Annotated in this window: 37 protein-coding genes and 1 pseudogene; 5 read left to right on the top strand and 33 right to left on the bottom strand. The window is 65.1% G+C overall.

What is annotated here, in order from left to right; translation table 11 throughout:
- Positions 1–295: 295 nt before the first annotated feature.
- The 14 genes and pseudogenes from ABF648_RS05320 to ABF648_RS05255 form a co-directional block, all read right to left on the bottom strand.
- On the bottom strand, positions 296–1102 hold the full coding sequence (locus tag ABF648_RS05320) for an alpha/beta fold hydrolase (RefSeq protein ID WP_415631255.1): 807 nt from the start codon (positions 1100–1102) through the stop codon (positions 296–298).
- Positions 1103–1448: 346 nt separating this feature from the next.
- The gene (locus ABF648_RS05315) at positions 1449–2060 is read right to left on the bottom strand and encodes a DNA-3-methyladenine glycosylase I (protein ID WP_415631254.1); all 612 of its coding nucleotides are present in this window, start codon (positions 2058–2060) and stop codon (positions 1449–1451) included.
- 114 nt (positions 2061–2174) lie between these two features.
- Positions 2175–2783: a methylated-DNA--[protein]-cysteine S-methyltransferase gene (locus ABF648_RS05310; RefSeq protein WP_415631253.1), complete on the bottom strand. Its 609-nt coding sequence runs from the start codon at positions 2781–2783 to the stop codon at positions 2175–2177.
- 39 nt (positions 2784–2822) lie between these two features.
- Positions 2823–3110 carry a DUF2510 domain-containing protein gene (locus tag ABF648_RS05305; RefSeq protein WP_415631252.1) on the bottom strand — a complete coding sequence of 96 codons (288 nt, stop codon included), beginning with the start codon at positions 3108–3110 and terminating at the stop codon, positions 2823–2825.
- A gap of 231 nt (positions 3111–3341) precedes the next feature.
- A complete protein-coding gene (locus ABF648_RS05300) occupies positions 3342–4019 on the bottom strand; it encodes a response regulator (RefSeq protein WP_415631251.1) in 678 nt (225 codons plus the stop codon).
- Positions 4016–5272, bottom strand: a complete 1257-nt coding sequence (locus ABF648_RS05295) for a sensor histidine kinase (protein ID WP_415631250.1) — start codon at positions 5270–5272, stop codon at positions 4016–4018. Before ABF648_RS05295 ends, ABF648_RS05300 begins: the two co-directional genes overlap by 4 nt.
- Positions 5273–5305: 33 nt before the next feature.
- Positions 5306–6094: an ABC transporter permease gene (locus ABF648_RS05290; RefSeq protein WP_415631249.1), complete on the bottom strand. Its 789-nt coding sequence runs from the start codon at positions 6092–6094 to the stop codon at positions 5306–5308.
- Complete coding sequence (locus tag ABF648_RS05285) at positions 6091–6981, bottom strand: ABC transporter ATP-binding protein (RefSeq protein WP_415631248.1); 891 nt, start codon at positions 6979–6981, stop codon at positions 6091–6093. Before ABF648_RS05285 ends, ABF648_RS05290 begins: the two co-directional genes overlap by 4 nt.
- A 162-nt stretch (positions 6982–7143) precedes the next feature.
- Entirely contained in the window at positions 7144–8565 is a 1422-nt protein-coding gene (locus tag ABF648_RS05280) for a glycoside hydrolase family 32 protein (RefSeq protein WP_415631247.1), read from the bottom strand.
- 255 nt (positions 8566–8820) lie between these two features.
- Positions 8821–9996 carry an alpha/beta hydrolase gene (locus tag ABF648_RS05275; RefSeq protein WP_415631246.1) on the bottom strand — a complete coding sequence of 392 codons (1176 nt, stop codon included), beginning with the start codon at positions 9994–9996 and terminating at the stop codon, positions 8821–8823.
- Between the two features lie 69 nt (positions 9997–10065).
- Positions 10066–10335: pseudogene (locus ABF648_RS05270) on the bottom strand (cation-transporting P-type ATPase); the annotation flags it as partial.
- A gap of 28 nt (positions 10336–10363) precedes the next feature.
- Positions 10364–11704, bottom strand: a complete 1341-nt coding sequence (locus ABF648_RS05265; RefSeq protein WP_415631245.1) for a pyridoxal-phosphate dependent enzyme — start codon at positions 11702–11704, stop codon at positions 10364–10366.
- A gap of 292 nt (positions 11705–11996) precedes the next feature.
- A complete protein-coding gene (locus ABF648_RS05260; protein WP_415631244.1) occupies positions 11997–13100 on the bottom strand; it encodes a tocopherol cyclase family protein in 1104 nt (367 codons plus the stop codon).
- A gap of 31 nt (positions 13101–13131) precedes the next feature.
- Positions 13132–13806: a hypothetical protein gene (locus ABF648_RS05255; protein ID WP_415631243.1), complete on the bottom strand. Its 675-nt coding sequence runs from the start codon at positions 13804–13806 to the stop codon at positions 13132–13134.
- 592 nt (positions 13807–14398) lie between these two features.
- On the opposite strand from ABF648_RS05255, the gene ABF648_RS05250 reads away from it, so the two are divergent.
- On the top strand, positions 14399–15253 hold the full coding sequence (locus ABF648_RS05250) for an SDR family oxidoreductase (protein ID WP_415631242.1): 855 nt from the start codon (positions 14399–14401) through the stop codon (positions 15251–15253).
- Between the two features lie 355 nt (positions 15254–15608).
- Positions 15609–16409, top strand: coding sequence for a VOC family protein (locus ABF648_RS05245; protein WP_415631241.1), 801 nt, complete (start codon positions 15609–15611; stop codon positions 16407–16409).
- 30 nt (positions 16410–16439) lie between these two features.
- Here the strand turns inward: ABF648_RS05245 and hisS are convergent, their stop codons facing one another.
- Entirely contained in the window at positions 16440–17774 is a 1335-nt protein-coding gene (gene hisS, locus ABF648_RS05240) for a histidine--tRNA ligase (RefSeq protein ID WP_415631240.1), read from the bottom strand.
- A complete protein-coding gene (locus ABF648_RS05235; protein ID WP_415631239.1) occupies positions 17774–18493 on the bottom strand; it encodes an MBL fold metallo-hydrolase in 720 nt (239 codons plus the stop codon). Before ABF648_RS05235 ends, hisS begins: the two co-directional genes overlap by 1 nt.
- Between ABF648_RS05235 and ABF648_RS05230 the strand changes: the two genes are divergently transcribed.
- Positions 18453–19736, top strand: coding sequence for a DUF349 domain-containing protein (locus ABF648_RS05230; protein ID WP_415631238.1), 1284 nt, complete (start codon positions 18453–18455; stop codon positions 19734–19736). The genes ABF648_RS05235 and ABF648_RS05230 overlap by 41 nt on opposite strands.
- Before the next feature lie 130 nt (positions 19737–19866).
- Here ABF648_RS05230 and ABF648_RS05225 read toward each other — a convergent pair whose 3' ends face one another.
- From ABF648_RS05225 to hisD, 15 genes are all read right to left on the bottom strand, one after another.
- The gene (locus ABF648_RS05225; RefSeq protein ID WP_415631237.1) at positions 19867–22221 is read right to left on the bottom strand and encodes a RelA/SpoT family protein; all 2355 of its coding nucleotides are present in this window, start codon (positions 22219–22221) and stop codon (positions 19867–19869) included.
- 58 nt (positions 22222–22279) lie between these two features.
- The gene (locus ABF648_RS05220; protein ID WP_415631236.1) at positions 22280–22822 is read right to left on the bottom strand and encodes an adenine phosphoribosyltransferase; all 543 of its coding nucleotides are present in this window, start codon (positions 22820–22822) and stop codon (positions 22280–22282) included.
- Between the two features lie 3 nt (positions 22823–22825).
- Positions 22826–24070, bottom strand: coding sequence for a protein translocase subunit SecF (gene secF / locus ABF648_RS05215; protein ID WP_415631235.1), 1245 nt, complete (start codon positions 24068–24070; stop codon positions 22826–22828).
- Complete coding sequence (gene secD / locus ABF648_RS05210) at positions 24067–25767, bottom strand: protein translocase subunit SecD (protein ID WP_415631234.1); 1701 nt, start codon at positions 25765–25767, stop codon at positions 24067–24069. The genes secF and secD overlap by 4 nt, the downstream gene beginning before the upstream one ends.
- Before the next feature lie 21 nt (positions 25768–25788).
- Positions 25789–26289: a preprotein translocase subunit YajC gene (gene yajC, locus ABF648_RS05205; protein ID WP_415631233.1), complete on the bottom strand. Its 501-nt coding sequence runs from the start codon at positions 26287–26289 to the stop codon at positions 25789–25791.
- 354 nt (positions 26290–26643) lie between these two features.
- Positions 26644–27705: a Holliday junction branch migration DNA helicase RuvB gene (ruvB, locus tag ABF648_RS05200; RefSeq protein WP_415631256.1), complete on the bottom strand. Its 1062-nt coding sequence runs from the start codon at positions 27703–27705 to the stop codon at positions 26644–26646.
- A complete protein-coding gene (gene ruvA / locus ABF648_RS05195; protein WP_415631232.1) occupies positions 27705–28310 on the bottom strand; it encodes a Holliday junction branch migration protein RuvA in 606 nt (201 codons plus the stop codon). Before ruvA ends, ruvB begins: the two co-directional genes overlap by 1 nt.
- On the bottom strand, positions 28307–28888 hold the full coding sequence (gene ruvC, locus ABF648_RS05190) for a crossover junction endodeoxyribonuclease RuvC (RefSeq protein ID WP_415631231.1): 582 nt from the start codon (positions 28886–28888) through the stop codon (positions 28307–28309). The genes ruvA and ruvC overlap by 4 nt, the downstream gene beginning before the upstream one ends.
- Positions 28889–29035: 147 nt before the next feature.
- Positions 29036–29836: a YebC/PmpR family DNA-binding transcriptional regulator gene (locus ABF648_RS05185; protein WP_415631230.1), complete on the bottom strand. Its 801-nt coding sequence runs from the start codon at positions 29834–29836 to the stop codon at positions 29036–29038.
- 132 nt (positions 29837–29968) lie between these two features.
- Positions 29969–31000 carry a GNAT family N-acetyltransferase gene (locus tag ABF648_RS05180; RefSeq protein ID WP_415631229.1) on the bottom strand — a complete coding sequence of 344 codons (1032 nt, stop codon included), beginning with the start codon at positions 30998–31000 and terminating at the stop codon, positions 29969–29971.
- The gene (priA, locus tag ABF648_RS05175; RefSeq protein WP_415631228.1) at positions 30997–31728 is read right to left on the bottom strand and encodes a bifunctional 1-(5-phosphoribosyl)-5-((5-phosphoribosylamino)methylideneamino)imidazole-4-carboxamide isomerase/phosphoribosylanthranilate isomerase PriA; all 732 of its coding nucleotides are present in this window, start codon (positions 31726–31728) and stop codon (positions 30997–30999) included. The genes ABF648_RS05180 and priA overlap by 4 nt, the downstream gene beginning before the upstream one ends.
- Before the next feature lie 21 nt (positions 31729–31749).
- On the bottom strand, positions 31750–32379 hold the full coding sequence (hisH, locus tag ABF648_RS05170) for an imidazole glycerol phosphate synthase subunit HisH (protein WP_415631227.1): 630 nt from the start codon (positions 32377–32379) through the stop codon (positions 31750–31752).
- On the bottom strand, positions 32376–32999 hold the full coding sequence (hisB, locus tag ABF648_RS05165) for an imidazoleglycerol-phosphate dehydratase HisB (protein WP_415631226.1): 624 nt from the start codon (positions 32997–32999) through the stop codon (positions 32376–32378). Before hisB ends, hisH begins: the two co-directional genes overlap by 4 nt.
- Complete coding sequence (locus tag ABF648_RS05160; RefSeq protein WP_415631225.1) at positions 32996–34144, bottom strand: histidinol-phosphate transaminase; 1149 nt, start codon at positions 34142–34144, stop codon at positions 32996–32998. The genes hisB and ABF648_RS05160 overlap by 4 nt, the downstream gene beginning before the upstream one ends.
- Entirely contained in the window at positions 34141–35457 is a 1317-nt protein-coding gene (gene hisD, locus ABF648_RS05155; protein ID WP_415631224.1) for a histidinol dehydrogenase, read from the bottom strand. Before hisD ends, ABF648_RS05160 begins: the two co-directional genes overlap by 4 nt.
- A 181-nt stretch (positions 35458–35638) precedes the next feature.
- Between hisD and ybaK the strand changes: the two genes are divergently transcribed.
- Positions 35639–36154: a Cys-tRNA(Pro) deacylase gene (ybaK, locus tag ABF648_RS05150; RefSeq protein WP_415631223.1), complete on the top strand. Its 516-nt coding sequence runs from the start codon at positions 35639–35641 to the stop codon at positions 36152–36154.
- A gap of 47 nt (positions 36155–36201) precedes the next feature.
- On the opposite strand, the gene ABF648_RS05145 is transcribed toward ybaK, so the two are convergent.
- Both ABF648_RS05145 and dnaE read right to left on the bottom strand, forming a co-directional pair.
- Positions 36202–36942 carry a hypothetical protein gene (locus ABF648_RS05145; RefSeq protein WP_415631222.1) on the bottom strand — a complete coding sequence of 247 codons (741 nt, stop codon included), beginning with the start codon at positions 36940–36942 and terminating at the stop codon, positions 36202–36204.
- A gap of 29 nt (positions 36943–36971) precedes the next feature.
- Positions 36972–40544 (bottom strand): DNA polymerase III subunit alpha, encoded by a 3573-nt coding sequence (gene dnaE / locus ABF648_RS05140; protein WP_415631221.1) that lies wholly within the window; start codon positions 40542–40544, stop codon positions 36972–36974.
- A gap of 233 nt (positions 40545–40777) precedes the next feature.
- Here dnaE and ABF648_RS05135 point away from each other — a divergent pair, with 233 nt between their 5' ends.
- Positions 40778–41452 carry an HdeD family acid-resistance protein gene (locus ABF648_RS05135; RefSeq protein WP_415631220.1) on the top strand — a complete coding sequence of 225 codons (675 nt, stop codon included), beginning with the start codon at positions 40778–40780 and terminating at the stop codon, positions 41450–41452.
- Positions 41453–41831 lie beyond the last annotated feature (379 nt).

Below are 41831 nucleotides of genomic sequence, written 5' to 3'. Positions count from 1 at the left end.
TCCTCGAGGCCGGAGGATTCAGACCCCAACTACACCCTCAATCGTGAAGAGCCGGGAATGTCACCCGGCGTTGCGAAGCCCCAGTGTGCGAGCACCGCCAGCAGCAGGGACTCCTTGTCGGGCCAGCGCCAGACCTCAAGAACGAACCGAGTACGGGATCGTCGCCATTGCCATAGCCGCCAGAAGACACGGGAGCGTCGAGCCGAGACCATCAGGGACGGACCGAGTGCACCGCGCTGCTGCGAGAAGTTCGAACGACGCTGCACCAGCCGATCACGACGAGGCCCGTGGAGCGCTAGTTGGCCCCCACGCAGCTCAAGTAGAGCCCGATGAGGGCGTTCGCGTCGGCGCGTTCTGCGAAGTATTCGTGGCGTGCACCGTTGAGCAGCAGGAGATCAGCTCGCGGGATGTGCTCTGCGAGCACGCGGGCGTTGCGGGCGTCCGTGACGCCGTCATCGATTCCGTGAACGACGAGTGTCGGCGCTGTGATTCGTGGTGCTGCGTCCCAGCCGTCGTGTGCGGTGCTCATTGCCAGTTGCAGGGCCGCCTGCTCAGGATTGTGCGCTGGACTGATCTTCTGTGCTGCGGCCTCGGGGTGCGCACTCAGATACCCAGGCGTGTAGACGAGTTCGAGTGCCGCCTGGGGATCGCCGGTCTCGAAAGCTCGGGTCGCAGCAGCAGGCCTGGGCACGCCGTGCGCATCACCAATGGTGGTCGCCCCGAGCACGAGTCTTACGACCCGTTCCGGAAAGTCCGCGGCGACCCATTGGGCGATCCTGCCGCCGAGCGAATGCCCGTACACCGACGCGCGCTCGACACGGATCGCGTCCAGGACGGCGATCACATCTCGTGCGCTGTCCCGGGTCGACCAGTCAGGAGAGGGGATGTCGGAGCTGCGGCCGATGCCGCGGTTGTGGAACCGGATGATCGTCGCACCCGCCAGCGACGGAAGCATCGTGTCCCAGATGGTCTCGTCACCACCGAGGCCCGAAATGAGAACAACCACTGGTGCCGCCTGTCGTGGGGCTTCTGGCCGGTCAACCCGATACCAGATCGAGGCGCCATCAGGGGATGCGGCGAATCCGGTGGTCACGTTTCCCATGTTGTGTCCTCTTGTCCGAGTTTTCTTGTCGAGACGGCCGGCGTTGCGGAGAGTCGAGGGGCCACGGCGACCAGGACGGCGGCGATGACACGGACAGTGGAGCTGACGCCGATACCACCTGGATGCCGGGCAGGATACTCGCTGCGGAGGATGACGTGATGTGTGCTGACACGAGGGGCCCCCGGGCGATGCCAACCTGCTGGCCCTGCCCAGCACGGAAGGCGCCGAACCACCTCGGGGAGCGCCCGGGGCCAGTGAGGATCTCCACTCAGCTCGGTCAATGAGCCGGTCGGTGAAGTGGTCGCCCCGCAAGACTGGGGACAGGCCTGCCGAACTGGCTGGATGCTCATCTGGGCCAGATGCCCGAACTGCCGCGTCGGTGGGAGCCGAGCAGGTGAGTGTCAACAATGCCGATCGCTTCCATCAGAGCGAACGTCGTGGTGGGCCCGACGAATGAATACCCTCGCCGGCGCAGCTCCTCGGACAGGGCCACCGACTCCGGTGATGTGGCAGGAATGTCCTCGAGGTGCTCGGGTCTGGGCGTCGATGCGGGTTGGAAAGACCAGACCAGCGCGGCCAGGCCGTTGTCCTTCCGGAGGTCTACCGTCGCGCGAGCATTGCTGATGGTGGCGATGATCTTTCGTCGATTCCGGACAATGCCCGCATTGGCCATCAGAGGCTCGATGTCAGCGTCACCATATCCAGCGATGATGTCGGGAACGAAGCCATCGAACGCGGCACGGAACGCAGGTCGCTTGCGCAGGATGATTGCCCAGGACAGGCCTGCTTGGAAACCCTCCAGGCAGAGACGTTCGAAGACCCCGCGTTCGTCGGTGACCGGCATCCCCCACTCGGTGTCGTAGTAGTCGCGCAGTAGCGGATCCATCGAAGCCCATTCCGGACGCGCAAGGCCGTCGTCACCGACGACGAGGTCGGAGTGTGCAGGAATTCCGGTCATACAGTGCCCGCTTTCATCCGGACGGCGAATCGGGTCCTGTGGGTGGTGGCGTTGGTCCACCGGACCCACGCGACGGTCCACGGATCTGACGGCTGTTTCACCTGCCCCACACGGTCATGCAGTGGCCTCCAGTTCCAGGAGTGCCGTCTTGACATCCAGCCCGCCGAGGTATCCGCCGAGCGATCCGTCGGAGCGCACCACCCTGTGACAGGGAAGAACGATGGGCAGCGGGTTGGACGCGCAGGCGGCACCGACAGCACGGACAGCTTTTGGGTTCCCGACCAGCTCGGCCACCTCCTTGTAGCTTCGGGTCTTCCCATAGCCGATCTTCGGCAGATGACTCTGCACGAGCCGGCCGAATCCGTGCGACAGCGACAGATCCAGGTCGAGATCGAATACCTTCCGCTTGCGGGCGAAGTACTCGTCGAGCTCATGTGCTGCATCACCAAGCTGCTCTGGCGAATACAGGATGCGAGGGCTGAGCTCCACGGCGAGCTCCTCCAGCACCCGGTCATGATCCTCGACCGCGAAAGCCACCCGCGCCAATCCCTTCGGCGTGGCCGCGAGCAGCAACCTTCCAACCGGGCTATCCACTGTGGCGTACGCCACCTCGATCGGATCCCCCGCCCGCTGTACTGCCTGCTCCGGCAGTTCATGCACCGTCGCCCTCATACCAGAAAAGGTGGGCGCTGCCAGAACAGGCGCGCTGATCTCCTTTGCCATGCCCACCATGATGACGCTCCGTCCGGGTTATCGGTCTGATCAGGCGTGCCAGTAGTGGTTCGGGCTGATGGTGTAGTAAATGACCCAGATGACTGGGAACCACAGGAACACTGATGCGAGGATCCAGACGATCAGACTGTGGCCCGTCTGTTGTCTCGTGTAAACAGCTTCACGCCGCACATTGATCTGCGAAGCAGTCATCGGTCCAGCCATGTGACGTGGCTGCTCGGGTGCGTACTGCTGCCATTGTTGCCCGTCCCACCAACGTTGGTGGCCAGATCCGTCGTCGTACCAACCTGGGGGGACTTGTCCATAGGGCATCGACATGGAGGCAGCTTAACCTGCAGCTGTGGGGCACCGCGGGAGTACGACGGGCCCACCTGGTCATCCTCACCCGCGCAGCCGCAACACCAGATCCTCCAGCCTTCAGTGCGACTGACACCGGGGACTGTCACGGTGGAGCGGGGCTCCCCGTTCTCCCCACCCGGAGGTAGGTGGTCGATTCCGCAGCTCCATCGCCCGATGGTGATGACCCTCCTGGACAGGCGGACCAGAACATCAGACGCCGGTGGGCCTGATGATGCCACGACGGATGGCGGTGTTGACGGCTTGAGCGCGGTTCGCCGAGCCCAACTTCGCGAACAATCTCTGCAAATGCGTCTTGACCGTGGCCTCGGAGATGAACAGCTCCGTGGCGATCTGGGCATTGCTGCGCCCCGCGGCCACCAGTTGCAGGATCTGGGTCTCGCGGGGGCTCAGCGACTCGCCCGCCGAGTGCTGCGGTCTTCCGGCAAGGACCCGGGCCACGGAGGGCGCCAAGGTCATCTGGCCATCCATCGCCGCGCGGATGCCGGCCACGAGTTCGCGTCGGGGCGCCGCCTTCAGCAGGTAGCCCGCGGCTCCGGCCTCAATGGCGGAAAGGATGTCCTCGTCGGTCTCGTAGGTGGTGAAGACGACCACCACGATGCCCGGGGTGCGAGCGCGCAGCCGTCGTGTCGCTTCGACGCCGTCCATCCCTGGCATCCGGAGATCCATCAGCACGAGATCGAGATCGGTCCGTTCAGCCTCCACAAGGGCTTGGGCCCCGTCGGCGGCTTCGGCGACGATCTGTGCATCCGGAAGGTCTTGCAGCGCCGCGATGATTCCCGCTCTCACGATCGGATGATCGTCGACGACCATGATGCGGATCGCAGACTGCTCGATGGGGACGTCGTCACCCCTCTGCTTCGCGGTCATGCGATCGACTTCGCATCCACGGTGCCGTCCCGGGCGCCGGCAGCACGATCCTCTGACACGGCAACGAAGTGCGCGTCGCCATCCCGGGGCAGGATGATGCGCAGCTCGGTGCCGGCAGTGCCGGTGTTGAGGTCGAAGCAACCATCGGCCAGGGCAAGACGGGACTGAATGCCGCGCAGGCCATAGCCGCTGCTGGTGGCGACATCCACGTCGGTGGGGAATCCCCGCCCGTCATCGTGCACCGTCAAGGTGGTGTTGCCAGCATCCTGCTCGAGGCTCATCTCGACGCACCGGGCATTCGCGTGCTTGCGGATGTTCGCGAGAGCCTCCTGCGCGGCGCGCAGCAGGATGACCTCATCGGGCCGCTCGAGCACAGGTCTCGTCGGACGGCACGAGAATTGCGCTGAGAGCCCCGTCTGTTCGGCGAACTCGTGCATCAGACGGTCGAGACGATCAGGCAGCCCGGCTGGCCCCACTCCCGGCGCTTGGCCCTCGGCGATGATGGCTCGTGTTTCGGCCAGGGCCTGTCTGGCCGAGTGCTCAACCAGGGCGATGGTGCGGGCAGCATCCGGATGGAGGGGATCCGCCGTGAGCTGGCGCCCGGCCTCCTCCGCCATCATGACCACTCCCGTCAGGGTCTGGGTGAGGGTGTCGTGAATCTCGTGGGCGAGTCTCTCGCGTTCGGCGGCGGCACCGGCCCGCCGCTGCATCTCGACGACCTCATCGTTGACGGCATCCAGCTGTGCCTGCAGCCGGCCACGTTCACGGCCGAAATTCTCGATGTGCCGTATCCAGGCACCCATCGCCAGGCTGAACAGCAGATAGACCGCTGCCGCTTTGGCACCGTTCACCACCCCGCTGCGCGTCCAGCCGGCGTACCAGGCGTCACCGGCACCGACCCCAGCAGCAACCGCAGCGTTCGCGAGGATGATCGCCCACAGACGATTCGTCCAGTTCCAGGCGTAGGGACAGGCGACGAACAGCAGGATGGCCGCGATGGGCTGGCGACTGCACAGCACCATGAGCGCAGCGGTCAGGACGATGACGAACCCCGCACCCCACAGCCACCTGTACCGGACGGCAGACGGTTCAACCGCCCAACGCCCCATCGCGAACCACGCCACGACCAAGATCCCCAGGGCAAGGGGAACCAACCCGCCCGTCGAGCCAGATCCGGTCAGCGCGATGGCCACGATGATGGCAATCATCGCCGCGTCCCACCACTGCTTGCGCGGCCTGAACCTGCGAGGCATGCGCCTAAGGGTCATCAGCTTGGCTGCCACAGGTCAATTCTTGCGTATCCAGCGGAACACGAGCCGCACCGCAATGAATCCGATGACGAGCCATGTCCCCAGTGCAATGGCGACTCCCTGGAGGTTCCAGATGCCGCCGATCTCATTGGCGGCAAAACTGTCGGGCAGGAATACCGAGCGCATCCCCTGAGCCATCCACTTGAGGGGGAAGACCGAGGCGAGGTTCTGCATCCAGTGCGGCAGCTGGCTGAACGGCAGATAGACGCCCGAGATGAACTGCAGGACGAGGGCGATCGGGACGATCACCGCGCTGGCGCTCTTGCCATCTCGTGGCAATTGAGCGATGGCGATTCCGAGCAGGGCGCTTGCGGCGAGGCCGAGCAGGAAGACCCAGGCGAATACTCCCCAGGCCGAGGCGGTCGTGGGCAGCTTGACGTTGAACAGCACGCGCGCCACCACAAGGAGCAATAGACATTGCAGCGCTCCGCTGACAATCACCTGCACGATCTTGCCGATGAAATATGAAGCGGGGGAAAGTGGCGTGCCGGCCAATCTCTTGAGCGTGCCATCACTGCGTTCTGCGGCGATTTCGGTGCCGAGGTTCTGCAAGCCACTCAGCAGCATTCCCGCCGCAATCATGGCCGGCAGATAATAGTCGGCTGCCGTGACTCCAGGCCCAAAATTCATCGATGAAAACGCGCTGGCGAAGATGGCCAGCATGAACACCGGGAACAGGAAGGTGAAGAACACCTTGTCACTGCTGCGGAAATAGATGCGGACCTCGAACGCGGCGCGGTGAGCGCCGAGAGCAACAGTGTTCATCGGAGTGATCCTTCGAACTCGGAATCCTGAATCGGTGATGTCGTGGTGGCGCGGCTGAGAATGTCGAGATAGACGTCCTCGAGACTGGGGACGCCGACTTCAAGATCCGCGGGCTCGCCGATCGACTCGTACAGCGCAACGACCATCTTCGCGGGCTCGGGGCAACGTTCCGCATGCTCGCCCACGGCATCGGTCCACCGGACCACAGGCATCCTGGCCCCAGACCCGCCGAGTTCGTGGATGGAGCCTTCGGCCACCTTGCGTCCACCGGCAATGACGACCCCGCGGTCACTCAGTTCCGCGGCTTCGTCAAGGTAATGCGTGGTGAGCAGTATTGCGGTGCCCTCCTCGCGCAGGGACGCGATGAGACCCCAGAACTCGCGACGGGCCCCTGGGTCGAAACCGGTGGTCGGCTCATCCAGGAAGAGCAGTTCCGGGCGGCCCACGATTCCGAGTGCGACATCCACCCGGCGCTGCTGGCCACCCGACAGCTTCGACACCCGTTTGCCGGCCTGCTCGGTGAGCCCGACCGCCTCGATGGTCTCGCCGACATCTCGTGGCCGCGGATAGTAGCCGGCGAATTGCGCCACCAGCTCGCGCACAGTCGCCGCCTGCGGCATGCCGCTGGATTGCAGGACGATGCCCAGCCGACTGCGCCAATGACGACCAGCATCCTGCGGATCCTCGCCCAGTACCGAGACGTCTCCCCCGTCGCGCGTCCGATATCCTTCCAGGATTTCGATGGTGGTCGACTTTCCGGCCCCATTCGGACCCAGCAATGACACGATTTCGCCTGCCTCGATCTCGAAATCAAGATTGTCGACGACAGTGGCTGATCCGTACCTTTTCGTCAATCCGGTGACTCGCACCGCTGGTTGATTCTTCACCCCTTCATCGTGACTGACCATTGCTTCAGGCGGCAGCGGGCAAAGGGATGAATTCGGGGTCATCCGAACGGATGACACGGACTCAATGACACGGACTCAAGGGGATACAACAGAGGCCGCCACGGTGCCCGCACGACGTCCGGTGGTCGTGATGATCGCGGGTCAGTTGGGGTCCGTGGCGTCATCACACGCCGTGTGGGTTCCGATGCTGGCCCTCAGCTGCCAGACCAGCGCCTGGGCTGGGCACTCGACGACCCATGGCGGCATCTGTGTCGGGTAGACCCGGGTCGTGAGGGCCCGGCCAGCGCTGGTGAAGACTTCGACGATTGATCCGTCGACCAGCACGCGGACCGCCGGCCGACTCGCGGAATCGTCGAAGGCCGAGGCCGCGACGGCGCAACCGGAGTGCGCGCGCGCATCGGAGCTGGCATTCGTCCGGTCGATCGTGACGGTGTTGGCCTCGGCATCGATGCTGATGTCCAGGTACTCGGTTGCGGAGAATCGGAGTCGAACACAGCCTGTGGCGGGGGCCGGAACCACGATGTCGATCTGGGCTCCGACGGTTGCGTTCCGGGCTGGTCGTGGCGCCCCGACACGCAGCGAGTCGACCGCCGGATGCGGTTCGGTTCCGATCCTGCCCGCGTCGAGCCATGCCCGTCGAGGCAGTGAGATCGCCCCTGACCAGCCGGACTGTTTCGTCCACTCGGCCGTACGGCCCTCGGTGATCCAGCCGAACAGCACCGGCCCCCAGGGGCCCTCCCGCATGACGGAAGCGGCGTAGAAGTTCTGGCCATCGTCCACCCGGTACGGGTGCGGCGTCCCGCCCAGTGGGAAGGCGAGCACGTGGCCGGGACCGTCCGTGGGCGACCATGCCGAGACCACGGCGATGTCGGTGCCGTCGACGGTGAGGATCTGCGGGCATTCCCACCCCTCGCCGGTATCCGTGCCGTCGACGGTTGTGCGGTGCAGCGCCGCGAGATCGCCCACATACCTCCACGTGAACGCGTCGGTCGAGCGGTAGTGCCGGATGGATGCTGTGTGCCCGGCTGTGGCCGCACCGACGCCCATTGACCATCCGCCGCCATCCCGCCAGACGAAGGGATCACGGAACATCGTCACCCCTTCCTCTGCGGAGGGATCGTCGACTACGCGGACGGGAGGCCCGTAGGTGTTCCCGCTGTCGCGGGACTCCGCCATGAGCACGGACTGGAAGACCCTGTGGCTGAGTTTTCCGGAGTAGTAGGCACGGATGGACCCATCGTGGATGACGGTGTTGCCGGACCAGGCGCCGTCAGAGTCGGCTCCACCGGGGAGCGGGACGATCGCCGGGCGGTGAAGGGTCCAGTGCACCAAATCGGTACTCGAGGCGTGTCCCCATTCGACAGGTATGTCCAGGTCGACCCGTGGTCGTGACTGGAAGTACAGGTGAGTCCTCTCACCGTCATGGATCGGCCCATTGGGGTCATTGAGATAGCCACGAGGAAGCCGGATGTGGAACTGGGGAAGATGATGGTCAGCTGTGCGCGTCACGCTGCGGGATGCTTTCTTGAGGGCTGTGGAGAGGTCAGTGACGGGTTCGTTCATCGGGATGATCCAGCCGTGACAGCCGCGATGACATTTCGCTGCGCGAAGATGAACACCAGCACGCTCGGGATCATGGGACTGATGAGTGGGATCCTAATTCGGAACAGGTATGCCATGGGCTGGCACCATCCGATCGATGCCGCCTCCTGCACATCCACACAAATGGTCATCAGGGCAGCGACGCACAGGACGAACGTGAAGCCGCCTTGTTGCCGGGCCACCACCATCACCATAGTGGCCTTCGCCCAGGACGGGTCATCGAGTCACGGCACAACCGGTCGGTTCGTCGGATCTGGCCCAGTCGAGGAAGGCTTCCACGGCGGACGCGACGACCCGGGCGCGTACGGAGGCGAAGAGATCGAAACTGTGCTGTGTGTCCGGTAGCTCGGCGTAGACGACCGGGGAATTCGACATGACGGCCAGAGATGTGGCCACCGAACGTGGCCCCGCGGGTGGAATCGTGGTGTCCCGCGCGCCGCAGACGATCATGACCGGCGGCGCATCCGGCCTCGTCAGATTGAGGGGGGAGCTGGCTGGATCCGGGCTGCGGGGGCCCAGGTAGCCGTAGAGAGCGACCGCCCCCGCCACAGTGGTGTCGACACCTTCGAATCCGGGCTGGAAGCGGGAGTCCTGTGCGGTGAGCGCAGCGGAGACGGCCAGGTGGCCGCCGGCCGATCCGCCGACGAGGAAGATCTGGTCGGGATCGCCGCCGAGCTCGTCGGCGTGGTCCCGAAGCCATGCGATGATCCGTTTCGTGTCGACGAGTGGCTGAGGGAACGTTCCCTGGGATCGGAGCCCGTAGTTGGCGCTGACACACAGCCACCCGTGATCGGCGAGCTGGTTCAGCAGGGTGACGCCCTCGCGGCTCTTGCCGCCCCGGACGAATCCACCTCCGTGCAGGTGGATCAGTACGGGCCGCTTGGTCACTCGGTCCTTCCCGGTCGCTCGGTCCTTGCGACGATAGATGTCGAGGAGGTGGGCCCGCCCGCCGGAGCCATAGGGAACGTTCCGTACCCGCTCCACGGAGGCGACGTGCCGCTGGAACGGCTGCAGGATGCCGCGTCCCCACGGTGTGGTGAGCCCGGCATCCAGCCCGACCTCCGATCGGACGGATGCACGCCAGTTGGTGCCGAGTCCAGTGTTCAGCGCCGCCTCGAGCGCCGGTCGGACGTTCCGCGCACGCAGCTGGAGCCACACGAGCCCGAACGTCACGAGACAGGAGACTCCGAGAGCCGTCACCACTGCAGCGAGGCCATCGGCCGCGGCGTCGGTGAAACTGGCTGCCACCGACACGAGGAAGACCCCGAGCAGGACTGCGGGAATCTCGTTGAAAGCCATGGTCACAACGAAGATGCCGAACCCGAGAGGACCACGCCGAAAAGGAAACCACAGCGTCATGGCCACGAACAGTGCCCAGATCGAGGCTGTCACGAGGAGTCCCAACAGCTCATCCCTTCGAGAGTGCGGCAGTCGGCAGCCCAGCACCATGGATCGAGAGGATTACGGCCTGCTCGTGCGGGCGGCGCGCAGACCGTTGAGAGGGATGACGACTTCGGCGCCCTCGTGAACGAGGACCATCCTGGCGAGCCCGGGGACGCCGAACAACAACAATGGTAGGAGCACGGCGATGATCAAACAGGGACAAGGCGATGTTCTGGTTGATGATGCGTCGTGCCCTGCTGGCGTGGTCGAACGCGCGGGGAATGAGGCGCAGATCGTGGCCGGTGAAGGCGGCGCGGCAGGTTCGAATGCGTCCTCCGAGCCGGTTGCACAGCCCTCCACGAACAGGCGCTCCCGGTCACAGGATGGCGATGGGCAGTCCCGCGGTGATCCAGGCGCCCATGCCGCCGTCCACGCTCTTCACGTTCTGGTAGCCCTGTGCCTTGAGCAGCAGGAGGGCATACAGCGAGCGGCGTCCGGCGGAGCAGATCGTCACCACCTCCTGCGCGTGGTCAGCCGGGAGCCCCTGGGTCTCGCCCTCGGCAAGCTCGGACAGGGGCAGCGGGACGCTCCCGTCGATGTGCACCTGCTCCACCTCATCGGGGGTGCGCACGTCGACGATCGGCACGCCGGAATCCAGCAGGCGCTTCGCCTCGTCGGCATCGATGACGTCGGGCCCGACCTGGGCCAGGTCGAATGCTGCCGCGAGAGTGCTGGCGAAGGGATTCACGGGTGCGCTCTGCTCGGCCTCGTCGGCGGGGAACAGCCCGGGAAGATGGCGACGGAACGACGAGGAGTACTTGAAGGCGTTGTCGGGGAAGATCACGACCGCCACCACTCCCTCGTCGTCGGGGATGGCCTGCAGAGCCCCTGCAAGGGCGAGGCCACTGCTCGGCCCGGCGATGAGGCTCTCCTCCACGTTGAGACGGCGGCAGAGCTCGTAGGCCTCGTCATCGCCGATCTCGATGATGTCGTCGTACTCCTCCGGCTTGAAGAAGTCGGCGAGGGCCAGCGCCCGACGGCTGCGCACACCGGGAATGTCATGGCCCTCGGTCGGGTGGACGCCGATCACCTTTACGTCGGGATTCTTCTCCTTGAGGAAGCGCCCAGTTCCGGTGATCGTCCCGCAGGTGCCCAGCGACGCCACGAAGTGCGTCACCCCGCCGCCGGTCTGGCGCCAGATCTCCGGGCCTGTCGTGCGGTAGTGAGCCTCTGGATTGGCCGGATTGGAGTACTGGTTCAGCTCGGTCCACCCGGGACGCTGGGCAAGTTCGGCCGCCTTGGCCATCGCACCCTCCGGCTGACCGGGCATCGGGCACAGGTCGTCGTCCAGCTCGACCAGATCAGTGCCGAACAGCCGCAGGGCCGTGCGCTTCTCCACCGGGATGGCCTTCGACAGGGTTGCAGAAAATCTGTAGTTGTTGGCATTGGAGAGCATCGCCAAGCCGATCCCGGTGTTGCCGGAGGTCGGCTCCACAAGATTCTCCAGGTGCTCGCCGCGCTCTGTGGCGTCGCGCACGAGGTTCGCGGCAACGCGGTCCTTCACCGACCCGAAGGGGTTGTACCACTCGAGTTTGGCGTACACCTTGGCGCGCTTGAAGCCGCCGATGCGCTGGATCCGGACGATCGGCGTGGGATTGTCGGCCGAGGGCAGCAGTTCGAGGATGGAGTCATAGGTTCGCGTGGACTTGTCAGACACGATGTTCCTTCAGATTGATGTCAGACGAGGAACAGTACCCAGCAGCTCAACAACACCGACGATCGCTGGCGGACATGGGCCGAGGGCAACTCATCGATTCGAGCCCGATCCCCGTCTCCACGACAGTTGGGTCTGCTGCTCGGGTCCCCGGGCTGGCGAGGTTGACACCACGCTCCCCGCTTCGGAAGTAGGGATCTCATTGAGACCGACGCCTTCTTTTTCTCCGCGATGCCTTGATTTTCTCGACTGCACGGCTGGATCGGTCGACCCAGGTGGCGACTTCCGTCAGCAGTCAGCTTCTCGATGCCGCAAGCACCGCAGCGCGCTCGAGTCCGCCGTGCTCCAGGCCGGCCAGCCGGGACTGCCCTGCCCACACCTGCCGGCCGCGTCGGCTGACCGTGATGCGCAGGTTCCCTGCGAGGTGCTCGATGTCGCCGGGCACCGCGCGTCGCTGCCCGACCAGCGGCACGGGGAGGATGAGCGCGGTGGCGAGGGGCGCGTCCGCGTGCACGGACACCGTCCATCCGCGCGAGCGGCCGTCCAGCTCCCAGCTCCCGTCACTGACCTGGGCCCGGACCGGTGAGGTGAGGGGGTTCCCCAGACGGAGGAGCCGGCCGTCGGGCAGCCGCACGACCAGCGCGGTCACCTCGGTGTGCAGCGGCCCGGCGACGACTTGGCCGCCGGCGAAGGCCACGCATGCGCTGGGCTCGGAAAAGCCCTGTGCCTGCCCCCACCACCACGAGTCGGGGAAGCCGGCCTTGCCCCAGTTCTTCTCGCCGTAGACTTGGGCGCCCACAATCTCCTGGCGTTTCCCACCGGCCACGACCGTGCCGCTGGCCCGCGCACCCAGCAACCACGGATGCCAGTACTGGTTGAGCCCCGGAACGGACTGGAACCAGCTCGACCCGCCGAAGGGTCGCCTGCTCGGCCACCGGGCGAGCACGCTCAGCCGGACGTCGAGACGGGCATCTGGGCCCAGGTCGACCACGACCTGCTCGCCCGTGCCGAAGAAGCTCGCACCCTGTCCTTTCGCCCTGGCACCGATCCCGCCGAGTCGGACCTCTGCCTCCGGGAGGATCGTCTGGCGCCAGAAACCATCGGATGTTCCCAGACCGGCAAGGGCCCAGCGGCCGGTGTCGTCGGTCTGGACGCCGATGAGCGCGATGATGACTCGCCGGGTTTCCGGATCGGTGAACCGCCAGTAGTAGCCCTCCATCGCCACGCCATGAGCGCGTTCGGGGTGGCCGAAGGGCAGATCAGCTCCGGAGACGCGGTAGCCGTGCCGGCGCGCGCCGAGCCTCCAGCTGGGTTCGGCAGGGCCGACAGGAAGTAGGTGCAGGGCGGGGATCGCGGTGCGGAGCCAGCCGAGGAATGGACGATTGGCGAGAGGTGCCATGCCAGCGATCCTGCCATGCAGCTGGCAGCGGTCACGCCTCACCGCAGGCCACCGCCGCGCTCCAGCTGCCGAAGTGCGCCCGGACGGCCGAGCCTGACGGTCGTTCAACACCTGCGTCTCGTTGGGCGCTCGTCCAGTTCACATAGGACGAATAGGTCCGGGAGGAGGCATCGGAATCCGCTTCGCTGTCGCCCAGGAACTGCTTCATGGCCTCCACGTAGTCATCACCGGTGAATCTCAGTCCCTTCCTTGCACGTCCACGCGCCACAGCTTCGACACCGAGAGCACGCAGTGCGTCAGACCATGAGCCGTTGCCCAACCTCTTCATGACTGTTTGCGAGGTGACTGGCCACAGCGCAACTCCCTTGCTGGACTGCTGTCCGAGTTCTGCCAACGCGACCGTGCGGAGTTTTTCGTAACGGGCCACTGAAAGGGTTGCGGTGGGCTCATGCACTGCGACAGACCGCCCTGCCGCAATACCCTCAATCAGTGTCGCGACCGCGGTGGGTGAATATCCGGCGCCGGTCAGGAAATCCGATACGCCCGCGATGTCCAATTCCGGTAAGGCAGCCGCCCCGTTCACATTCCCCGTTGCAGCGTCCCGTTCATGCTCGCGACCGAAGAGCAGCCAAAAACCTGCTGCGATGAGCCAATCATCAATGATTGCCTCGCGTTCCTGCCGCCTGCCCCGAGCGCTGTTCACCACTCCCACCACGATATGCCCCATGCCCGTGCGCAGGGTGGTCAAACGCGGCCGTCACTTCTTTCGTGCAGTCCACCGTGAGTGGGAGTTCCGGGTCTTTGCCGCCCCGGGATGACGCTCGGCAGCAGGGCAAGGGTCATAGCCAGGGTCAGTCATGACAGATGCGTCATGACCGGAGCGGCGCCGACGAATCCGCCCAGGAACATGCCGATGAAAGGCGTGAAACCCCGGCCTGGTGTTCAGCAGGTCATGGCACTCGCCAGGACGGCATCGGTGAGGAGGACGAGCCGTTCCACGCGACGCAACCGTGCTGGCGATCCAGTCATGCATCCACTGTGCCTGCTCTCTGGTCTCCTGGAACCCCGATCGCCCGTCCGCGAGGCCACAGGAACACCGCGGGCACGGGAATTCCAATAATCTGAATAATCGCATCACCGGCCACAAAGCTGGCTCGGCGACCAGCTGCCACAGCCCTTCAGGACACCCCTTGCGGAACTCCCCAGGTTGATCCAGCGGTTGGTTTTTCCCGATTCCGTGCTTCGGTGGAGAACAGCACGACCACCCGATGACATGACTGCCCGAATAGGAGCAATCCATGAAGGTTCTCACAGTTGGTGCAGCAGGGGATTCTGCCGGTCTTGTGACTCAGGCCCTCTCGAAACGAGGCGTCGAGGTGCGCGGTTTGGTGCACTCCCCCGGACGAGTCGAAACCGCACTGAATAACGGCGCGCACGACACCGCAGTCGCCGATCTCCACGACAAGCCGGCCTTGATCAGCGCATTGGACGGCATGGATGCCGTCTTCCACATCGTCCCGGCATTCGCTCCGGATGGGGCGAAAATGGGCGTGACGATGGTGGAAGCTGCCATTGAGGCGGGTGTGCGCCGTATCGTGTTCTCCAGCGTCTACCACCCGTCGTTGGCCGATCTGTCGAATCATCGCGACAAGCAGCCGGTAGAGCAGGCCATCTACGACTCGGATCTGGAATTCACGATTCTGCAGCCGGCCATGTTCATGTCACAGCTCACGGGATATCTCGACATTGCCCGCCGTGATGGCGTCATTTCCGGACCATATTCGTCGGAATCGAAGATGGCCTATGTGGACTACCGCGATGTCGCCGAGGCGGCGACTTTGGCATTCACCACTGATGGTCTGGTCGGAGGCACATTTGAATTGTCCGGCCCCGGCCAGTTTTCGCGTCACGACATTGCCGATGAGCTGACCACCATGCTTGGCAAACGGGTCATTGCCGCAGGAGCAGTGCCCTCTGAGCTCGATTCGCAGATGTCGGCGGCCATGTGCGAGGGCCTGCTGCGCATGTTCCACCACTACGACGTCTCAGGCTTTCACGGCGGAAACTCGCTCGTGCTGGACACCCTCCTCGACCACCCGGCTACCAGCGTCGTGGACTATCTGAGGGAGCTCAGTTCCGGTTCCCTGAGGTGAGCTCCCGGTGCCCGCACCCCGCCCACACCACGGAGCAGCCATGCTGTGTGCTGGCCATGTGGTGTGCTGGAACGTACAGGGGTGATGCCCAAGTTGTCTGCGGTGACCTCCGCCGCACGGGTGCGCTCAGCTGAACGAGAGATCACTGGCCACCCGGTGGCTGACGGTTATTCTGGATGGACGGCCCGAAGCTGAGCCGTGACCACAAACACCCCATCGCCCGCAACTGCGGGCGCACACCACAACTAATGAACAGGATCGCGTGGCTCGTCCAGACGGAACATTGCTGATCACTGACGCCTTTGGTGCTCCGCCTGGGACAGATGCCATCGCGTTCTGCGAGAGGCGCGTCGAGATGACTTCAGAACAGATCTTGACACCATCCATCCGCACCGGAGCACCCACGTGGGTTGAGTTGTGCACGCACGACCCATCGGGAGCCGCCGAGTTCTACAGCGCACTTTTCGGCTGGGAATTTCAGGACCGGGGCGAGGCCTTCGGTCACTACCAGATGGTCAACGGTCCCAGTGGGGCGATTGCCGGCGCCATGTCGTCGATGGTTGACGAGAATGGCCCGACCGAGACACCCACCACGCCCACCGCGTGGACAATCTATCTGGGAACGACCGACGCCGAGGCCACGGTCAGCGCAGCACTTGCAGCAGGCGGACAGATCCTGCTGCCCCCGATGCCCATACCCACAGTCGGAATCATGGCTGTGGTCACCACACCCAGTGGCGCCGCGGTGGGCGTGTGGCAGCCTGCGCCCTTCAGCGGCTTCACGGTGACCATGGAGAATTCCACACCGGTCTGGTTCGAGCAGAATTCCACTCAGTTCGATGCGGATCTCGACTTCTACAAGAAGGTCTTCGGCTGGGATGCCCATGACATGCCCATGGAGGGCGGACCCCGCTTTGTCACCAACGGGGCCGACAGGGATGCCGTCTGCGGCCTGTATGAGGCGAAGGGTCTCAGCCCATCGGCTGGTTCCCAGTGGCACGTCTACTTCGCCGTCACCGACTGCGACGAGGCCTGCGAGCAGGCCGAGGAGCTGGGTGGCTCAGTGCTCTCCGAACCGGAGGATTCCCCTCACGGACGCTTCGCCAACCTCGCCGATCCTCAGGGTGCCCTGTTCGACATCATCGCCATGCCCTGACGGTCATGCAGCTGTGCTGCCTGCCGGGAGTTACTCGGCGGGCAGCACCTGGGGCCACAAATCCGTATGGTCGGAAGGCATCCACTCCTGGGCATCGGCGGGCTGCTGCTCGCCGGAGCGGATGTCCTTGACCTCACCCACCAGCCCGCCGAACCATACGAAGGGGATTCCGCGGCGATCGGCATAGCGGATCTGCTTGCCGTACTTGTCTGCCTTCGGCGCCACCTCGCAGGGCACGCCTCGCGCGCGCAGCAGGGCTGCCACCTCGTCGGCACCGCTACGGGTGTCCTCGTTGTCGACCGCGACGACCACGCAGGTGGGCACCGATCGACTCACCACGAATTCGTTCTTGGCAAGCAGCGGCGCCAGCAACCGGGTGACTCCCAGCGAGATACCGACCCCGGGATAGGAGTTCTTCCCGTCGCTGGCCAGGGAATCGTATCTCCCACCCGACGAGATCGAACCCATCGCCTCATGGCCGACCAGCTCGGTCTCGTAGACCGAACCGGTGTAATAATCCAGGCCGCGCGCGATGGACAGGTCGGCGCACAGCCGCCCAGGCACCCGCTTGTGGGCCTGCTCGACCAGCGTGACCAGCTCGGTCAGGCCCTCCTCCAGGAGCGGGTCGCTGACCCCGAGATCGCGCACCTGCTGCACGAAGCCGGTGTCAGAACTCCGGATCCCGGCCAGTTGCACGCACTTGTCGGCCACCGAGCTGGTCAACCCGAGCTCGCTGACCAGCAGCTCCTGGGTGGCCTGCGGCCCGATCTTGGCGTACTTGTCCACAAGCTGCAGCACCGCGAGGGTGTCCTCGATGCCCAGCCCGCGGTAGAAGCCCTCGGAGAGCTTGCGGTTGTTCACGTGCATGAGCACCGGTGCCAGACCGATCTGCTCGTGCAGATTCTCCAGCGCCTCCAGCATCACGAGCGGTGCCTCGACATCGTGGTGAGCAGCCAGTTCGCCTTGGCCGAGGATGTCGATGTCGGCTTGGGTGAACTCGCGGTACCGGCCTTCCTGCGGCCTCTCGCCACGCCAGACCTTCTGAATCTGGTAGCGGCGGAAGGGGAATTGCAGGTGCCCGGAGTGCTCCAGCACCCAGCGGGCCAACGGCACGGTGAGATCGAAATGCAGACCCAGCTCGTTCGAGTCATGCTCGTCGGCGTGCAGCCGTCGCACGACATAGACCTCTTTGGTGATCTCACCCTTGCGGCTGAGCTGGGTGAGCGGCTCCACCGAGCGCGTCTCGACATTGGCGAAACCGTGCAACTCGAAGGTCTCCCGCAAGGTGTCGAGCACCGCGAGTTCGACCATTCGTTCACGCGGCAGATATTCGGGGAAGCCCGACAGTGGCTTGGGACGCGCCATCAGCTCTGCACCTCCAGATAGGAATCGCTGAGATAGGGATTGCCGGCCAGTTCGTCGGCGACAGATGTGAAACCACCATGCCCTGGCAGCACGTGCGCCTGCGGCGGCAGTGTGCGTACCACCCGGCGCAGTGTCTCGCGCATGGTCGCGTCGTCGCCTCCGGGCATGTCCGTCCTGCCGATGCTACCGGCAAACAGGACATCGCCTGTGAACAGGATGCGCCCCTGGTCGGAGTCGACGCCGAGCAGTACCGATCCGGCAGTGTGCCCGGGAGCGGCTGTGACGCTGAAATCCAGCCCCGCGATGCTGACGCCTGCGTCGGGATCGTAGATCCGCAGGTCGCGCGGTTCAGGCAGCCGGATCTCACCCACCAGACGCGGCAGCAAACCCGCCATCTCCGGGGACAAGCCCGCGGCAGGATTGCCCAACAGCTCCCGGTCGGCAGCATGCACCCACACCGGGCAGTCGTGCGCATCGGAAATTCGAGCCGCCTGCGCGCAGTGATCGATGTGGCCGTGGGTGAGCAACACACCAGCCAACTCCAGATTGTTCTCGGCCAGTGTCTGTTCAACGGTGTCGGCAGCATCCATGCCCACGTCGATTGCCACTGCCTGCGGGCTGTCGTCGGGCGCCACGACATAGCAATTGGCCTGCCAGGGGCCGGCCACGAAGTAGGCGATGAACATGCTTGCCACCCTATCGGGCAAGATGGGAACCATGAGCGACAATGCTGCTCCGACTGTCCACGGTCGCGTCGACCCCGACGGAACCGTCTATGTGATCACCTCCGCCGGTGAGCGACGTGTCGGGCAAGTTCCCGACGTGGACCCCGACGAGGCGATGGCCTTCTTCACACGCAGGTTCACATCTTTGGAGACCGAGGTCTCGCTGCTGCGCCAGCGCGTGAAGTCCGGATCGTTGTCACCCGATGAGGCGCGCAAGCAGGTCAACTCGCTCAAGAAGAGCATCGCCGAGGCCAATGCGGTGGGGGATCTGGACGCTCTCGCCGCATCGCTCGATGGGCTTGCCCCGCTGCTCGAGGGCCAGGCGCAGGAGCGCCGCGAGGCCCGCCAGCGCCAGCACGAGGAGACACGCCAGGCCAAGGAGGAGATGGTTGCCAGGGCCGAGCAGATCGCCAGTGGCAATGACTGGCGCGGCGGTGTGAACCGTTTCCGCTCCCTGCTCGACGAGTGGAAGGCACTGCCCCGCATCGACAAGGCCACCGACGACGAGCTGTGGCATCGATTCAGCTCTGCGCGCACCGTCTACACCAGACGGCGCAAGGCCCAGTTCGCCCAGCAGGCGCAGGACCGTGAAGCGGCCCGCGAGGCCAAGGTGCAGATCATCCACGAGGCGGAGGGACTGGCGAACTCCACCGAATGGGGTGAGACTGCTCGGGCATTCCGGAATCTCATGACGCGCTGGAAGGCGGCCGGCCCTGCCCCGCATGAGGTGGACGACAAGCTGTGGGCGCAGTTCCGCGCTCTGCAGGACACCTTCTTCGGTGCGCGCAATGCCGTGATGGCCGAGCAGGACCAGGAGTTCCAGGTCAATCTGGTGGCCAAGCAGGAACTGCTCGACGAGGCCGAGAAGACGATTCTTCCGGTCAAGGATGTGTCCACCGCGCGCGGTCAGCTGCGGGAGTTCCTGGAGAAGTTCAACGGCTACGGGCGGGTTCCTCGCGACTCGCTGCGCTCGGTCGACTCACGGGTCCGTTCCCTGGAACAGGCAGTCAAGGCTGCCGAGGACGAGGAGTGGAAGCGCACCGATCCGGAAGCCAGGCAGCGTGCTGCCGACACCGTCGCCATGTTCGACTCCCAGATCAACAAGCTGGCCTCCCAGGCCGATGCGGCCGAGGCCCGTGGTGACAACAAGAAGGCCACCGAGCTTCGCGATTCGATCAGCACCTATCAGGGTTGGATGGAGCAGGCGAAGAAGGCCTTGGAGGAGTTCAGCGCCTGAGCAGCGCCCATCTGTTCGCTGCGCCGCGGGTCCGGACAGAGGGCCGACGTCGGCTCCTTGCCGTACCTGGGGACAGCGCTGCACCACCAGCGGTCCGCGGACTGTGAGCCCCTGGCCGCGGGCCGTGCGCTCACTGCTTGATGCGATACACGTCGTAGACCCCCGGCACCGTCTTGATGATCGACATCACATGGTGAAGATGGATGGGGTCGCTGGATTCGAAGGTGAGTTTGATCCTGGCGAGCTGGTTGTGCATCACCGCGACTGTCGCCGAGGTGATGTTGACATGCTGGTCGGCCAGCGCACGGGTGATGTCGGCCAGCGCTCCGGGGCGGTCGAGCATCTCCACTGCGATGCTCACAAGGAAGCCGCTCGAGGAGTCGGGGGCCCACTCGACTTTCACGATGCGATCGGGATGGCTCAGCAGATTCTCCGCATTCGTACAGTCGCGGCGGTGCACCGACACGCCGTTCTCGCGCGTGACGAAGCCGATGATCTCGTCGCCCGGCATGGGGGTGCAGCACTTCGCGAGTTTCACCCACATGTCCGCGTCGCCATCCACGATGATGCCGGAGTTGTTGCTCGTCGGGCGCACAGTACGGCCCTGGCGGGGCAACACGGAAGTCTCTTCGAGGCTCTCGCCGACAGCGCCCTCGAAACCACCCTCGGTTTCCATCAGGCGCTGCACCACGCTCGCCGCGCTGACCGTCCCCTCACCCACCGAGGCGTACAGGGAATCGACGCTTGTCAACCGCAGTTCATCGGCGACAGCGGTGAGATGTTCCAGGGTCAGCAGACGCTGCATGGGAACCCCGCTGCGGCGTAGTTGCTTGGCCAGCGCGTCCTTGCCGAGGTCTACTGCCTCTTCGCGGCGTTCCTGGGTGAAGTGGTGCCGGATCTTGGATTTGGCGCGCGGGCTCACCACGAAGTTCAGCCAGTCGCGGCTCGGGCCTGCATTGGCAGCCTTGGAGGTGAGGATCTCGACGATGTCCCCGTTTTCGAGTTTTCTCTCCAGAGGCGCCAGCTTGCCGTTCACCCGCGCGCCGATGCAGCGATGCCCGACCTCGGTGTGAATGGCATAGGCCAGATCCACCGGTGTCGCACCCTGGGGCAGAGCCATGACATCGCCCTTGGGGGTGAAGACGTAGACCTCGCGGGTCTGGATCTCGAATCGCAGGGAGTCGAGGAATGCCTCGGGGTCCTGCTCCTCCTTGGTCCACTGGTTGAGCTGGTGCACCCAGGCGAGGTCGGTGCCCTCGGGGTCGATCTTGCCGCCCGAGGCGTTCGGGTCTTCCTTGTACTTCCAGTGCGCCGCGACGCCGTATTCGGCACGCCGATGCATCTCATGGGTACGGATCTGGAACTCCACGGGATGGTTGCCCGAGCTGAGCACAGTGGTGTGCAAGGACTGGTACATGTTGAATTTCGGCATCGCGATGTAGTCCTTGAACCGGCCTGGCAGCGGGTTCCAGTGGGTGTGGATCACCCCGAGCGCCCCATAGCAGTCGCGGGTGGTGTCCACCAGGATGCGAAGGCCGACCAGATCGTAGATGTCGGCGAAGTCGCGGCCCCTGACGACCATCTTCTGGTAGATCGAGTAATAGTGCTTGGGCCGGCCGTAGACGGTGGCCTTGATGCCTGCATCCTTGAGATAGTTCTTGACCTCGTCGATGACCTCGCGCAACTGCTGCTCACGCTTGGGCGCGGCCTGCGCCACCAGCCTGACGATCTCGTCGTAGACCTTGGGCTGCAAGGTGGAGAAGGAAAGGTCTTCCAGCTCCCACTTGATGGCGTTCATGCCGAGCCGATGGGCAAGCGGCGCGTAGATCTCCAGCGTCTCCCGTGCGATCCGGTTCTGTTTGTCGGGCCGCAGGAAACCCAGCGTCCGCATATTGTGCAGCCGATCCGCCAGCTTGATGACGAGCACGCGGATGTCGCGGCTCATCGCGATGACCATCTTGCGGATCGTCTCGGCCTTGGCGGAGTCGCCGTACTGCACCTTGTCCAGCTTGGTCACCCCGTCGACCAGGATGGACACCGTCTCCCCGAAGTCGGCCTTGAGCTGTTCGATGGTGTAGCTGGTGTCCTCGACGGTGTCGTGCAGCAGCGCCGCGCACAGCGTGGGTTCGGTCATGCCGAGCTCAGCGAGGATGGTGGCCACCGCGAGCGGATGAGTGATGTAGGGGTCGCCGCTCTTGCGAGCCTGTCCAGAGTGATAGTGCTCTGCTGTGCGGTAGGCACGCTCGATGAGCGCCAGATCAGCCTTGGGGTGGTTGCTGCGGACCACGGAGAACAGCGGATCGAGCACGGCCGACTGAGGAGCCTTCACCGCACCGAGACGCGCCAGCCGCTGGCGCATTCGCAGCCTCGGCTGTTCGGGACCGGATGCGATGGTCTCCATGCCCTTGGACGGGCCTGGGGAGGCGGGCGGGAGCTGTGACTGAACGCCATGCCCGTAGGGGCCGTACACTTCATCGGTCGACATCTGTGCACCCCCTCCCCTTGTCGGTGGACCAAGCTTAGTGTTGCTCAGCCCCTTGGTATCAACAGCTCAGAACCGAGGAGAAGCTGTGCACTCCGCACTCCTCCAGGTGCGTCCGGCCGCCCAGGGCCTTCAACTCGATGACTGTTTCCACGTGCACGAGCTCGGCCCCCTCGCGGAGGATGAGCTTGGCCGCAGCACCCAGAGTGCCACCGGTGGCAAGGAGGTCGTCCACGAGCAGCACGCGCTGGCCGGGCAGCAGGGCGTCCTGATGGATGTTGAGCACTCCCGTGCCGTACTCCAGGGAATAGGACTCCTCGAAAACTGGCGCAGGAAGCTTGCCAGGTTTGCGCACCGGCACGAAGCCGACACCCATCTCCAAGGCCATCGGGGCGCCGAACAGAAAACCGCGGGAGTCGATGCCGACGATGATGTCGACCGGCTCGGGAGCCTGGTCGATCAGCACCTCAATGGTGTCCCGCAGGCCGTCGGGATCGGACAGCAGCGGCGTAATGTCGCGGAACTGCACCCCGGGCTCGGGGAAATTGGGAATGGTCCGGACCAGATTGCCGATCTCGGCCACACGGGGGTCGGCCTCAGACATAGCTCACTTCTTCCGCTGGCTGCGTGGCTTGCGCGCCGGCTGTTTTCGGCTGGACGGCTTGGACGCAGGCTTCCGGCGGGTGTCCTCCGCAGGTCCGGTCTGCGATGACGCGCCCGATTCTGCGCTCACCGCTGTCGCGGTTTCGTTGAGCAACGAGGTCTCCTCGCTGGTCGTCACCACCGACGTCTTCACCGCGACCTTGGGCGACGTGCGGTTGCGGGAGCGCTCAACAGCGGCAGCGTGCTTCTTCATCGCCGGTTCCGCCTCGCGAAGCTGGGCGAGCAGCGGTGTGGCGATGAAGATCGAGGAATAGGCGCCGGTCACCATGCCGATGAGCAAGGCGAGCCCGAGGTCGGCCAGCGGGCCCTCCCCACCCAGGAAACCGACGCCGGCGATGAGCAGCGCGAGCACTGGCAGGATGCCGATGAGCGTGGTGTTGATCGACCGCACGAGCACCTGGTTGACAGCCTCATTGGCAGCCTCGGAGAAGGTGCGCTTCTGGTGCGTGATGTCTGTGGTGTTCTCGCGCACCTTGTCGAAGACCACCACGGTGTCGTAGAGCGAGTAGCCGAGAATGGTGAGTACGCCGATCAGCGTGGACGGTGTCACAGTGAATCCCACCAGGGCATAGATGCCGACGGTGACGATCAGGTCGTGGGCCAGCGCGACCAACGCCGACACGGCCATCCGCCATTCCCTGAAGAAGACCCAGATCATCAGCCCGACGAGAACCAGGAAGACGATCAGCGCCTGGAGGGCCTTGTCAGTGATCTGGTGACCCCATGAGGGGCCGATCAGTGAATAGTTCACCTTCTCCGGCGTGGTACCGGCGGCGTGGGCCAGCGCCTCGCGCATGGTCGTGACTTCGCCGGCGGACAGGCTGCGGGTCTGCACGCGCACCGAGTTGCCACCCAGCGTGGTCACCTCTGTGCCGTCCAGATTCGGCACGCCTGCATTGGCGGCCGCCTGTTTGTACTCGGGGATCGTCTGGGAGCTCACGGCGCTCACCGGGGCGGTGAACACCGAACCACCCTCGAAGTCGATGCCGAGGTTCAGCCCGCGTGTGAACAGCGCCACGACAGAGATGAGCAACAGGACCGCCGAGATGGTGTACCAGCGGCGCCGATGCCCGACGAAGTCGAAGCCGAACTCGCCGGTGTAGAGCCGGTGAGCAAAGCTGGTGGACTGCGGCGTGATCTCGTCGGGCGTCTCAGCCTCAGTGCGCGTGGTCTTGTCCGTCTGGCTCATCGTGACTCCTCGGCCCCGGCAGCGGCTGTCTTCGCGCTGTCATGGTGGGCCTGCCGGGTGCGCGACCTTCGTCTGCCCGTCAGGGACGCCCGGCTCACCCCGAGATGCTCGGGTTCGAAGCCCGAGAAGCGCTGCCCGGTGCCGTAGAAGTGCGTCCGGCCGAGCAGGGTGACCAGCGGATGGGTGAAGAAGAAGACGACGAACAGGTCGATGCCGGTAGTCACGCCGAGGGTGAAGGCGAAACCCTTGACCTCGCCGATGGCCAGCACGAACAGCACGACAGCGCTCAGCATCTGCACCGCATCCGCCATCACGATGGTGGTGCGTGCCTTGGTCCAGCCACTCTGGATGGAGTGCTGCAGGGAATATCCGTCGCGGATCTCGTCACGTATTCGTTCGAAATAGACGATGAACGAGTCGGCTGTGACGCCGATGGCCACGATGGCGCCGGCGATGCCGGGCAGGTTCATCGCAAAACCAACCGTGGCGCCCAGCAGCACGATGGTGGCCCAGGTGACCAGGGCCGCGGCGAGCAGTGAACCCACCACGACCACACCGAGCCCGCGATAGTAGAGGAAGCTGTACAGCACGACGAGCGCGAGCCCGATGATGCCGGCGATGATGCCGGCCTTCAGCTGGTCGCCACCCAGGCTGGCCGAGACGGTATCGACGGAGGACACGTCGAAGCTGACCGGAAGGGCACCGAACTTCAACTCATTAGCCAGCGTCCTGGCGGTGTCCTGGTTGATGCTGTCGCCGGAGATGCTCGCGCTGCCATCGGTGATGGCAGAGGAGACACTGGGCGCGGAAACCACCTTGCCGTCGAGCACGATGCCGAACTGGTTCTTCGGCTGGGTCTGCTGGGCGAGCTGCGTGGTGACCTGACCGAATCGATCGGTTCCCTGGGAGTTGAACTTCAACGAGACCTGCCAGGCGACCTCCCCCTGCGGGATCCCGGCCTGGGAGTCGGTGATGGCAGTGCCACTGATCAGCTCCGGGCCGAGCAGGTACTTGATCTTGCCGTCCTCGCTGCATGCGAACAGCGGTTGATCGGAGACATTGGGGAAGGGATCGCCGCAGTTCCAGGACGCAAAGTCGGTGGTGTCCTGGGTGCTCGGCTGCCATGCCAGCAGCTTGGAGAAGTCAGGAGCGGTCGCGGCTGGTGCCGTGGGGCGGGGGCCTCCGGTGGGTGAGGGCAGCAGGCCAGCGGTGGCCGGAGCCGTCACAGGGGTGGGCGTGGGAGTGGGCGAGGGCAACAGCCCGGCGGTGGCCGGTGCGCTCGGATTGGCACTCGAAGACGATCCGGTGGACTGCTGGGCGTCGAAGACATTGCGGAAACCCAGTTGAGCGGTACTGCCCACCAGCTGCACCAGCTCGTCATTGCTCACATTGGGCACCGCCACCTGGATCTGGTGATCTCCCTGCAGGGTCACCGAGGATTCGCCCACACCGAGCGCGTCGACGCGCTTCTGGATGATCGTCTGGGCTGTTTCGAGATTCTGTTTGGAGGGTGCCGAACCATCGGCGTTGTTCCGCGCCGTGAGGGTGATGGTCGTACCACCCTTCAGGTCCAGACCGAGGCGTGGGGTCCACGTCTTGCTGACTGCCATGAGCGTGTAGAGGGCCACCAGGATGAGGCCGAAGATGATCAGCCGGCGTCCTGGGAAGGTGTGCTGTGATCCAGTGTTGCGTGCCATGTGAAGTGCGTCCCGAAGGGACTACTTGCTGTCTCCTCCGGTGTGATTCTTGTTGTCAGGTGATCCGGCAAGCGGCTCATCGGCCACCTGCCCGTCCACCGGTGTCGTGTCGGGATCGGTGCGCGGCTCTTCCGGCGCGAGGGGGGACGCGGGGGTCTCGTCGAGGGGAAGCAGCGAGGGGGTGCCCTCAGGGGCGGAGGTCTCGGCTGGTTCGTCCGGCTCGGCGTCCTGGTCGACGTCGGCGTACTCGAACTCTTCTTCCTCAGGGGCGATGATCTTCGCCACGGCCTGCCGCACGACGGTGATGTCCACGCCTGGTGCAAGCTCGATCACGAGCTGCTTGTCGCCCGCCGCACGGATCGAGCCGAAGATTCCGCTGGTCAGCATCACCCGGGCGCCTGGCTTGGCCGCTGCGAGCATGTCCCTCTGCTTCTGCTGCTGCTTCTTCTGCGGGCGGATCATCAGGAAGTACATGGCAGCGAACATCACCACGACCAGAATGATCAGGGACGAGCCTTGCATTGTTGTCCTCACTTCTCGGGGGCACCCGCCTGGGCGCCCCTAGCTCTGAGACACACCCAGCTCGGCATGCCCTGCTCCTCCGCACACCGGGGCTGGCATGCGGCAGTCGCTTGTGCTGTGCCACGGTAAACGTGACAGGTCCACTTGTAGTACGCCACGGTGAACGCGGCGAGTCCAGCGGCACACCACACACGGCGTGCCCAGGCGAGCTTACCGGTTCTGGCTGAGGGTCACGAGCTGTGACCTCGTGTCGGCTTGCCCGACACGAACCTGAAATCACGTGTCGGCTTGCCCGACACGAACCTGAAATCACGTGTCGGCTTGCCCGACACACGCGTGGACAAGGGTGAAGATTCAGCTGAACAGATCGGGATCCGGCTCATCGGTGCCCGAGCCTGCCCTCTGGGCAGCCTCCACAGGAGGTGTGAGACCGAGGTGTTCCCAGCCTGCGGGCATGGCGACACGGCCTCTGGGGGTGCGCATCAGGAAGCCCTGCCTGACCAGGAAGGGCTCCGCGACCTCCTCCACAGTTTCGGTCTCCTCCCCCACGCTGATGGCCAGTGTGGACAGGCCAACCGGCCCGCCACCGAATTTCCGGCAGATGGCATCCAGCACACTGCGATCCAGCCGGTCCAGACCCAGCTCGTCCACCTCGTACAGTTTCAGCGCAGCCCGTGCCAGATCGGCGTCGATCTGGCCGTCCGCGTTCACCTGGGCGTAATCGCGCACCCTGCGCAGCAAACGGTTCGCGATGCGTGGGGTGCCGCGCGAACGCGACGCGATGATCTGGGCCGATTCGGTATCGATCCGCACGTCGAGCTTCGCGGCCGAACGCAACACGATGCCACGCAGATCGTCCACCTCGTAGAAGTCCAGCTGCGCGGTGAAACCGAAACGGTCCCGCAGCGGCGAGGGCAGCAGACCGGCCCTCGTGGTGGCTCCGACAAGGGTGAACGGCGGGATCGTGATGGGAATGGCGGTGGCGCCCGGGCCCTTGCCGACAATCACATCGACCCGGAAGTCCTCCATGGCCAGATAGAGCATCTCCTCGGCCGGGCGTGACATCCGGTGGATCTCGTCGAGGAAGAGCACCTCGCCCTCGACCAGTCCGGACAGGATCGCTGCCAGATCGCCGGGATGCTGAATGGCAGGGCCCGAGGTGATGTGCAGCGGGACGCCCATCTCGGCGGCGATGATCATTGCCAGCGTCGTCTTGCCCAGGCCGGGCGGCCCGGCCAGCAGCACATGGTCGGGGGTGCTGCCGCGATGCTTCGCTGCGTCCAGCACCAGGCCGAGCTGGCCGCGCACCCGCGGCTGCCCCTCGAACTCTGCGAGTCTGCTGGGCCGCAGCGCCGCCTCGGCGGCCTGCTCCTCCGGTTGCCCGACCGGGTCCACCGGCGAATGCTCCATCATGATCAGGCCCTCGCCAGTGAGGCAAGGGCGGCCTTCATGAGCACCGAGACCGAGGGCATCGGCTGCTCAGCTGCCATCGGGGCGATGGCCTGGCAGGCGGCCTCGGCGTCCTTGGCATTCCAGCCCAGCGACTCCAGGCCCTCGCAGATCTGCTCGCGCCACTGCTCACCCGTGACGGTGGGCGGGACTTCAGGCACCTGGACAGCGAGCTGGTTCACCTTGTCCTTCAATTCGATGACGAGCTTCTGGGCACTCTTTCGTCCCACCCCGGGCACGGTGCACAGTACCCCGAGGTCTTCGGCGCGCACCGCTGCGGCGAGCTGCCGAGGACTCAGCACGCTGAGGATTGCCAGGGCCAGTTTCGGACCGACGCCGCTGGCGGAGCGGCACAGCTCGAAGCAGTCGCGTTCCTCGGGCGAGGCGAAGCCGTAAAGATTCATGGCATCCTCGCGCACGACCATGCAGGTGTGCAGGCAGGCGGTCTCCCCCATTCGCAGACCCGCCGTGGTGGCCGGTGTGCTGGCCACCCGCAGACCCAGGCCGTTGACATCGATGACTGCCCATGTGGTGGCGAGCTGGACGATCTCGCCGCGGAGTCTGGCGATCACGAGGCGCTCCGCCCGGTGACTCGGGTTCCGGACCTTGCCGGGGCCTTCTTCAGATATTGATTCCAGGACGTGGTGGGCCGTTTCTTGGCCGCCGCTGCGGCATAGCGGTTCTGCACTCCACCGCGCCACAGGTGGGTGATGGCCTGCGCCAGCGCGTCGGCGGCGTCCGCAGGCGACGGTGCAGCCTGCAGCCCGAGCACCCTGGCCACCATGGCGCCGACCTGCGCCTTGTCGGCCTGCCCAGATCCGGTGAGGGCGGCCTTGACCTCGCTGGGGGTGTGCAGCGCAACGGTCTTGCCCGCCCGGGCGCCGATCAGCATGGCGATGCCAGCCACCTGCGCAACACCGGTGACGGTGGGCAGGTTGTGCTGGGCGAAGACCTGCTCGATGGACACAACATCGGGTTGGTAGCTGTCGAACCACTCCGTCAACCCCTGCTCGATGGCGAGCAGCCGCTGGGGATGGGCCAGCTGAGGGCTGGTGCGCACCACCCCGACGGCCACGAAATGCGGACGCGTGCCGATCTGGCCGTCCACGATGCCGACGCCGCACCGGGTAAGGCCGGGATCCACGCCCATCACACGCACCCTGCCGGCCTCCTCGTGACTGTGCGACCGGCGGTATCCGAACGCATGTTCGACATTCTAGGTCAACGTGCCACTGCCACCAGGGCTGACACCCCCTCACATACCGGGAGCGGGTCAACACCTGGAACCGGAGGAGTGTCAGTCCTCCGCGGCTTCGAGCGCCTGCTCGACGCTCTCCGGATAGTCGGCATTGGTGTAGACATTCTGCACATCATCCAGGTCATCGAGGATGTCCACGATCTTCTCGATCTTCTGGGCGGCCTCGACATCCTCGACCTGCTGGCTGAAGCTCGGCACGAAGCTGACCTCGGCGGAGTCGTAGTCGATGCCGGCCGCCTGCACTGCCTTGCGCACCTCGACCAGGTCGTTGGGATCGCTGATGAGCTCGAAGACCTCGCCCTGATCGGCGATGTCCTCGACCTCGGCCTCGAGCACCGCCTCCATGAGCGAGTCCTCGTCGATGGTGCGGGTGGTCGTCTTGCGGCCCTCCTCCACCTCGAAACTCTTGGGCACGGTGACGACACCCTTGCGCGCGAACAGCCGCTGGACCGAACCACCGTCGGCCATCGTGGCGCCATTGCGGGTGATGGCGGTGCGCACATCGGCCACGGCACGATTGCGGTTGTCGGTGAGGCACTCGATGAGCAGGGCGACGCCCTCAGGCCCGTAGGCCTCGTACATGATCTCTTCGTAGTTGACCGAGTCGTCACCATCGCCGGAACCGCGCTTGACGGCGCGATCGATGTTGTCGGCCGGCACGGAGTTCTTCTTGGCCTTCTGGATGGCGTCGTACAGTGTCGGGTTGCCGCTGGGATCCCCGCCGCCGACACGCGCCGACACCTCGATGTTCTTGACCAGCTTGGCGAACAGCTTGCCGCGCTTGGCGTCGATGGCAGCCTTCTTGTGCTTGGTCGTGGCCCACTTGGAATGACCGCTCATGACCAGAACCCCTTCCCGGACTTGTTCAGCTTCAGCTGGCAGAGGGCTGGCAGGCCCAAGCAGCAAACGCGCCAATCCTACCGAGCCCACCGCAAGTGGTCACATCACGGCGCCCCGTGTGAGTCCTGGCGGCTACAGATCGTCCTCTGTCATGGTGCGGCCGTAGACCACCACGCGTTCGGTTGCGGTGTATCCCATGGAGCCGAAGAAGGCCTCCGCATGTGCGGGGTCCTCGGTGTCCACGCCGATGCCGGCCGAGCTGAATCCGGCCTTGCAGAATCCCCTGATCGACTCGGTGATCAGCCCCCGACCGATTCCCTTGCCACGGCACCACGAGCAGACGCCAAGCCTCTCCGTCCATCCCTCGTTGGTCTCGTCGTCGTAGCTTCGGTTGATGACATATCCGACCACCTGTCCGTGCGAGGCATCGGCGTGGGAGGGGTGGCGTCCCTTGAGCAGTGCCACCCATGACAGCTGAAGGCGTGCGGCGCCCTCGTTCAAGGAGGCCTCCCAGTCCGCCCGGGACACCGGTGAGGAACCGGGCCTGGTGGCGAATGCCTCGTTGTGAGCGCTGCGCACCTGCTCCGACAGCGATTCCTCGAAGGGCTCGATGGCTATCTCGCCGAGATCGGCAGGCAAGGGCAGCACATCGGGATTCAACGGCCTGTGCATGTCGAAGAACCAGCGCTGCGGTGTGAGGCCGGCTGCCGCGATGACAGTACTCAGGCCGACCCTCTTCTCGTCCACAGTGGTGCCCACCCACAGCGGACGGGTGTTTGCGGTGCGGATGTGCTGGTACCACTGCTTGGCCCGAGCGACCAGCCACAGGGTGAGCCGGTGGCGGATCAGCTGGTGGCGCCATGCGGGATGCACGCCGACCTCGAACCAGACCCGCGGGTTGGGATCGTCGCTCGGCGAGGGATGGTTCCAGCCATAGGCGACGATGCTGCCGCCTTTTTCCCTGCCGACGACAGCGTGCTCATGGGGATGGGCTCCCGGTGCGTTCCATGAGGCCAGGAAGTCCTCGTAGCTGCCGGGCTGGACGGGGTCATCCATGTAGTCGATGGCGGCACGCAGCTCGGTGAGCTGGCGGAGGTCCTCGAAGTTGAGAAAGTCCCAGTCCAGTACGTCGTCGACGAAGGCCTCCTGCCAATCGGGGCTCATCGTGCCGCCGCCAGGGCTTGGGGCAGTGTGAACGCCCCCACGTACAGGGCAGTGCCGATGATGGCGCCCTCGACGCCCTCGGGCACGAGTTCGTGCAGCGCCACGATGTCGTCGACGGTGCTGATGCCCCCGGAGGCCACAACGGCCGCACCGGTTCTGGAGCAGACCAGTTTGAGCAACTCGAGATTGGGGCCGGAGAGCATGCCGTCGCTGGCCACGTCGGTCACCACGTAGCGTTCGCAGCCGGCTTCGTCCATCTGCGCGAGGGTGTCCAGAAGTTCACCGCCCTCACGGGTCCAGCCGCGGGCGGCGAGCTTGGTGCCGCGCACATCCAGGCCAATCGCGATCCGGTCGCCGTAGCTGCGGATCACCTGTTCACACCACTTCGGATTCTCCAGAGCGGCGGTGCCGATATTCACCCTGCGGCAACCTGTGGACAACGCCCTCTCGAGGGTTTCGTCATCACGGATTCCGCCGGACAGCTCGACATTGACCTCGACCGAGGCAACCACTTCGGCCAGCAACTTCGCATTGGAACCACGCCCGAAGGCGGCGTCGAGGTCGACCACGTGCAGCCAGCTGGCGCCGAGTTCGCACCAGCGCTTGGCAGCATTCTGCGGGTCGCCGAACACCTTCTCGCTTCCGGCGACACCCTGGACGAGCTGAACAGCCTGTCCGGACTGGATGTCGACGGCGGGCAGGAGCGTCAATGCGGTGTTCTCGGTCACAGAAGTGACCCTAACTCACCGCTATTTCTGTGCCGAGACTCCCAACCAGTTGCGCAGCAGCCGCGCGCCGGCAGCGCCTGATTTCTCGGGGTGGAACTGCGTCGAGCACACCTGCCCCCACTCGACGGCGGCAACGAAGCGGTCGCCGTCGTGCTCGCACCAGGTCACGACGGCGTCATCGGGCACCCCGTCGTGCGCACCATAGGAGTGCACGAAATAGAAGCGCTGATTCTCAACGCCCTCGAAGAGGGTGCTGCCTTCGCCAGGTGCGACCTGGTTCCAGCCCATGTGCGGGAGCCGCGGAGCCTGCAATCTGTCGATGGTCCCGGGATAGATGCCGATGCCCTCGGCCTGCTCGCCGTGCTCCACCCCCTTGGCGAAGAGCACCTGGTGACCGACGCAGATTCCCAGCATGGGGCGGCCCTGGGCCACCCAGTCACGCACGAAACCGACCCCACCGGCGGCGTCGAGCTGGTTCATGCACGCCGCGAAGGCTCCCACGCCGGGAACCACGAGACGCTCGCAACTGCCCAACTCGCCCAGATCGGAGGTGAGGTGCACCTGCGCCCCGGCGGCGTCGAGCGCCCGGCAGGCGGAGTGCAGATTGCCCGAGCCGTAGTCGAGCACCCCGACCGTTGGGGCGGCGCTCACAGCGCACCCTTCGTGCTCGGCACTCCTGTGACCCGGGGATCGGGTTCCACGGCGGCCCTCAGCGCCCTGGCGAGGGCTTTGAACTGCGCCTCCACGATATGGTGCGGCTCCCGCCCGGCCAGCAGCCTCAGATGGACGCACAACCCCGCGTTGATGGCGAAGGACTCCACCACGTGATAGGTCATGGATCCGGAGTAGAGCACCCCGGAACCACCGATCCTGGCGGTGACCTGGGACTCCGGTTCACCCGTGCACACCACATAGGGCCGCCCCGCAACGTCGACGACGGCCTGGGCCAGCGCCTCGTCCAGCGGAATGATCGCATCGCCGAAGCGGCGGATGCCGCGCTTGTCGCCCAGGGCCTGGGCCAGCGCCTGACCGAGCACGATGGCGGTGTCCTCGACGACGTGGTGGCCGTCCACCTGGAGGTCGCCGGTGGCTTTCACCTCCAGGTCGATGAGCGAGTGCTTGGACAGCGAGGTGAGCATGTGGTCGAAGAAACCCACGCCGGTGCTGATGGAGGAGCTGCCGGTGCCGTCCAGATTGAGGCTGACGGTGACCTGCGACTCCGAGGTGACCCTTTCGATCGTCGCGGTACGCGCCGTACCAGTGCCGGTCATCGCACTCCTCCTTGGCTGCGGTCGAGCACATCCGAGGCGGCAATCACCGAGGTGAGCGCCTCCCTGAACCTGGCAAGATCCTCGGGCGTGCCGACGCAGACCCGGAGGAACTGGTCTGGCCCTGTCTCGCGCACCAGCACTCCCCTGTCCAGCAGGCCCTGCCACACCGCGTGACGATCGATGAACCGGCCGAAAAGGCAGAAGTTGGACTGGCTGGGAACGACCTCCAGACCGACGCGGCGCAACCACTCCTGCAGCTGCTGGCAGGCGTCCCGCAGTGCCGCCACCTGCGCCAGCATCTCCGCCCGGTTCGCCAGTGCGACACGGGCGATGGCCTGGGTGGGTGCCGACAGGTGATAGGGCAGCCGCACGATCCGGCAGGCGTCGACGATCGCGGGCGCCGCCGCGAGATAGCCGACCCTGCCCCCGGCAAGCGCGAAGGCCTTGCTCATGGTGCGGCTCACGATGAGACGCCCGAAGCGCGGCAGCAGCGCCAGGGCCGAGTCCTCGGGGAACTCGGTGAACTCCTGATATGCCTCATCGACGACCACCAAGGCGTCGGTGTGCTCGCATATCTCCTCCACCACCTTGACCGGCGTGGTCGTACCGGTCGGATTGTTGGGAGTGGTGATGAGCACCAGATCGGCGTGCGTCTCGTCGAGGGCGCCCAACACCAGCTCGGCGTCCAGCGTGAAGTCCTGCTTGCGAGGCACCGTGACATATCCGCTGTGCGTATTGCGCGCGTACTCCGGGTACATGGAGTACGTGGGCGTGAACGTGAGCACGGTGCGCCCGGGGCCGCCGAAGGCAGACAGCACGTGAGTCATCACCTCGTTGCTGCCATTGGCAGCCCAGATGTTGTCCACCCCCAATCCGAAGCCGAGATACTTCGCCAGGTCGCAGCGCAGACCGATGGCTTCCCGATCCGGATAGCGGTTCAGGGAGCGTGCGGTCTTCTCGATGGCGGCCGCCATCTGGGCGCGCACCTTGGCGCTGGGCGGGTAGGGATTCTCGTTCGTGTTCAGGCACACCGCCACATCGAGCTGTGGCGCCCCATAGGGCTCCTCGCCGACAAGCTCTGGGCGCAGCGGGAGCTGGTCCAGGGTGATCGAAGCATCGGCGGTGGGGAATTGGCCGACGGTCATCGTTGCTCCTCCTGGTCGATGCGTACAGCAATGGCGTGGGCGTGCCCGGGCAGGTTCTCGGCCATCGCGAAGGTCTCCACCTTCGGGCCGATCTCCTGTAGCGCGGCCGCGGTGTAATCGATGACGTGGATCGCCTTCATGAAGGAGCGCACCGACAGGCCGGACGAGAAGTGCGCCGCGCCACCGGTGGGCAGTACATGCGTGGAGCCCGCCGAGTAGTCACCCAGCGGCACCGGCGCATGCGGCCCGACGAAGATCGCGCCGGCATTGGTGATCCGGCGCGCCACCGCGGCCGCTGCGGCCGTCTGGATCTCGAGGTGCTCGGCCGCGTAGTCATTGGCGACATCGATCCCCTGATCGATGTCGGCCACGATCACCGCCCCCGACTGCTCCCCCGTCAGTGAAGCCTTGAGGCGCTGCTTTGTGGCCAGCTGGTCAACCTGAGTCTCCAGCTCGCTCTGAACGGCCTCGACCAGCTCCCGGGAATCGGTGACGAGCACGGCACCGGCCATCGGATCGTGCTCGGCCTGGGAGATCAGATCGGCGGCCACCTGGACGGGGTCCGCGGTCGCATCGGCAAGCACCAGGATCTCGGTGGGGCCTGCCTCGGCATCGATCCCGACGCGCCCGCGCAGCAGCCGCTTGGCGGCCACCACATAGATGTTTCCAGGGCCAGTGATCATGTCGGCCTTGGGGCACAGCCCGCCCACTCCATAGGCGAACATCGCAATGGCCTGGGCGCCACCCACGGCGTAGACCTCGTCCACCCCGAGCAGCCTGGCAACGGCCAGGATCGTGGGATTCGGCAGACCCCTGAACTCGGCCTGGGGCGGCGTGGCGATGGCGATCGAGGAGACCCCTGCCACCTGCGCGGGAACCACATTCATGAGCACTGTGGATGCCAGCGGAGCAAGTCCGCCTGGTACGTACAGGCCAACCCTGGACACGGGCAGCAACACCTGGCCGATGTTGGCACCAGGAGCCAAGTCCACACTGCGCCAGTGCTCCTCGCGCTCGACCTCCTCGCAGACCACTCGGCGGCGCCGGATCGATTCCTCGACTGCGGCACGAAGCTCGGGATCCATGGCCTCCAGGGCGTCGTCCAGGGCTTGTTGTGGCACGCGAAGGTGCTCGGGGCTCACATGATCGAACTGCTCGGCGAAACGGCGCAGCGCCGCCTCGCCCTCCTCGGCGACGGCATGGCAGATCGGCTCCACCGCGGCAACCGCCGTCTCGACATCGAAGCATCCTCTCGGCAGCACCGATGAGTAGTCGTCACGGCGTTCGCCGCTCACATCCAGAATTCGAAGCACCATTGCATCCTATCGGCGCACAAACCGTGCGCCCGTCAGTCCCGTTCCTCGTGTACGACCGCACCGCCTCGATCTGCGCGGCACGGCAGTGGTGCAATGGGGCCGTGTCCACGAAGATCCAGAACCCATCGACGACACTGCCGTCCCGGCAGGACCAGCACTGAGCAGGGCAGTCACGACCATGTCCAAATCCTCGAAGAAATCCGGGCCCAACAAGTCCACCGGTACTCCGGCCACCGTCGCGCTGGACCGGGCCAAGGTGCCGCACACACTGCACTCCTACGAGCACGACCCGCGTGCCCACCACTTCGGTGAGGAAGCCGCCGTGGCGCTGGGGATCGACCCGGAGCGCATCTTCAAGACCCTTGTCGTGGAACTCACCAGCGCCGATGTGCCGCTGGTCACCGCAGTGGTGCCGGCCAGCGGCCAGCTGTCGCTGAAGGCAATCGCCTCGGCGACCCACGCGAAGCGCGCCGAGTTGGCCCCGCCCGCCGTGGCGCAGCGCACCACCGGATTCATCGTGGGCGGCATCTCCCCGATCGGCCAGAAGCACCAGACCCCGGTCTATCTGGATGCCAGCGCCCGCGAGCAGCAGACGATCTTCGTCTCAGCTGGACGCCGTGGCCTCAGCGTCGAGATCACCGCGCAAGACCTCGCCGAGTTGACGGGAGCGCAGTTCGCCGAGCTCGGCTGCTGACCGAACCAGCTGGCCCAAGTCGTCTGACACTGCCCGATACGGCAGTGTCAGGAACTATTTCTTGCCTTCCTTCGTGTCTTCCGGTCTTCCCTCGTGTCGTTTCGCCAGATCGGGAAACGCACGGAGCGATGGCGACTCGGCTGGGTGACTTCCGGTTCTTCGGGTTCGGCGGTGGGTTGGCGGATTTCTCGGTCGTCATGTCCCAGCGCGCTGTACAACAGGATCGGAATCAGCGTTCCGACAGGCCAGAACAGCCAGGCGGTGGGTGTGCGCAGCGTCAGGTCGATGGCCACCTGCTCGCCGGTGCTCGCGTAGGCCAGCCGTTCGAAGAAGTTGTGAGGCCCGAGAATCGCACCCATCCGCCAGCAGACCAGCGCACCCAACATCCCCGCAGCCACGGCGATCAATGCCACCGGCCACCCGAGAGCCTTGAGCCAGTGCCAGCACAGGGCCCCCAGACCGAGTCCGCCGAACATGCCGATGATCATGAAGTCGGCATCGGCGCCGAAGTATTCGGTGATCGTCCGATTGGTGATGGTCGCGGTTCCGTCCCCTGAGACTGTGACGGTGGGTGTGGGTGCGGTGAGCTTCCAGACGATGGCCGCCAGAATGCCCACGAGCAGCACGGCAAGTCCGAACAGGGCCAGCTGGGACGCCAGGTGACGCCGGGTCAATCTGGGGCCCACGGTGGTGGCACCGTGCACCTCAATGGCATCGTCCCTGCCCAGCGACCCGGGCGAGCCGGCGGCAGCACTCGCGTTGCCGGCCATCTCGGCTGTCTGCTCCATCGCTTCGCTCCTCGTGTGACGCGCTCAGGCTATACGGCCATGCACGATGGACCGAGCAATGCCTTGAGATCTGCCATCAACGGCTGTTCATTGGTGACACGCAGCGCATCACCCAGACGCAGTGTGGTGGCCTTGGACGAGCCTTCCAGTCGCAGCCGCACCTCGGTGCCACCCGGATGACAGCTGAGTACATGCTTGAGTTCGGCGACCAGTGGCGGCTGGCAGCGCAGCATGGGCAGCCGGATGGTCACCGGCCCCTCCATGGCGCGCCGGATTTCGGGCAGCACCAACTCGTTGGCCTGCATCTCGATGACCTCGTCCTTGTCGACGATCCGGCCGCGCACCCGGACGATCTGGTCAGGGGCGAGCTGGGTGAGGCAGGTCTCGTACACATTCGGGAAGATGAGCACCTGCATCGAGGCATCCAGGTCCTCCACCGTGATGATCGCCCAGAATGCGCCGTTCTTGGTCTGCTTGCGCTGGACCTGGGTGATCATGCCGCAGATGGTTTCGGTGTGGCCGTCCAGTTCCTGGCCGTTCTCTGCCACCTCGGCCAAGCCGATGGAGCGTTCGGCTGCGAGCACATGCTCCAGGCCGTGCAGCGGATGGTCCGAGACGTACAGGCCGAGCATCTCGCGTTCGAAACCGAGCTTGGTGGTCTTGTCCCAGTCCTCTATCTCGGGAACCTCGTGCTGCAGCCCGCCAACACCGGCATCGGCCGAGTCCGAGCCGAGTCCGAACAGATCGTCCTGGCCGTTGGCCTGGTTGCGTTTGAGTTCGATGACGCCGTCGACAGCCTGCTCGAAGACCTCCATGATCGCCCGGCGGGAGTGCCCCATGGAATCGAAGGCGCCCGCCTTGGTGAGCGACTCGATGCAGCGCTTGTTGCACACGCTGACCGGAACATGGTCCAGGAACTCGTAGAAATCCTTCGCCGGGCCATGCTCCTCGCGGGATTCCACGATGCCTCCGACGACGGACTCGCCGACATTGCGGACCGCGCCCAGGCCGAAGCGGATGTCCTCGCCCACTGCGGTGAACTCGTTCTCCGAGGCATTGACATCGGGCGGCAGCACCTTGATGTGGCGCGACCTCATGTCGGTGAGGTAGAGCGCCATCTTGTCCTTGTCGTCGGAGACCGAGGTGAGCAGCGCGGCGCCGTATTCGGCCGGGTAATTGGCCTTCAGATAAGCCGTCCAGTAGCTGACAAGGGCATATCCGGCGGCATGGGACTTGTTGAAGGCGTACCCGGCGAAGGGCACCATGACATCCCACAGCGCCTTGATGGATTCGTCGGAGTAGCCGTTGGCGCGCATTCCCTTCTGGAAGGGCGTGAAGTTCTGGTCCAGGATGTATTTCTTCTTCTTGCCCATCGCGCGGCGCAGAAGATCAGCACCGCCCAGGGTGTAGCCCGCGAGCTTACGGGCGATCGCCATGATCTGCTCCTGGTAGACGATCAGGTGATAGGTGGGCGCCAGGATCTCGTCGAGGTCATCCTTCAACTCAGGGTGAATCGGCACGATCGGACGACGGTGGTTCTTCCGCTCGGCGTATTCGACGTGCGCATTGGCACCCATCGGGCCCGGCCGGTACAGCGCGATGACGGCGATGATGTCGTCGAAACCGGTGGGGCCCATCTGGCGCAGCAGACCGCGCATCGGGCCGCCATCGAGCTGGAAGACGCCCAGCGTGTCGCCGCGGCCCAGCAGCTCGTAGGTGGCCGGATCATCCAGCGGCAGCGCCGACAGGTCGACATCCTCGCCCCGGTTGCGCTTGATGATCTTGAGGCAGTTGTCCATGATGCCGAGGTTGCGCAGGCCGAGGAAGTCCATCTTCATGAGGCCCATGGCCTCGAGCTGCGGGTAGGCGAATCCGGCGATGATCATGCCGTCCTTGTCCCGCTTGTGCATCGGGATCAGGTTGAGCAGTTTCTCGCTGGACAGGATGAAGGCACAGGCGTGCACGCCGGTGCCGCGGATCATGCCCTCGATACCCAGGCCGGTGTCGACGACCCTCTTCACATCGGGGTTGGTGTCGCACAGCTCGCGGAATTCCTGGCCCTCGGCGTAGCGCGGATGGTCGGGGTTGAACAGGTCCTTCAGCGGGACACCCTTGCCCATCACATCCGGCGGCATCGCCTTGGTGATCTTGTCCCCGAGGCTGAACGGATAGCCGAGGATGCGGTTGGCGTCCTTGACGGCTGCCTTCGCCTTGATCTTCGAGAAGGTGTTGACCTGGGAGGTGTACTCCTCGCCGTACTTGTGGGTCACATAGTCGATGACCTTGTCGCGCTGACGATCGTCGAAGTCGAGGTCGATGTCGGGCGGGTTGACGCGCTCGGGGTTGAGGAAGCGCTCGAACAGCAGGCCGTGCTCCAGCGGATCGATCTGGATGATGCCGGTGAGGTAGGCGATGATCGAGCCGGCCGCCGAGCCGCGTCCGGGCCCCACTGGCACGCCCATGCTGCGCGCCGCATCGCAGATGTCGGAGACGACCAGGAAGTAGGAGCTGAAACCGAGCGGTTCGATGACGCTCAGCTCGGTCTTCACGCGCTGCATCACGGCATCACTGGGATGGTCGCCGTAGCGCTTCTTCAGGCCGATCTCGATCTTCTTGCGAAGATAGCTCTCCTGCGTCTCGCCCTCCGGCACGTCGAACTGCGGCATCCGGTCGACATGGGCGAAGACCTCATCGTAGGGCTCGATGCGCTCGGCGATCGCCAGGGTATTGTCGCAGGCCTCCTCCAGGCCGGGGAACAGCGCCCTCATCTGGTCGTTGGATTTGATGAAGTAGCCGGAGCCGTTGAAGTGGAAGCGTTTCGGGTCGTCCTTGTTGCGGCCCACGCCGATGCACAGCAGATTGTCGTGGGCGTCGGCCTGGTCCTCGGTGACATAGTGCGAGTCGTTGGTGGCCAGCAGCGGGATGTTGAGTTTCTTGGCGAGCCGCAGCAGGTCGTCCCGCACATCGTGTTCGATGTCGATGCCGTGATCCATCAGCTCGCAGAAGTAGTTCTCCTTGCCGAAGATCTCCTGGTAGGCCGCCGCGGCCTCGCAGGCCTGGTCGAACTGGCCCAATCGCAGCCTGGTCTGCACCTCGCCGGAGGGGCATCCGGTGGTGGCGATGATCCCCTCGGAGAAATCGCTGATGAGCTCGCGGTCCATCCGGGGCTTCATGTAGTAACCCTCGAAGGACGCCAGTGAGCTCAGTCGGAAAAGGTTGTGCAGGCCGGTGGCATTCTGGGCCAGCATCGTCATGTGGGTGTAGCGTCCCCCACCCGAGACGTCCTTGCCGCCCTCCACGTCGGCCGAGGAGTTGTCGCGGCCACTTCCCCAGCGCTCTTGCTTGCGCGAGAATCGCGAGGAGGGAGCCACATAACCCTCGAGGCCGATGATGGGCTTGACCTGCGGATTCTTCCCGCCGTCGTACTTCCTGGAGATCTGGAAGAACTCGTAGGCGCCGAACATGTTGCCGTGGTCGGTCATCGCGATGGCGGGCATCCCCAGGCGCGCCACCTCGGCGAACAGCTTCTCGTTGGAGGCCGCTCCATCGAGCATCGAGTACTCGGTGTGCACGTGCAGGTGGACGAAGTTACTGTCGCTCATCACTCTCCCGTCCAGTGCGCCGGACTTCCTCCCGGCGCGCGGCGGCTATCAGAGTACCCGCTGCCGCGAGATTTCCGGGTAGGTGCAGAAGCCATGGAATCCCCATGACTGGTGGTTCATGCCCGCACACCGCAACAGCTCGGGGTGGGCCCGACCAGCGATTCAGGGTCGGGCGCTTGATCCGCACAGCCACGGCGGGGAGCATGGCAGCAAAACCACCCGGAGGAGTCATCATGCCCACCCCCTACCCACCGCCGACCGAGCTGCTCGCCGAGCAGACCCGTCGCTTCAGCATCTGGGGCATTGTCGCCGGGGCGCTGGCAACGATCACGGGTGTGCTCTGCCTCATCTGGCCGAAGCACTCCGTCTCGGCCGTCGCGCTGCTGCTCGCCGCCTTCCTCGTGGTGACGGGCGTGGTGACCCTCATCCTGGGGTTGAGGCGGCGCGGCACGCCCGGCGGTTCCGGCGGCATCACCACCGGCGTGGTCAGTCTGGTTCTGGGCCTGCTCATCGCCGTTCATCCCGGCATGAGCGGACGTCTGATCGTCATCTTCATGGGGCTCGCGGTGCTGCTGATCGGGGTGTTGCTGTTCGTGATCTCCCTCGCGATGCGCGCGGTCACCGGCAAGTGGCTGAAGCTGCTGTCCCTCTCGGCACTCGTCTGCCTGGTGGTGGGCCTCATCTTCGCCATCTCCCCCGGCTTCGGCGCCACGGCCTTGGGTGTGCTGCTGGGCGTGGGTGCGATGCTCGCGGGCGTCACGCTGGTCGCCGCAGGAGTCCAGACGCGACGCCTCGGCGCCGGAGCTGCGGACGGTGGGTCACTGGGTGCCCAAGGCGTGGTCGTCGAAGGCACTGTGGTGGACACCCCTGGCGACCCCGAACAGTTCCGCAACAGGATCGGACGCTAGACAGGAGGGGAGAACTGTTGAGTGATTCAGGCAGATGAGTGACTCAGGCAGACGGGCTGGGATCGGATGGCTGACTGGGCTGAGTCTGGCTTACCCCTGTCTGACCCCTGTCTGATGAATCCTCGCCGACCATGAGGGCGACCGGGCACAGCAAGAAGGTTCGCGGTGCGTGGGAGGGAGGGCCACCCATCCTGCGCGACAGTGCAATCCACGGAACGACCTGCATCACCACACGTCCTGATCTGCATCACGAACAGCAACTGAGCCCGCCCCCCCGGGGCGGGGGAGGTTGTTTTGAGTCCAGAAAAAAAACGTCGAACAACTTATATTGATAATCATTAGTGTGCTCGGGCAGCTACTGCTTAGGCGGCGGCAGTGG

It is taken from the genome of Propionibacterium sp., from assembly GCF_047719395.1.
GTDB lineage: Bacteria > Actinomycetota > Actinomycetes > Propionibacteriales > Propionibacteriaceae > Propionibacterium.
The sequence above is the reverse complement of the archived record's forward strand: the minus strand, read 5'-3'. Positions and strand labels throughout refer to the sequence as shown.

Bases quoted from the DNA above. Each gene is read 5' to 3' on its own strand.
- ybaK (WP_415631223.1), top strand. From the start codon at position 35,639: ATGTCCAAATCCTCGAAGAAATCCGGGCCCAACAAGTCCACCGGTACT.
- ABF648_RS05310 (WP_415631253.1), bottom strand. From the start codon at position 2,783: ATGGCAAAGGAGATCAGCGCGCCTGTTCTGGCAGCGCCCACCTTTTCT.
- ABF648_RS05185 (WP_415631230.1), bottom strand. From the start codon at position 29,836: ATGAGCGGTCATTCCAAGTGGGCCACGACCAAGCACAAGAAGGCTGCC.
- ABF648_RS05145 (WP_415631222.1), bottom strand. From the start codon at position 36,942: ATGGAGCAGACAGCCGAGATGGCCGGCAACGCGAGTGCTGCCGCCGGC.
- hisS (WP_415631240.1), bottom strand. From the start codon at position 17,774: ATGGCGCGTCCCAAGCCACTGTCGGGCTTCCCCGAATATCTGCCGCGT.
- hisB (WP_415631226.1), bottom strand. From the start codon at position 32,999: ATGACCGGCACTGGTACGGCGCGTACCGCGACGATCGAAAGGGTCACC.
- ABF648_RS05305 (WP_415631252.1), bottom strand. From the start codon at position 3,110: ATGTCGATGCCCTATGGACAAGTCCCCCCAGGTTGGTACGACGACGGA.
- ABF648_RS05250 (WP_415631242.1), top strand. From the start codon at position 14,399: ATGAAGGTTCTCACAGTTGGTGCAGCAGGGGATTCTGCCGGTCTTGTG.
- ABF648_RS05295 (WP_415631250.1), bottom strand. From the start codon at position 5,272: ATGCCTCGCAGGTTCAGGCCGCGCAAGCAGTGGTGGGACGCGGCGATG.
- yajC (WP_415631233.1), bottom strand. From the start codon at position 26,289: ATGCAAGGCTCGTCCCTGATCATTCTGGTCGTGGTGATGTTCGCTGCC.
- secF (WP_415631235.1), bottom strand. From the start codon at position 24,070: ATGAGCCAGACGGACAAGACCACGCGCACTGAGGCTGAGACGCCCGAC.
- secD (WP_415631234.1), bottom strand. From the start codon at position 25,767: ATGGCACGCAACACTGGATCACAGCACACCTTCCCAGGACGCCGGCTG.
- ABF648_RS05290 (WP_415631249.1), bottom strand. From the start codon at position 6,094: ATGAACACTGTTGCTCTCGGCGCTCACCGCGCCGCGTTCGAGGTCCGC.
- ABF648_RS05220 (WP_415631236.1), bottom strand. From the start codon at position 22,822: ATGTCTGAGGCCGACCCCCGTGTGGCCGAGATCGGCAATCTGGTCCGG.
- ABF648_RS05280 (WP_415631247.1), bottom strand. From the start codon at position 8,565: ATGAACGAACCCGTCACTGACCTCTCCACAGCCCTCAAGAAAGCATCC.
- ABF648_RS05135 (WP_415631220.1), top strand. From the start codon at position 40,778: ATGCCCACCCCCTACCCACCGCCGACCGAGCTGCTCGCCGAGCAGACC.
- ABF648_RS05180 (WP_415631229.1), bottom strand. From the start codon at position 31,000: ATGAGCCCCGATTGGCAGGAGGCCTTCGTCGACGACGTACTGGACTGG.
- dnaE (WP_415631221.1), bottom strand. From the start codon at position 40,544: ATGAGCGACAGTAACTTCGTCCACCTGCACGTGCACACCGAGTACTCG.
- ruvC (WP_415631231.1), bottom strand. From the start codon at position 28,888: ATGGGCGTGGATCCCGGCCTTACCCGGTGCGGCGTCGGCATCGTGGAC.
- ABF648_RS05160 (WP_415631225.1), bottom strand. From the start codon at position 34,144: ATGACCGTCGGCCAATTCCCCACCGCCGATGCTTCGATCACCCTGGAC.
- ABF648_RS05320 (WP_415631255.1), bottom strand. From the start codon at position 1,102: ATGGGAAACGTGACCACCGGATTCGCCGCATCCCCTGATGGCGCCTCG.
- ABF648_RS05315 (WP_415631254.1), bottom strand. From the start codon at position 2,060: ATGACCGGAATTCCTGCACACTCCGACCTCGTCGTCGGTGACGACGGC.
- ABF648_RS05230 (WP_415631238.1), top strand. From the start codon at position 18,453: ATGAACATGCTTGCCACCCTATCGGGCAAGATGGGAACCATGAGCGAC.
- ABF648_RS05245 (WP_415631241.1), top strand. From the start codon at position 15,609: ATGACTTCAGAACAGATCTTGACACCATCCATCCGCACCGGAGCACCC.
- ABF648_RS05235 (WP_415631239.1), bottom strand. From the start codon at position 18,493: ATGGTTCCCATCTTGCCCGATAGGGTGGCAAGCATGTTCATCGCCTAC.
- ABF648_RS05225 (WP_415631237.1), bottom strand. From the start codon at position 22,221: ATGTCGACCGATGAAGTGTACGGCCCCTACGGGCATGGCGTTCAGTCA.
- ABF648_RS05300 (WP_415631251.1), bottom strand. From the start codon at position 4,019: ATGACCGCGAAGCAGAGGGGTGACGACGTCCCCATCGAGCAGTCTGCG.
- ABF648_RS05260 (WP_415631244.1), bottom strand. From the start codon at position 13,100: ATGGCACCTCTCGCCAATCGTCCATTCCTCGGCTGGCTCCGCACCGCG.